The 57,671-nt window shown below is 31.0% G+C and carries 59 protein-coding genes, 3 pseudogenes and 1 riboswitch (1 of these 63 running past the window's edge); of the genes and pseudogenes, 5 read left to right on the top strand and 57 right to left on the bottom strand.

The window, feature by feature from the left end:
* The 6 genes from ACVBFA_RS00310 to ACVBFA_RS00285 form a co-directional block, all read right to left on the bottom strand.
* Positions 1-553: the 5' end (the start) of an acetylornithine transaminase gene (locus tag ACVBFA_RS00310; RefSeq protein ID WP_126122159.1), read on the bottom strand. It extends 578 nt beyond the left edge of the window; only the first 553 of its 1,131 coding nucleotides appear in the window; the start codon lies at positions 551-553; its stop codon lies off the left edge, out of view.
* Positions 553-1,290, bottom strand: coding sequence for an acetylglutamate kinase (gene argB, locus ACVBFA_RS00305; RefSeq protein WP_002487013.1), 738 nt, complete (start codon positions 1,288-1,290; stop codon positions 553-555). The genes ACVBFA_RS00310 and argB overlap by 1 nt, the downstream gene beginning before the upstream one ends.
* Positions 1,291-1,299: 9 nt before the next feature.
* On the bottom strand, positions 1,300-2,493 hold the full coding sequence (argJ, locus tag ACVBFA_RS00300; RefSeq protein ID WP_046044247.1) for a bifunctional glutamate N-acetyltransferase/amino-acid acetyltransferase ArgJ: 1,194 nt from the start codon (positions 2,491-2,493) through the stop codon (positions 1,300-1,302).
* Positions 2,494-2,510: 17 nt separating this feature from the next.
* Complete coding sequence (argC, locus tag ACVBFA_RS00295) at positions 2,511-3,536, bottom strand: N-acetyl-gamma-glutamyl-phosphate reductase (protein WP_002446520.1); 1,026 nt, start codon at positions 3,534-3,536, stop codon at positions 2,511-2,513.
* 149 nt (positions 3,537-3,685) lie between these two features.
* Entirely contained in the window at positions 3,686-4,243 is a 558-nt protein-coding gene (gene efp, locus ACVBFA_RS00290) for an elongation factor P (protein WP_001831269.1), read from the bottom strand.
* Positions 4,244-4,269: 26 nt separating this feature from the next.
* Positions 4,270-5,331, bottom strand: coding sequence for a M24 family metallopeptidase (locus tag ACVBFA_RS00285; protein WP_002457719.1), 1,062 nt, complete (start codon positions 5,329-5,331; stop codon positions 4,270-4,272).
* A 102-nt stretch (positions 5,332-5,433) separates the two neighbouring features.
* On the opposite strand from ACVBFA_RS00285, the gene ACVBFA_RS00280 reads away from it, so the two are divergent.
* Both ACVBFA_RS00280 and ACVBFA_RS00275 read left to right on the top strand, forming a co-directional pair.
* A complete protein-coding gene (locus ACVBFA_RS00280) occupies positions 5,434-6,012 on the top strand; it encodes a hypothetical protein (protein WP_002446522.1) in 579 nt (192 codons plus the stop codon).
* 13 nt (positions 6,013-6,025) lie between these two features.
* The gene (locus tag ACVBFA_RS00275; protein WP_001831076.1) at positions 6,026-6,244 is read left to right on the top strand and encodes an SA1362 family protein; all 219 of its coding nucleotides are present in this window, start codon (positions 6,026-6,028) and stop codon (positions 6,242-6,244) included.
* Between the two features lie 40 nt (positions 6,245-6,284).
* Here ACVBFA_RS00275 and ACVBFA_RS00270 read toward each other — a convergent pair whose 3' ends face one another.
* Complete coding sequence (locus tag ACVBFA_RS00270) at positions 6,285-7,115, bottom strand: lipoate--protein ligase family protein (protein WP_447158751.1); 831 nt, start codon at positions 7,113-7,115, stop codon at positions 6,285-6,287.
* A 159-nt stretch (positions 7,116-7,274) separates the two neighbouring features.
* On the opposite strand from ACVBFA_RS00270, the gene ACVBFA_RS00265 reads away from it, so the two are divergent.
* Positions 7,275-7,661, top strand: coding sequence for a rhodanese-like domain-containing protein (locus ACVBFA_RS00265; RefSeq protein WP_002446524.1), 387 nt, complete (start codon positions 7,275-7,277; stop codon positions 7,659-7,661).
* Positions 7,662-7,754: 93 nt separating this feature from the next.
* Here the strand turns inward: ACVBFA_RS00265 and ACVBFA_RS00260 are convergent.
* From ACVBFA_RS00260 to ACVBFA_RS00110, 31 genes and pseudogenes are all read right to left on the bottom strand, one after another.
* A pseudogene (locus ACVBFA_RS00260) lies at positions 7,755-8,271 on the bottom strand (transposase); the annotation flags it as partial.
* A 500-nt stretch (positions 8,272-8,771) separates the two neighbouring features.
* Positions 8,772-10,280, bottom strand: a complete 1,509-nt coding sequence (gene gcvPB / locus ACVBFA_RS00255) for an aminomethyl-transferring glycine dehydrogenase subunit GcvPB (protein ID WP_002446525.1) — start codon at positions 10,278-10,280, stop codon at positions 8,772-8,774.
* Complete coding sequence (gene gcvPA, locus ACVBFA_RS00250) at positions 10,273-11,619, bottom strand: aminomethyl-transferring glycine dehydrogenase subunit GcvPA (RefSeq protein ID WP_002446526.1); 1,347 nt, start codon at positions 11,617-11,619, stop codon at positions 10,273-10,275. The genes gcvPB and gcvPA overlap by 8 nt, the downstream gene beginning before the upstream one ends.
* 19 nt (positions 11,620-11,638) lie before the next feature.
* A complete protein-coding gene (gene gcvT / locus ACVBFA_RS00245) occupies positions 11,639-12,730 on the bottom strand; it encodes a glycine cleavage system aminomethyltransferase GcvT (protein ID WP_002457722.1) in 1,092 nt (363 codons plus the stop codon).
* Between the two features lie 78 nt (positions 12,731-12,808).
* Positions 12,809-12,951, bottom strand: a riboswitch (glycine riboswitch).
* A complete protein-coding gene (locus tag ACVBFA_RS00240; protein WP_126122647.1) occupies positions 12,948-13,460 on the bottom strand; it encodes a shikimate kinase in 513 nt (170 codons plus the stop codon). It overlaps the preceding riboswitch by 4 nt.
* 164 nt (positions 13,461-13,624) lie before the next feature.
* Positions 13,625-14,116, bottom strand: a complete 492-nt coding sequence (locus tag ACVBFA_RS00235) for a competence type IV pilus minor pilin ComGF (protein WP_002457724.1) — start codon at positions 14,114-14,116, stop codon at positions 13,625-13,627.
* Positions 14,040-14,333 (bottom strand): hypothetical protein, encoded by a 294-nt coding sequence (locus ACVBFA_RS00230; protein ID WP_002446530.1) that lies wholly within the window; start codon positions 14,331-14,333, stop codon positions 14,040-14,042. The genes ACVBFA_RS00235 and ACVBFA_RS00230 overlap by 77 nt, the downstream gene beginning before the upstream one ends.
* On the bottom strand, positions 14,320-14,757 hold the full coding sequence (gene comGD, locus ACVBFA_RS00225) for a competence type IV pilus minor pilin ComGD (RefSeq protein ID WP_002446531.1): 438 nt from the start codon (positions 14,755-14,757) through the stop codon (positions 14,320-14,322). Before comGD ends, ACVBFA_RS00230 begins: the two co-directional genes overlap by 14 nt.
* Positions 14,747-15,064, bottom strand: a complete 318-nt coding sequence (comGC, locus tag ACVBFA_RS00220) for a competence type IV pilus major pilin ComGC (protein WP_002446532.1) — start codon at positions 15,062-15,064, stop codon at positions 14,747-14,749. Before comGC ends, comGD begins: the two co-directional genes overlap by 11 nt.
* A 17-nt stretch (positions 15,065-15,081) precedes the next feature.
* On the bottom strand, positions 15,082-16,149 hold the full coding sequence (gene comGB / locus ACVBFA_RS00215) for a competence type IV pilus assembly protein ComGB (protein WP_002446533.1): 1,068 nt from the start codon (positions 16,147-16,149) through the stop codon (positions 15,082-15,084).
* Complete coding sequence (comGA, locus tag ACVBFA_RS00210; RefSeq protein ID WP_002446534.1) at positions 16,121-17,095, bottom strand: competence type IV pilus ATPase ComGA; 975 nt, start codon at positions 17,093-17,095, stop codon at positions 16,121-16,123. Before comGA ends, comGB begins: the two co-directional genes overlap by 29 nt.
* Before the next feature lie 56 nt (positions 17,096-17,151).
* The gene (locus ACVBFA_RS00205; protein WP_126122678.1) at positions 17,152-17,775 is read right to left on the bottom strand and encodes an MBL fold metallo-hydrolase; all 624 of its coding nucleotides are present in this window, start codon (positions 17,773-17,775) and stop codon (positions 17,152-17,154) included.
* Complete coding sequence (locus ACVBFA_RS00200; protein WP_001831234.1) at positions 17,775-18,101, bottom strand: MTH1187 family thiamine-binding protein; 327 nt, start codon at positions 18,099-18,101, stop codon at positions 17,775-17,777. The genes ACVBFA_RS00205 and ACVBFA_RS00200 overlap by 1 nt, the downstream gene beginning before the upstream one ends.
* Positions 18,101-19,087, bottom strand: coding sequence for an ROK family glucokinase (locus ACVBFA_RS00195; protein ID WP_002446536.1), 987 nt, complete (start codon positions 19,085-19,087; stop codon positions 18,101-18,103). The genes ACVBFA_RS00200 and ACVBFA_RS00195 overlap by 1 nt, the downstream gene beginning before the upstream one ends.
* Positions 19,087-19,287 (bottom strand): YqgQ family protein, encoded by a 201-nt coding sequence (locus ACVBFA_RS00190; RefSeq protein WP_002446537.1) that lies wholly within the window; start codon positions 19,285-19,287, stop codon positions 19,087-19,089. The genes ACVBFA_RS00195 and ACVBFA_RS00190 overlap by 1 nt, the downstream gene beginning before the upstream one ends.
* Positions 19,271-20,731, bottom strand: coding sequence for a rhomboid family protein (locus ACVBFA_RS00185; RefSeq protein ID WP_038813170.1), 1,461 nt, complete (start codon positions 20,729-20,731; stop codon positions 19,271-19,273). The genes ACVBFA_RS00190 and ACVBFA_RS00185 overlap by 17 nt, the downstream gene beginning before the upstream one ends.
* A complete protein-coding gene (locus ACVBFA_RS00180) occupies positions 20,732-21,283 on the bottom strand; it encodes a 5-formyltetrahydrofolate cyclo-ligase (protein ID WP_002446539.1) in 552 nt (183 codons plus the stop codon).
* Positions 21,284-21,463: 180 nt separating this feature from the next.
* The gene (gene rpmG, locus ACVBFA_RS00175) at positions 21,464-21,613 is read right to left on the bottom strand and encodes a 50S ribosomal protein L33 (RefSeq protein ID WP_001830957.1); all 150 of its coding nucleotides are present in this window, start codon (positions 21,611-21,613) and stop codon (positions 21,464-21,466) included.
* Positions 21,614-21,717: 104 nt separating this feature from the next.
* Positions 21,718-23,805, bottom strand: a complete 2,088-nt coding sequence (locus ACVBFA_RS00170) for a peptidoglycan D,D-transpeptidase FtsI family protein (protein WP_002475076.1) — start codon at positions 23,803-23,805, stop codon at positions 21,718-21,720.
* Between the two features lie 400 nt (positions 23,806-24,205).
* A complete protein-coding gene (locus ACVBFA_RS00165) occupies positions 24,206-24,805 on the bottom strand; it encodes a superoxide dismutase (protein ID WP_001831217.1) in 600 nt (199 codons plus the stop codon).
* 403 nt (positions 24,806-25,208) lie between these two features.
* Positions 25,209-25,628 (bottom strand): Fur family transcriptional regulator, encoded by a 420-nt coding sequence (locus ACVBFA_RS00160; RefSeq protein ID WP_001831164.1) that lies wholly within the window; start codon positions 25,626-25,628, stop codon positions 25,209-25,211.
* 2 nt (positions 25,629-25,630) lie between these two features.
* Positions 25,631-26,479: a metal ABC transporter permease gene (locus ACVBFA_RS00155; protein WP_002446541.1), complete on the bottom strand. Its 849-nt coding sequence runs from the start codon at positions 26,477-26,479 to the stop codon at positions 25,631-25,633.
* Positions 26,480-26,512: 33 nt separating this feature from the next.
* A pseudogene (locus ACVBFA_RS00150) lies at positions 26,513-27,311 on the bottom strand (metal ABC transporter ATP-binding protein).
* 201 nt (positions 27,312-27,512) lie between these two features.
* Positions 27,513-28,403 carry a deoxyribonuclease IV gene (locus ACVBFA_RS00145; RefSeq protein WP_002446543.1) on the bottom strand — a complete coding sequence of 297 codons (891 nt, stop codon included), beginning with the start codon at positions 28,401-28,403 and terminating at the stop codon, positions 27,513-27,515.
* A 9-nt stretch (positions 28,404-28,412) separates the two neighbouring features.
* The gene (locus ACVBFA_RS00140; protein WP_002446544.1) at positions 28,413-29,759 is read right to left on the bottom strand and encodes a DEAD/DEAH box helicase; all 1,347 of its coding nucleotides are present in this window, start codon (positions 29,757-29,759) and stop codon (positions 28,413-28,415) included.
* 34 nt (positions 29,760-29,793) lie between these two features.
* The gene (locus tag ACVBFA_RS00135; protein ID WP_002446545.1) at positions 29,794-30,894 is read right to left on the bottom strand and encodes a Nif3-like dinuclear metal center hexameric protein; all 1,101 of its coding nucleotides are present in this window, start codon (positions 30,892-30,894) and stop codon (positions 29,794-29,796) included.
* Positions 30,884-31,573: a tRNA (adenine(22)-N(1))-methyltransferase gene (locus ACVBFA_RS00130; RefSeq protein ID WP_002476250.1), complete on the bottom strand. Its 690-nt coding sequence runs from the start codon at positions 31,571-31,573 to the stop codon at positions 30,884-30,886. Before ACVBFA_RS00130 ends, ACVBFA_RS00135 begins: the two co-directional genes overlap by 11 nt.
* A gap of 154 nt (positions 31,574-31,727) precedes the next feature.
* The gene (gene rpoD, locus ACVBFA_RS00125) at positions 31,728-32,834 is read right to left on the bottom strand and encodes an RNA polymerase sigma factor RpoD (RefSeq protein WP_002446547.1); all 1,107 of its coding nucleotides are present in this window, start codon (positions 32,832-32,834) and stop codon (positions 31,728-31,730) included.
* Positions 32,835-33,104: 270 nt separating this feature from the next.
* The gene (dnaG, locus tag ACVBFA_RS00120) at positions 33,105-34,901 is read right to left on the bottom strand and encodes a DNA primase (RefSeq protein ID WP_002457735.1); all 1,797 of its coding nucleotides are present in this window, start codon (positions 34,899-34,901) and stop codon (positions 33,105-33,107) included.
* Between the two features lie 173 nt (positions 34,902-35,074).
* Positions 35,075-35,894 (bottom strand): annotated as a pseudogene (locus ACVBFA_RS00115) (pyruvate, water dikinase regulatory protein).
* A gap of 11 nt (positions 35,895-35,905) precedes the next feature.
* Entirely contained in the window at positions 35,906-36,529 is a 624-nt protein-coding gene (locus tag ACVBFA_RS00110; RefSeq protein ID WP_079994851.1) for a helix-turn-helix transcriptional regulator, read from the bottom strand.
* Positions 36,530-36,864: 335 nt separating this feature from the next.
* Here ACVBFA_RS00110 and ACVBFA_RS00105 point away from each other — a divergent pair, with 335 nt between their 5' ends.
* Positions 36,865-38,256, top strand: coding sequence for a glycine--tRNA ligase (locus ACVBFA_RS00105; RefSeq protein ID WP_002446551.1), 1,392 nt, complete (start codon positions 36,865-36,867; stop codon positions 38,254-38,256).
* Positions 38,257-38,365: 109 nt separating this feature from the next.
* Here the strand turns inward: ACVBFA_RS00105 and recO are convergent, their stop codons facing one another.
* From recO to lepA, 19 genes are all read right to left on the bottom strand, one after another.
* Entirely contained in the window at positions 38,366-39,127 is a 762-nt protein-coding gene (recO, locus tag ACVBFA_RS00100; RefSeq protein WP_002446552.1) for a DNA repair protein RecO, read from the bottom strand.
* Between the two features lie 25 nt (positions 39,128-39,152).
* Positions 39,153-40,052 carry a GTPase Era gene (era, locus tag ACVBFA_RS00095; RefSeq protein ID WP_002495735.1) on the bottom strand — a complete coding sequence of 300 codons (900 nt, stop codon included), beginning with the start codon at positions 40,050-40,052 and terminating at the stop codon, positions 39,153-39,155.
* Complete coding sequence (gene cdd / locus ACVBFA_RS00090; RefSeq protein WP_002446555.1) at positions 40,052-40,456, bottom strand: cytidine deaminase; 405 nt, start codon at positions 40,454-40,456, stop codon at positions 40,052-40,054. Before cdd ends, era begins: the two co-directional genes overlap by 1 nt.
* Positions 40,456-40,812 carry a diacylglycerol kinase family protein gene (locus ACVBFA_RS00085; RefSeq protein ID WP_002446556.1) on the bottom strand — a complete coding sequence of 119 codons (357 nt, stop codon included), beginning with the start codon at positions 40,810-40,812 and terminating at the stop codon, positions 40,456-40,458. Before ACVBFA_RS00085 ends, cdd begins: the two co-directional genes overlap by 1 nt.
* A gap of 1 nt (position 40,813) precedes the next feature.
* The gene (gene ybeY, locus ACVBFA_RS00080) at positions 40,814-41,281 is read right to left on the bottom strand and encodes an rRNA maturation RNase YbeY (RefSeq protein ID WP_002490014.1); all 468 of its coding nucleotides are present in this window, start codon (positions 41,279-41,281) and stop codon (positions 40,814-40,816) included.
* Positions 41,282-42,229 (bottom strand): PhoH family protein, encoded by a 948-nt coding sequence (locus ACVBFA_RS00075; RefSeq protein WP_002475446.1) that lies wholly within the window; start codon positions 42,227-42,229, stop codon positions 41,282-41,284. It lies immediately after the preceding gene.
* A 290-nt stretch (positions 42,230-42,519) separates the two neighbouring features.
* Positions 42,520-43,203, bottom strand: a complete 684-nt coding sequence (locus ACVBFA_RS00070; protein ID WP_002487011.1) for a hypothetical protein — start codon at positions 43,201-43,203, stop codon at positions 42,520-42,522.
* A gap of 15 nt (positions 43,204-43,218) precedes the next feature.
* On the bottom strand, positions 43,219-44,208 hold the full coding sequence (floA, locus tag ACVBFA_RS00065) for a flotillin-like protein FloA (RefSeq protein WP_126122188.1): 990 nt from the start codon (positions 44,206-44,208) through the stop codon (positions 43,219-43,221).
* Positions 44,209-44,222: 14 nt separating this feature from the next.
* On the bottom strand, positions 44,223-44,933 hold the full coding sequence (locus ACVBFA_RS00060; RefSeq protein ID WP_002446561.1) for an NfeD family protein: 711 nt from the start codon (positions 44,931-44,933) through the stop codon (positions 44,223-44,225).
* 860 nt (positions 44,934-45,793) lie between these two features.
* Positions 45,794-45,970, bottom strand: coding sequence for a 30S ribosomal protein S21 (gene rpsU / locus ACVBFA_RS00055; protein ID WP_000048060.1), 177 nt, complete (start codon positions 45,968-45,970; stop codon positions 45,794-45,796).
* Positions 45,971-46,095: 125 nt separating this feature from the next.
* Positions 46,096-47,442, bottom strand: coding sequence for a tRNA (N(6)-L-threonylcarbamoyladenosine(37)-C(2))-methylthiotransferase MtaB (mtaB, locus tag ACVBFA_RS00050; RefSeq protein ID WP_002457745.1), 1,347 nt, complete (start codon positions 47,440-47,442; stop codon positions 46,096-46,098).
* 5 nt (positions 47,443-47,447) lie between these two features.
* Positions 47,448-48,200, bottom strand: a complete 753-nt coding sequence (locus ACVBFA_RS00045; RefSeq protein ID WP_002457746.1) for a 16S rRNA (uracil(1498)-N(3))-methyltransferase — start codon at positions 48,198-48,200, stop codon at positions 47,448-47,450.
* A gap of 1 nt (position 48,201) precedes the next feature.
* Complete coding sequence (gene prmA, locus ACVBFA_RS00040) at positions 48,202-49,140, bottom strand: 50S ribosomal protein L11 methyltransferase (protein WP_002446565.1); 939 nt, start codon at positions 49,138-49,140, stop codon at positions 48,202-48,204.
* Between the two features lie 3 nt (positions 49,141-49,143).
* The gene (gene dnaJ, locus ACVBFA_RS00035; RefSeq protein ID WP_002446566.1) at positions 49,144-50,265 is read right to left on the bottom strand and encodes a molecular chaperone DnaJ; all 1,122 of its coding nucleotides are present in this window, start codon (positions 50,263-50,265) and stop codon (positions 49,144-49,146) included.
* Between the two features lie 144 nt (positions 50,266-50,409).
* Positions 50,410-52,239, bottom strand: coding sequence for a molecular chaperone DnaK (gene dnaK, locus ACVBFA_RS00030; RefSeq protein ID WP_126122186.1), 1,830 nt, complete (start codon positions 52,237-52,239; stop codon positions 50,410-50,412).
* 55 nt (positions 52,240-52,294) lie between these two features.
* Entirely contained in the window at positions 52,295-52,927 is a 633-nt protein-coding gene (gene grpE, locus ACVBFA_RS00025; RefSeq protein WP_002476265.1) for a nucleotide exchange factor GrpE, read from the bottom strand.
* 28 nt (positions 52,928-52,955) lie between these two features.
* Positions 52,956-53,933, bottom strand: a complete 978-nt coding sequence (gene hrcA / locus ACVBFA_RS00020) for a heat-inducible transcriptional repressor HrcA (protein ID WP_002446569.1) — start codon at positions 53,931-53,933, stop codon at positions 52,956-52,958.
* Between the two features lie 99 nt (positions 53,934-54,032).
* Positions 54,033-55,157, bottom strand: coding sequence for a radical SAM family heme chaperone HemW (hemW, locus tag ACVBFA_RS00015; protein WP_002446570.1), 1,125 nt, complete (start codon positions 55,155-55,157; stop codon positions 54,033-54,035).
* A 117-nt stretch (positions 55,158-55,274) separates the two neighbouring features.
* A complete protein-coding gene (lepA, locus tag ACVBFA_RS00010) occupies positions 55,275-57,098 on the bottom strand; it encodes a translation elongation factor 4 (protein WP_002457751.1) in 1,824 nt (607 codons plus the stop codon).
* Between the two features lie 292 nt (positions 57,099-57,390).
* On the opposite strand from lepA, the gene rpsT reads away from it, so the two are divergent.
* Positions 57,391-57,642: a 30S ribosomal protein S20 gene (gene rpsT, locus ACVBFA_RS00005; RefSeq protein ID WP_001831221.1), complete on the top strand. Its 252-nt coding sequence runs from the start codon at positions 57,391-57,393 to the stop codon at positions 57,640-57,642.
* The last annotated feature ends 29 nt before the right edge of the window (positions 57,643-57,671 follow it).

Below are 57,671 nucleotides of genomic sequence, written 5' to 3'. Positions count from 1 at the left end.
CAGCAGGTAGTACTCCTGATTCACCTTGAATGATTTCTATAATTACAGCTGCAGTATTATTTGAAGTTAATGATTTAAATGAATTGAAATCGTTAAAAATAGCAAATTTGAATCCAGGAACAACCGGACCAAATTGATCTGTAATTTTCTTTTGTCCTGTTGCAGACATTGCGCCGTACGTTCTGCCGTGAAAAGACTTTTTAAAAGCAATAATTTCCGACTTGCCAGTAGCTTTACGTGCGAGTTTAATAGCCGCCTCATTCGCTTCTGTTCCACTGTTGCAAAAGAAAGCTAAATAATCTTGTTGACCAATTAATTTTTGAGCCACTTCCTCTTGAATACTACTTAGGTATAAATTGGGTGAATGCCATATTAAATTCAGTTGATTAAGTACTGCTTGGTAAATTTCCATATTAAAACCTAGATTTGTGACACCTATACCTGACGAAAAATCTAGGTAAACATTATTATCTTTATCAATTAATTCATTTTCATTAGCATCAACAAATTCTATATTGTCCCGTTTGTAATTATTAAAAAGATAACTCATCATTAATCACCCCTTATGATTGTTCCTTTTTGTAAATTATTTGCAATTAAAATCGATTCAACGCCTGATTCTACTGTTTGGATTGCACTCTCAATTTTAGGTATCATGCCGCCAGTAATTATTTTATTTTCAATTTTTGTTTTTGCCTCCTTAATTGTAAGAGTAGCAAGCGTTTTATCTTTTTCAATTACACCAGGGACATCAGTCATATATACTAATTTTTCGACTTTTAGTTTCTTAGCAATTGCGGTGGCGAGGTGATCAGCATTAACATTAAGATATTCCCCTTGCTCATTTACACCCAAACTAGTGATAATTGGTATAATGTCGCGTGATAAAATATTTTCTAATAGCATCGTGTTGATTTCTTTAACTTTCCCAACGTAACCATAGATATTTTTATTTAAAAATTCGGCGCTCACAAGTTCTTTTATCTTTTCTTTGAATTGAAAAAATTCTAAATTAGATTCTTTAAGTCTCACTAAAAGTTGGTGTCCTACTATGTTAATTAAAGCATCATATATGATAGGTAAGTCATTTTTAGCAGTCACTCTCATGCCATCAATTTTAATAGTTGAATGATTGTTTTTAGTTAATAAATCACTGATGACTTGGCCGCCACCGTGAACAATAATTATTTTTTTGTTTTCAAGGTGCCAAGCTTTAACTTGTTGTATAAACGCGTCGTTTAAATTTTCTATAGCTATACCACCGAGCTTAATTACGATGATGTTTTTCATATGTTCCTCCTAAGTGGTGTAAAGTGCGTTGATTTTAACGTAGTCATACGATAAATCACATCCCCATGCTTGACCTTCGTAATTTCCTTGATGAAGGTCAAGTTCAATTGATATTTCTTCAGCACTCATTATTTCTTGAATTTCTTCTTTATCGTACTTTACTGGTGAGGATCTTATTAATACAGGTATCCTACCGATAAAAATGTCTACCTGATTAATATCAAAATTTGTTTTAGCGTAACCTGCAGAAGCAATAATTCTACCCCAATTAGGATCTTCGCCAAAAATTGCGGTTTTTACCAAACTTGAACCCACCACACTTTTAGCAATCATTCTTGCAGCACTAGATTCTTTTGCACCTTTAACCGTGACTTCTATTAATTTAGAAGCACCTTCGCCATCCCTTGCAATACTTTTAGCTAAATCGGTCATAATATATAGAAGCATCTGCTTAAATTTATAGTAGTCTTCACTGTCTTTTTTAATTTCGTTATTATTTGTACATCCATTTGACATTACAAGCACCATATCATTTGTTGAAGTATCACCATCTACAGTGATTTGATTGAATGTAACTTCAACTACATCTTTTAAAGCTTGTTGTAATGTTTGTGATGAGATGTTAGCGTCACAGGTTATAAATGCTAGCATTGTAGCCAAATTAGGATGTATCATTCCTGACCCTTTTGCTACACCTGCCATCGTTACTGTATCGTTACCAAAAACTTCGTTTACAACGCATGTTTTTGTATGAGTATCCGTTGTTAATATCGCTTTTGCAAAGTCATCAGCATTACCGTTTTTAACTAGTTTGGAAAAGCCATTCTCTAGAATAGACATTGGCATCATCTTTCCAATAACACCTGTAGATGCGACACCTACATATTCTTGTTGAATTTGCAATTTATTTGCGGCCAGTTGTTGCATTTTAAAGGCATCTTTTTCCCCTTGTTTACCAGTACAAGAATTAGCAATACCTGAATTAACAACAATAGCTTGCATTTTACCACTTTTTTCGATGCTGTTTTTTGTTAATTTTAATGGTGCAGCAATCACCTTATTAGTTGTAAATACACCTGCTACATTTGCAGGTACTTCTGAAACAATCCAACCAAAGTCTAATTTTTTCTTTTTAAAGCCAGCGTGCAGACCATCAGCTGCAAACCCAAGAGGACTTGCAATATTTCCCTTAATTATATTCATTATTTAGTCCCCCTATATTAGATATATAAAGGTGCCAAAATTAGACCATCAGTTTCGTCGAAATTAAACATCAGATTCATATTTTGAATAGCTTGGCCAGCGGCACCTTTAATTAAATTATCAATAACTGATGAAATTGTTAAAACACCCGTAGTTTCGTTATAAACAAAACCAATATCAGTGTAATTTGTTCCTATTACTTCATTTAACTGTGGTAACCCATCTTTAATTCTTATGAAAGGCTTATTTTTATATACAGTCTTGTAGGTAGATTCTATTTGATTTATTTTCACTCCACTTTCAAGCTGTGTGTATATAGTTGCAACAATACCTCTGTTAACCGGAATAAGTGATGTAGAAAACTGAATATTCTGTAAATTTTTGTTAAAAAACTGCAACGTTTGTACAATTTCAGGAATATGTTGATGTTTATTAAGTTTATACGTCACATAATTATTGTTTACATTTACATAATGGGTTGACTGATTTAATTTTTTACCAGCTCCAGTAAGACCACTTTTAGCATCAACAATTATAGAATCAACACGGATTAAATGATTGCTGATTAAGGGATATAGTGCTAATTCAGTTGCAGTTGCATAACAACCAGGGTTAGCAATAAATCTATTGCAATGACTAATATTCATTACTTCTGAAAGACCGTATGTAAAACGCTTTTGTATATCTACAGTACACGGTGATTTTTTATACCATTTGAGATAAACATCTGGAGATAAACGATGGTCACCTGATAAGTCTATGACAGGAAAATTATTATTAACGAAATTTTTAGATAAATCTTTTGCAACGCCACTTGGAGTGGCAAAAAATACCAAATCTGAATGTGTCATAATAAATTCACTGTCGAAAGCCTGAATTTCTTTATCACAAATACCTTTCAAATGAGGGAATATATCAGAAATTTGCACTCCCACTTCTTTTGTGGCATGAATCGATGAAACAGTTATATGAGGGTGATTTAGTGCTAATCTTAACAATTCTAGTCCTGTATAGCCTGTGATACCTACTATAGAAATATGCATATATACACTCCTTATTGTATTATTATGTAATTATATACATATTTATTAATAATTACAATACTATACTTTGTAATTTTACATTTTGAAAACAAAAACTCCAAAGTATAACATCTTATTGATGTATACTCTGGAGTATAGTTAATTAGTGTTTATCCTCTAGAAATGTAACTTCCATCACTAGTATTTATCACTAGTGTGTCACCTTCATTTACAAATAAAGGTACATTTAGTGTATAACCTGTTTCAACAGTCGCAGATTTTGTTGCGCCAGTGGCAGTATCACCTTTGATTCCAGGTTCAGTTTCAGTAACTTCAAGCTCTACAGTTTTTGGTAATTCAACACCAATAACTTCACTTTCATAAGATTGAACTTGAACTTCCATGTTCGCTTTTAAATAATTTAATTCATCTTTTAAGTAGTCACCAGGTAATTCGATTTGATCAAATGTCTCGTTATCCATGAATACGTGGTTATCGCCATCAGCATATAAATATTGCATACGACGATTCTCGATCATTGCTTGTTCAACCTTTTCGCCAGCTCTGAAAGTTTTTTCTTGAATAGCACCTGTTCTTAAATTACGTAATTTAGAACGAACAAAAGCTGAGCCTTTTCCTGGTTTGACATGTTGGAAATCAATAACTTTCCAGATTCCGTTATCAACAGAAATCGTTAAACCTGTTTTAAAATCATTTACTGAAATCATTCAGTCTCCTCCTCAATTATACGCGCTTACTCTAAAATAATAAGGTCTTTTGAGCAATTAGTAAAGACATGACATCCATTTTCTGTAATAAGAATGTCATCTTCTATTCTAACGCCACCCAATCCCTCAATGTATATACCTGGTTCTATAGTAACACAGTTATTTATATTTAATTCATCTGAACTATTTTGAGATAATAGTGGACCTTCATGAATATCAAGGCCAATACCATGACCAAGTGAGTGGCCAAACTGCTCACCATAATTGTGAGATGAAATATACTTTCTAGATATAGCATCTGCTTCTTTTGCAGTCATACCTGGTTTGATTTCTTCAATAGCTTTCTTTTGAGAAGTTAGAACTATATTAAATATTTCTTTGAGTTTTGGATCCGGTTCTCCTATGGCAAACGTGCGTGTAATATCGGAACAATAACCTCTATAGTATGCACCAAAATCTAATGTAATCATATCTCCCTTTTCAATACGCTTATCACTTGCAACACCATGCGGTAATGCACCTCGGTAACCTGAAGCTACTATTGTGTCGAATGAAGGGCCATCTGCACCTAATTCTAACATCTTACTTTCTAATTTAGCTTTGATTTCTCGTTCTGTCATTCCGATACTTACTTGAGTGAGGATATATTCATATGTTTGATCTACTATCTTAGCCGCTTGTTGAATGAGCTGAATTTCTTCCTTATTTTTAATTTCTCTAATCTTATCAATTTCATTAGATATGCTTATTAAAGTAATTAATCCTTTATTAAGTTCAACATAAGTATCATAACTGATTAAATGACCTTCAAAACCAATATTTGATAAATTTTCTCTTTCTAATATACATTTAATTTCAGAAATCAAACTTGATTTTCGATTTATAATTTCAAAATCTTGTGCCTGTTCTGTAGCTTGGTCTATATATCTAAAATCAGTAATAAGATATTGTTTTTTAGGTGTTATGATTAGTGCACCACTTGTACCAGTAAAATCTGAAAGGTAACGTCTATTATAATCTGATAATACGATGATTGCATCTAAGTGCTTATGTTCAATGATATCTTGAACTTTTCTTAATTTATTCATTATTTCCCTCCTACGTTTACATTTGTACATTTTTATTTTATACATTAGAATGATAGCATAACTAGTAATAATAATAATAGTTTTTGGTTTAGGGAGAATACAATGAAAAAGTTAATATTAATAGTTGGTGCGAGCAGTTTGCTAATGGGTTGTGGGAGTCAGAACTTATCTCCTTTAGAAGATAAAACGACTGAGTTACGTGATGATAATCATCAATTAAAACTTGATATTCAAGAACTTAATCAAGAAATTGGCGAACATAAATCTAAAATAGCCGCCCTTAAACAAGATAAAGAAAATACTAAAGAAGCTTCATCTAATAAGTTAAAAATAAAAAATTTAAAAGCATCATCTGATTATTATGATTCTATTGCAAAAGCCATTAAAGATTATAGAGATATTGAGTCAAAAGTTAATAAAAATAATAATAAAGTGACGATTCAAAGAAAATTAGATGACATTTCAAATAATATTGACAGTTCTTTCATTAAATATAAAGAATCTGTAGACTCTGAATCACAATCTGAAGAAGATAAGAAAAAAGAAAAAGAAATACGTCAACTTAATAAAGACTTATCTTCAGCATTCAATACAATTAAAAAAGGATATGAAACGAAAGATAATAAAAAAATAGAAAAAGGTCAAAAAAAACTTGCAACAATAAATACAAATTTAAATTAATAGGAGTTTTGAGATGCGTAAATTCATCTTTTATTTAATATTAGCGATAGCTGCATTTGGTTTAATGATGAATCTTGATGAGTTTTTATTTTCAATTATGAAAGCTATTATTAGTTTTGCAATTATAGCTTTAATTATTTATATTATATATTATTTCTTCTTTTTAACAGAAGATCAAAGGAAGTATAAAAAAGCACTTCGTAAATATAAAAGACAAAAAAGAAAGCAATAAGGCGATATCAAATGATTTCGCCTTATTGCTTTCTTCATAATTATTTACGGTACATCCATGCTTCAGAGCGATATTTTTCTTCGAGTTCTTGTACTTCCTCTTTTTGTTTTTCCGTTAATTCTAGAGGTTTAAAATCTATATTCAGTCCTTTTTTAAAACCTGATTTAAAGGCGTTCTCCATTTCATTTAATGTAATATGTTGATTTGAAATGTCATTAATAGCTACAGCTTTTTGAACAAAATTTTCTTTCATTTTCGCTTTTAGTCGTTCATTTTTAAATATAAACATATCAAATAAATCATCGATATCTATATCTTGTAAAATTGAACCATGTTGAAGAATGACACCTTTTTGTCTGGTTTGAGCGCTACCTGCAATTTTTCTGCCTTCTACTACAAGCTCATACCAACTAGGTGCATCAAAACATACCGAACTTCGTGGTTGCTTTAATTTGTCTCGTTCTTCTTTAGAACGGGGGATAGCGAAATAAGTTTCAAAACCTAAATTTTTAAAACCTTCTAATAATCCTTGTGAAATAATTTTATAAGCTTCAGTTACAGTTGAAGGCATATTTGGATGAGACTCTGGAACAATAACACTATATGTTAATTCTTTATCGTGTAACACGCCTCTACCACCTGTTTGACGTCTTACTAAGCCATAGCCCTTTTCTTTTACTTTATCAATATCAATTTCTTTTTGGAGCCGTTGAAAGTAGCCTATTGAGAGTGTTGCAGGATTCCAAGTATAAAATCTTATAACTGGATCAATTTCTCCACGCGATACAAAATTTAGTAACGCTTCGTCCATTGCCATATTATAATAAGGATTTTTGCTTCCAATATTTATAAAATTCCATATTTCAGTCATAATCATACCCCTATCGAAATATTAAAATTAAAACTATTATGTTTCTCTTTGTATATTTAGATTATGTGATATAAACATAATCTAACTCGAAAAAATATTTTGATAAATTGTACTAACAGTCTTATAATTATAATATCGGTAAATTAGGGAGGATGCAAGATGAGTATCTCTTTGTACATTGCAATTGGTATTATTGTTATTATCATTGCATATATGATTATCCAACAAATTCTTAATAAGCGAGCTGTAAATGAATTAGACCAGAATGAATTCCATAAGGGTTTAAGAAAAGCTCAAGTTATTGATGTGAGGGAAAAAGTGGATTATGATTATGGACATATTAATGGTGCACGTAATATTCCTATCACAGTATTTAAGCAACGATTTCAAGGACTAAGAAATGATCAACCTATTTATTTATGTGATGCTAATGGTATAGCAAGTTATCGTGCTGCACGTATATTAAGAAAAAATGGATATAAAAATATTTACATGCTTAAAGGCGGTTACAAAAAATGGACAGGTAAAATAAAATCTAAAAAGTAATTTTACGAAATGATGTCTTTAAGTTATTAAACTCTTTGAAAGGATTAGGTTAATAGATGCTTTCAAAGAGTTTTTTAGATGATGATATATAAATCATTTAAAGAAAATTCTGGACATAAAGTTCCAGGATAAGTAAATAAGGACAATTTCTATTGAAAAATATAGGAATTGTCTTTTTTATAAATTTTTGATCATTTTCAGCTCGTTGAGCTGTTACTTTTCTTATATTAAGTTCCATTAGTAGACATCCTAGTTCTCTTTTGGCTTTATATATACCTTGAACAGACATTCGAGTGAAACCTAAAATAGCCTTCATAAATCTAAAAACAGGCTCCACACTAAATTTTCTTTGACTGTAGATGGTTTTTGTTTTTGGTTCTGAAAACTTTTTATTAATTTGCGCTTTAAAATATTCCAAACTATAATTCTTCATTATTTTTTGTTTGTTTTGAATTGAAGTTCATACATTGGTGTGTTTCAGAGGACACTCTGAACAATCATCACATTTATTTATTTTAAAGTCTCGTTTAAAACCATATTTATCATGACGATAGGCATATCTTTTAAATCCTGGTCTTTGATTGTTTGGACAAATGAAATCATCGTTAATTTAGTTTAGTAATGTTTATTAAATTATACGAAAGTGCCTTATTTTTTAAAGTATTTCAATGTAAAATTACATATAAACACAAAGTATTTTGGCGAGACTCTTGAGGGAACAGGACAAGCTGAAGACTACAGACTGAAGCTGTCCCCTAAGAAAGCGAGCCAACAATAAGAAGAATTGTAAATAAAGAAGCCAGTAAATGAATTATAAAAAACTCATTTACTGGCTATTTTGCTAGGAATGATGTCCCAGCCGCTTTCTTTATTTATATAATTTTCATATTGAGAACGACTCGTCATCAAAAGGTACCGTCTCAGCCCGTATAGAGGATTGGCGCACCTTTCTCAAAAATATCATAAAAAAGCTACGTATTAACATCAAATCTAATTTTTAAATGCTTTAAAAAAGATATTTTCTATTTAGTAAAAGATTAGTATAAGTTAACTTTTGATTATTGTAACTTATAGAAGTTTTAGCTAGTATAAAGATTTCTTTTTAGTGATTTAATTATTTTCAGAATCAATATTTGTGTGTTCTTTATACTTTTCGTTCTTAAGTTCTTCAAATTTAAGAATTGGTTTTCGTGCTGCAGTCGTCTCATCTAATCGGTCAATTATAGTTGTATGTGGTGCTTCTAAAACTTTATCTGGATCATTTTTTGTTTCATTAGCGATTTGAATCATCGCATCAATAAAGTAATCAAGTGTTTCTTTAGATTCAGTTTCTGTTGGCTCAATCATCATTCCTTCTTCGACATTGAGAGGAAAATATATTGTAGGTGGATGCACACCAAAATCTAACAGTCGTTTAGCCATATCTAATGTTCTGACACCATATTGTTTTTGTAAAGTTCCACTTAATACAAATTCATGTTTACAATATTGATTGAACGGAATTTCAAAGTGATTTTTAAGGCGAGATTTAATATAATTCGCATTAAGAACGGCAGCTTCAGATACTTCTTTTAAACCATTGGCTCCCATTGATCTGATATAAGTATATGCTCTTAAATAAATACCGAAATTTCCGTAAAACGGTTTTACTCGTCCAATTGAATTTGGAATATCATTGTCATATTTATATCTATCATTATCTTTTATAACCATAGGCTTAGGTAGATAACTGGCTAATTTCTCTACTACTCCAACTGGTCCTGATCCTGGTCCACCACCGCCATGAGGACCAGTGAATGTTTTGTGCAAATTAAGATGTACTGCATCAAAGCCCATATCACCAGGACGTACTTTATCTAAAATAGCATTTAAATTTGCCCCATCGTAATATAATAAACCACCTGCTTCATGAACGATTTTCCCAATTTCAATAATATTCTGTTCAAATATACCTAATGTATTTGGATTAGTTAACATGATTGCAGCTGTATTGTCGTTTACTACTCTTTTTAAATCTTCTATGTCAACTTCCCCACGTTGATTAGATTTTACAGTTACTGATTTAAATCCAGCAAATGAGGCAGAAGCAGGATTAGTACCATGTGCTGAATCAGGTACTATTACTTCATCTCGATGGCTTTGTCCATTTTTTTCATGATAAGCTTTAAAAATCATTAAAGCGGTCCATTCACCATGCGCACCTGCAGCAGGTTGTAGGGTAACTTCATCCATACCAGTAATTTCTTTCAATTCTTCTTGTAAACTATATATAATTTCAAGAGAACCTTGGACGTGTTCTTCTTCTTGTAAAGGATGAGATTCACTAAAACCAGAAATACGAGCTACCTTTTCATTAATTTTAGGATTATATTTCATCGTACATGAACCTAATGGATAAAATCCAGTATCAACCCCGAAATTTTTATTTGATAGTTCAGTGTAATGTCTAACTAAATCTAATTCTGAAACCTCAGGAAACTCAGCCTTATGTTTACGAATATACTTATCATCTAAGAGCGAAGCAATATTGATATTTTCAATGTCATTTTGTGGTAAAGAATACGCATATCTATCTTTTTTGGATCTTTCAAATATTAAAGGGCTTGATTTACTAATCATTTAACTCACCTGCTTTCATAACAAAATCATCTATTTCATCTTTAGATCTTAACTCTGTAACTGCGACTAACATATGGTTTTTAAAATCATCTGATACTTCACCTAAGTCAAAACCACCAATGTACCCATATTCTGCTAATTTAAGATTAATATTTTTTATTGGTTGATTAAATTTGACTACAAATTCATTAAAAGATTGTGCTTTTAGTACCTCAAAACCATGCTCTTCAAACTTATTTTTAGCATAATTAGCATTTATAAGATTTTGAACTGCAATTTCATAAATCCCTTGTTTACCTAAAGCAGACATTGCTATTGAAGATGCAAGTGCATTTAAAGCTTGATTTGAACAAATATTAGAAGTGGCTTTATCACGACGGATATGTTGTTCTCTAGCTTGTAAGGTGAGAACAAATCCACGATTACCTTCGTCATCTTGAGTTTGTCCAACTAATCGACCAGGTACTTTTCTCATTAATTTCTTTGTTGTAGCAAAATATCCACAATGTGGACCCCCAAATTGGGTAGGAATACCAAAAGGCTGTGTATCTCCCACTACTATGTCTGCCCCGAATGTACCTGGTGGTGTTAGTAATCCTAAAGAAAGTGGATTGGCGTATACGATAAATAAAGCTTTCTTATCCTTTATATAATTATTAATTTGTTCTAAATCTTCAATAGAACCATAAAAGTTTGGATATTGTACAGCGACAGCTGCTGTGTTGTCATCGATAAGTTGTTCTAATTTTTCTAAATCAGTAATAGTACCTTTAAGGTCAACTTCAATTATTTCAAATTCATCACGAGTTTTGGCGTATGTGTGTAGAATTTGTAAGGCTTGATAATGTAGTCCACTTGAAACTACAATTTTATTTTTTTTCGTATGACTTAGCGCCAATATACATGCTTCAGCAAAACTAGTCATACCATCATACATAGAAGAATTTGCTACATCCATATCTGTTAATTCACAAATGAGTGTTTGAAATTCAAAAATTGCTTGTAACTCACCTTGAGAAATTTCAGGTTGATAAGGTGTATATGCGGTGTAGAATTCAGATCTTGAAATCATTGCATCGACAACAGCAGGAGTATAATGATCATAAACGCCCGCACCCAGAAATGTTGCATGTGTTTCTTTAGTTGTATTTTTAGCTGCGAGACGATTTAACCTTCTAAGTAATATCGTCTCCGCTTCGCTTTCGGCAATGTTTAAATTTCTTTTTAATAAAATATCTGTAGGTATATCATCAAATAATTCGGAAATAGACTTTGCCCCAATACTATTTAGCATTTCATTTTTATCTTGTTCAGTTAATGGTATATAACGATGACTCAATATTTACACCCCTTTAAATTTATTTCTCAATTTGATTTTTTTTAACTATTTTTGCCTCAACTTGACGCTTACGTATTTGCACTATTACTTTTTTGCCCATTTCAAATGCACCTCTATCTATTATTGCAAGTGCTATAGATTTACCAGAAGATGGGGATTGTGTTCCTGATGTAACGAAACCAATTTGATTACTATTTTCATCTAGTACTTCATAACCTGTTCTAGCAATGCCTTTACCTAATAGTTCAAGACCTACTGTTCTACGCTCGGAACCATTTTCCTTTTGAGCTTTGAGTACTGATTTGCCAATAAAATCATTTGCAATTAACGGTTTAGCAGCGAAGGCTATTCCTCCTTCATAAGGAGTAATTGATTCAGATAAATCTTGACCATGTAAAGGTAATCCAGCTTCAAGTCTTAGAGTATCACGAGCACCTAAACCGCATGGTGTAACATCGTATTTTAATAATTGTTCCCATATATCCTTAGTATCTTCTTGCTTACAGTAAATTTCAAAGCCATCTTCTCCAGTATAACCAGACTGCGAAAGAATAATAGATTTACCAAAAAGTTGTACATTCTGTTTAAATTCAAACATTGCCATATGGCTTACATCTACATCCACTAATTCATTTATCAATGCTCTTGAACGAGGACCTTGAATAGCTAATTGTCCGTATTTGTCTGAAGTATTGCTTACATCTACGGTGAAATTAGAGCTATGTTTTTTAATCCATTGATAATCTTTATTGGTATTTGCAGCATTTACAATAAGCAAGTAGTGGTTTTCATTAAGTTTATATGTAACTAAATCATCAATGACTCCACCTTCTTCATTACATAAAGCACTATACATTGCTTTATCATTTGTTAGAAGATTTGTATCATTAGAAAGGATGTATTGTATAAATTGTTCTGCATCTTTACCACTAATCTCTATCTCTCCCATATGACTTACATCAAAAAGACCAACATTATATCTAACTGCGTTATGTTCTTCTTTGATACTTGAGAATTGAACAGGCATTGCCCATCCACCAAACTCAACAATTTTAGCACCACTATCAACGTAATTTTGATATAAAGGTGTTTTTTTCAAATCTGTTGTCATACTTGTACCCCCAATTAATAATTTTTAAAAAACAGGATAGCATAAAGCTACCCTGTTTTAATACTCATTTCAGGAATGCGTCACAGTATTATCCTTTTGCCTGAGAGTTTCGTTATTTCACTTGCACCTTCGGCGATAGAGAGTCAAAATTGTAATAGACTATAATCGTTTAACTCATAATGATTCAAGTTTTGATCTCTATTCTCTCTAATACTGATCAATCGCTTAATAATTTTGTTTTAATTAAAGTACAAATTTCAGAGACACTCTGTGCACTATCAACTTTCATGAATGCGATTTCATTATATCTTGAAAGTCTTGAAGAATACAAGGCATCAAGTTGGTTAAGATTTTTACTTTTAGCATTGGGTCTATGTGAATCATTTTTAACTCGTTTGAAAATGATTTCAATGTCACAATCTAGCCAAACCACATGCTTTTGGCTTTTTAAGAGCTTTAATGAATTCGTATCTTCTATAATACCTCCTCCAGTTGAAATAATATCGAAAGTATTGAGACATGCTTTTAGGTACTTTGTCTCCAATGATCTAAAACCTTTTTCTCCGATATCATTAAATATATCAGGTATAGATTTACATTCATTTACTTCAATAAATTTATCTAAATCCACATAACTTAAATTATATAAATCTGAAAGATATTTTCCAACAGTGGTTTTACCAGTTCCCATGAAACCAACTAAAATAATAGGCACTTGAATACTCTTCAAATTAATCTACCTCTTTTAACTTATTAACGATAACTTTATTGTAGTAAACATCTAAGTTATGTATTGTCTTTAATTTTAAACTATATTGAGAGATATAAAAAGATATAATTGATAAATAAATTGAAAAAATTACTATTAAATATAAACTAATGAACGCTTTTTGGCTATAAAAAAAGGATTTCTTTGTGTTTATCGTTCGCATCTCCTGTTGTTATTAATAATTTCACTATATTATCGTTCGTTTTTAATATACGAGTAGATAAGACATGATTTAACAATGTAATATTACCTCTTTGATTAATATTTTTGTAAATTTTACGGTTCTTATAAATATACCTAATAACATCTTTATTTTTCTTAAGTTTAATTGTATATGCATTTTCGATCTCATAATTGTTTTTAGTCGTCATTTTCTCTTTAAGTAAATCTCTTCTAAAAAATTCAAATTGAATATCTTCGTTATTTTGAGCAGTATTTAGATAAAATGAAGTCAATTTAAGTATAGTAGGTAATAAAGTGAGTATTAAAGTAGTCACAAATAAAGCAAATAATGCTTCGATGTAGGTAAATGCTTTTATATTAAATAGAAATACATGTTCGCGTATTAAATGCTTTATCCGCCCCACATATTTTATGATTGAATAATTGTATTTCATAATTTTCTATTACAACCCCTTGATAAAGTTCTTTCTTTTTATAGTGTTGAAGACTAGTTATCATGATTTGCTTGATTTTTATGTTATTTAAATTGATAAGATACTGATTGTTTAAGTTTGAAAACATAGGTATTAAAATCATTGTTATTGTACTAACTATAAAAAAGGCTAGCAATGCATCAATAATTAAAGACCCTTTAAATTTATATTTTGACAAATCTCAAACGCCCCTTTTCAATATGGAAGATTAATCTATAAGCATGTGAATTATATTGTAAAATGAGCGAACCAAAATGATTGATATTTCCATTTTTATCAAAATTTAATGTTTGAATTTTAGCTATATTAGTCACTTTTCCTTTATTAAGTTTAAAACTATATTTATCTCCATTTTCTTCAACTACTTGTACTCTATTTGAATTATTAAAAAATAATAAAGTTATCGATTCATTGTTGCTAATAGCTTTAGATTTATAGTAATTAAATTTTGTTATTAATTGCTTAATTTCATGTTCTTCATCAATTAGCTGAATGTCGAATAGGTTTCGTGACCATAAAGTTGTTATCAACAAGCAACTGATAATAAACAAAGTAAAAATCATCTCGACTAAACTAAATGCTTTAATGTTTTTAATTGGCAACTGCCTCTCCATTTGCAATACTAATTGTCTGACCGGATTTACATGTTTTTTGTCCTTCTTTTATAAAACCATCTGAAACCAAATCATCAATATTAGAAGGGTTGCGGTTATGTTTTAAAGCGTAAGCTTCTATTTGACTGTTTACCATTTTAACTTGAGCATCACATCCAGTTGACTGAATATGAGATGTTTGTTTTGCAATATTTGGAATTATAAGTATTAATAATAAACTGATTATTAGTAATACTAAAAGCATTTCTATCAAGGTAAATGCTCGTGTTTGTTTCAATAATTTCAATGTTTTCATTGATGTCACTCCTCAAATTATTTTATTGTTTGCATAAGTTCGAACATAGGAAGCATAATGACTAAGTATAAAGATACAATAAAAATTCCCAAGATAAAGAAGATGATAGGTTGTATAAATTTTGTTTGTTTTAACACTTTTTCCTCAAATTGCTGTAATAACATTTGACTGTATAATTTTAATTCTATATCTAATTTTCCATTTTTCTCTCCTTGTTCTATGAATTTAATTAAATCATTTTGAAAACATTGTAGATTCATTAATATAGTAGGTAACGGGAGCCCTCTATTAGCTTCTTTAAAAAGACAATTACCCAGAAATTTAAGAAATTCGTTATCTTGCTCATTACGATATATTTGGACGATTTGTTGAAGACTTGTACCATTTCTGTAAAATAAAGAAAGCTGATTGGAAAGTTGATAAGTTCTATATATTTTATAATACGTATTAATCATTGGGATTTTTAAAATAGATTTTAATTTTCTCTCAATTGGTAGATAATAGTAAAATTTATAAGTGATAAAAAATGCTATACCACTCATAAAGATAAAAATGAAAGTTAGCTTGGGAAGAAGGGTAATAATAAGAGTTAGTAGATTTTGAAATGTTGATAATTTAACATTCATAGTCTCATAAAGTTGTTGAAATTGAGGTATGACAGTTATATTTAAAATGGTTAATATGAATAAGAAGATAGAAATTAATGCAACAGGATATTGTAAGGTTTTGATGAGTCGTTTTTTAGCTTTCAAATTTCTTTTCATATATTGAACAGTATCAACGAGAGCCTCATCAATGTTACCGTAGTTTTCAGCAAATTTTATTTGAAGAAGAACTAATTCTGGATACCCTATCATTTTTAAAATATCATAACATGTAGCGCCGTTTTGTAGATGTTGGATAATCTTTTCATTTATTGTTCGTTCTTTATATTTAAAATAAGAGTTTAAAAATTTAAAACTTTGATATAAAGTGAATCCGTGACTTAAAAGCTGATGTAATCTCTGTAATAAGTTTATTGATTGTATTTCAGTAAGATATTTATTCCTCTTATATTTAAATGTATTTATCGACAACTTCTTCACATATAACACCTTCTTTAGACATTTTGTTTAAATGTGTAGATAATTTTGTGAAATTTTTAGGTAAAGAATGATTATGTTCAAAAAAATAATTGATTTGGCTTTGAAACATTAATTCCGATACTAGTTGACGAGTATTTGTAGTAGTAGTGATTAATCTTTGATTAGAAATTAAATTGATTGCCTGGCACAACTCTTGGACAGAAATACCCATTTCTAATAATCGTAATAATGCTCCCTTGCAATCATTCGCGTGCATTGTCGACAAAACTAAATGTCCACTTAAACTGGCTTGAATCACGTATTTAGCTACGGTAGAATCTCTGATTTCACCAATTAAAATTACGTCCGGATCACACCTTAAAATGGCTTTGAAAGAGCTTTCATAATTTATACCTGCCTTTTCATTAACTGATATTTGTGTGATTCCATTGAGTATTTGTTCTACTGGATCTTCAACTGATATTACATTTAAATTCAAATTTTGATGTGCATAAAGGACCATTTGGTACATTAAAGTACTTTTGCCAGAGCCAGTTGGCCCACTAAACAAAAGTAGACCTTGTTTCTTTTTCATGAAATGTTTAAAATCTTTAAATTCATATGATTCTCGTTTAGTTTGGAAGTATTGAGGTACTATACGAATTACACAACTTTCATTGCCTAATGATAACGGTAATGTAGAGATTCTTAAATAATATAAACGCTTCATCTTATAACTATATCTACCACTTTGTGCCCTATGCTGTGTTGATACATCTAACCCAGATTGAAACTTCATGTATATAAGTAATTTTTTATAAATTGGAAATGAAAGTGTATCATATATTGTGAGCTCATCTTTAATTCTTAGCTTAATTATAGTGTGTTCCTCACATGGTATAAAGTGTATGTCACTTGCTTCTTGCTTAATTGCATGATTGATAATCTGTTCAAATAAAATTTTCAAAAAAAATCACCTCCTACATATATAAACGTAGGAGGCGATTTTTTTACTCTCTAATATTAACCATTTATAAAAGGATTGAGTTGCTCATCGTCAACTGTGGTGTAAGGCCCATGTCCAGGGAAAAGTGGCATATCACCTTCTAATTCAAATAATTTATCTTTTATTGAATCAATTAATGTTTCATAATCTCCCTTATAAAGGTCTGTACGACCGATACCATTTTTGAACAGAGTATCGCCAACAACAGCAAAGTCATTAAAAACAAAACTAAGACTACCTGGAGAATGACCAGGCGTATGTAATACTTTGAATTTAAATCCTTCAATCTCTGCAGGACCCTCTGATAAACTTAATGGATTTGCGTGACTTTCTATTTTAGATATACCATATTGTGTAAATTTAGATGAGCCATTTTTATCTGGATCAGTTAAAAAATCAAACTCATCTTTACTCATATAAACTGGAACCTGATATTTTTCAATAATATCATCTAATGCTCCGATATGATCATAGTGTGCATGTGTTAATAAAATTGCTTTTAAAGGTTTATTGATTTGATTTAATTTTTTAATTATTTTTTGACTTTCACTTGAGGGATCGATTAATATTACATTTTCTTCATTCTCAATGAAGTACGTATTAGTGTCAACGATTCCTAATGTTAAATTTGAAATTCGCATTATAATTCACCACTATGGTCTAGATGTTTTTGTACTGATTTTAATTTATCATTCATTTTTCTTGATTTATCTCGACGATCATCAATTCTAATATTTGTACAAACTCTATCTAATCCTTTATCAAAAGGTAATTCATGAATCGCTTGAATCACCTCAAAAAGATCTTTCAAATCACCTTCGATTAATGTATTCATTGGTGTTAATTGATAATCAATTTTCCCTTGTTGTTTAAATTCATTTAACTTTGTTTGGATTTCTGCTATATATTTACTTACACTAGGACCCTCTGTTCCTACTGGAATAACTACTACATCAACAATTGCCATTATTTAGCACCCTCTTTATCTATGATATATGTTTTGATAAGTCCAGCTGCACCAGTAATACCAGCATCATTCCCTAATTTAGCTTGTACTATCTCAGTATTATTTTGAGCTGGAGTAAAAGTTAAATTACGATATTCAGTTTTAATATTTTCTATAAGGATAAGTCCGGCAGTAGACATGCCCCCTCCTAGAACAATATATTTTGGATTACTAGTAACGCTAATGATACTGCATAAATAGCCGATATAATTTGCAACTTTTTCAGTTATAAATATACAGAATTGATCACCGGCTTTAGCTGCATCAAATACAGCTTTTGCTGTTACTTGGTTATCTTTAATAAGTTGTAAAATTGATGATTTAAACGTTAATTTAGGATAATAGAAATTAACTAAATTTACTACACCAGTAGCAGAAGCAACTGTTTCTATACACCCTGATTTACCACAATTGCATTGAAAACGTTGATCAAAATCAGCTCTTAAATGTCCAATTTCAGCGCCTGACCCATTGTGTCCATGTACGATTTCTCCATTAGAAATTATACCTCCACCAAGTCCGGTACCTAAAGTAATTGCTACTACATCATCAGCACCTTCACCGGCACCTTTATGTTTTTCTCCCAATGCAGCAACATTAGCATCATTATCAACATAAACTGGACAATTAACATATTGTTTGAAAATTTCTCTTACATTGACACTACCTGGCCAATGTAAATTAACAGCTCCGTATACAACTCCAGTATCAAAATCAACAGGTCCAGGAACACCAATACCGACTCCAACAACATTGTTAAAATCATATTTAAATTCTGCAACCTTTTCAGTAAAAGAATCATAAATGTTTTTTAAAAGTAACTCACCAGTGTGGTCACTTGTATCAGTATCAATAGACCATTTATGCAATTGTTCTAAATCCTTGTCAAATATCCCCAATTTACAAGTTGTTCCGCCTATATCGGCAGCTAAAATAATATCTGTCATTATTTTTCATTCCTTCTTTGATTTATTATCAGTATACAATTCAGATATTCATCCTTCGTTAACAATTGATAACTATATAAGGATTTAATCTCTTGTATCATCATTTCATACATATCATCTGGATTTTTAAAATAGATAATGAAACCATATGTTTTAAGTAATTGTAACACGTCATAAAAATTTTTAATTTTTCGCGTCATTAGATTTACTCAACTCTTTTTTTAAATTAACATATTTTTTATTATTAGGATTAATTGCTACAGCTTTTTTTATATATTTTAAAGCCTTTTTATCATCACTTAAAGAACGATTAGCTATAGCTAATTCATAATTAAGTACACCTGAATTTGGAAATTTTCTTAAACCTCTTTCCCATTCTGATACGGCCTCTGCTTGCGAGCTCTTAGTTGCAGTAATCAAACCACTAAGGTAATATGTTTCATCATCGGCGTAATTATTATTAAGTGTTTGCTTTACAACATGTTTTGCTTCGCTATAATTACCTTTAATCATTTCATCCCGAATTAATTTATCATAGATATTATCCTCACTTATAGTAAATATTCTAATTTGTAAAACAATGAATATAAGTAAAAATACAATCAAAAATGCCCAAAATAAAGAGCGATGTGTTTTGAAATAATAGCCTATTAATGTAATTAATACACCACTGATAAATCCACCTAAGTGTGCCATTATATTAATATTAGACATAAAAAGTGAAAAACCGATTAAAACAACCAATGCAATTAATAACTGGCCAATCATTTTTTTATTAAAATTCTTGCTTAAATACATAATCACAAAAATAGAACCAATTAAGCCAAATATTGCTCCACTAGCACCGACTGAAATTGTAGACGTATTAAAAGATAGAGAAACAAAATTTCCATATAATCCGGATATAATATAAATTATTAGCATTCGCCATGAACCAATGATTGATTCGACAATTTTACCAAAAATAAATAGAGAAAGCATATTCATTAAAATGTGTTCGAAATTAAAATGTAAGAACATTGACGAAATAAGTCTATACCATTCTCCATGTACAACATTAAAATGAACAAGTCCACCTACTTCTAATAGTTTAACATCAGAAAATCGATTTAAGTATAAAATCATACATAACCATATCACAATATTAATTAAGATAAGTGTATATGTAATAGGGGTAAAACGTTGCATATGTTTATCAACAAGATTTTGTGTCAAAACTTTTCTTTTGTAATAAAGATAAGTCTTTTTATCTTCATTATTAATTAGCATTTTTATAAGTAAAAAGTTTATAGGGAGTGACTTTAAGCTTTGCTCATTGCTTAAAATTTTAAATTTCAGTTTAGTTGGTTTTTCTTCATTTAAATTTTCTTTTGAAAGCTCTTTATCCGTAAAATAATAAAATTCATAAGATTCAGGTAAATAACCGATGAATTGTTGTATTTCTTCAGGTCGTTCCATAATTTTTGATTTATCAAACCTAATCTCTTGGGTAGATGTAACATTTTTTCTAAAAACAACAATGGATTGTTTTCTCTTATGAGACAACCATATTTCATCGTCCCCTTTATCACGATAAATTACATTATAATTAAGATACCTAATCCAGTAATATAAGGCCTTCCAATAAAGTTTATTAATATTCATTTATTCCTCCACCACTTTATTGTGATAAATAATTAATTGCTCTACAGGTTGATCGTGTGGTTCTATATTGAATTGGGCTAACTGAAAATCATATAGTAAACTAACTGTATTACTTCTATGTTGGCTCAGGAATCGGTCATAATAACCACCACCATAACCTATTCGATAGCCCAATTTATCAAATGCAACCCCAGGTACTACAATTAAGTCCATTTTATTCGTTGTACCGACTGGGGAAATAGAATGATAAATACCTTTGCCATCTTTCTCGATATCCTCAATTGATAATAGTTGTTTAAAAGTCATTTCTTGCTGTTGATAATTTGTTTCAGGAACAAAAATTTTTTTATTATTATGTAGCGAATAAGTAATAATTGGATATGTATTAACTTCATGAGGCATCGATAAAACAATACCAATTTTGTTAGCTTTGCGATAAGCTTCACTTTGATATAATTTCTTAGCCAACCATTCATCAGCCAAATGTTTTTGTACTTTGTCGTAAGATTTCATCTTTTTAATTATATTTCTACGTAGTCCCTTTTTATCCATTTTATTCACCCATTTCGTTCACTTAACATTATAACGTTTATAGTAACTAATGTCATTAAGTTGGTATTTAAAGACAAAAAGTAAATGAAAAATCCCTTCAAAGTTTTCACTTTTATAAGTGGTTACTTTAAAGGGATTAAATCGATTTTATATCGTCATGTACAAATTTAAAAACATTAATTATTTAGTTTCACGATGTAAAGTATGTTTATTATCACGTGAACAATATTTTTTCATTTCTACACGTTCAGGATTATTTCTTTTGTTTTTTGTTGAGATATAATTTCTATCTCCACATTCTGTACAAGCTAATGTAACGTTTACGCGCATGAATTTCTCCTCCTTACCTTTTCAAAATACGACTTATTTATTATACCAATTACTTAACTAATTGCAAAGTATAATTTTATGATTAGTTAAGTTGACAATTTAAATTAATCTTCTTTCTCTTCGTTATTAGATCGAGAGTCATCTTTATTATCTTTATCTTTAAAATAGTAGTTGATTACGTCTCTACCTAAATCTCCACCATTTAACCAAGGTGGTGGAACAGGTTGATTTGTGTAGACAATTGAAAAAGATAATTTAGGATTATCGACGGGTGCATAACCGATATATGTTGAATTAACTCTAGGTTCTCCATCTTGAAAAACTTCAGCAGTCCCAGTTTTACCAGCTGAAGGTACTACAGTATTTCTAAAACTAGCATAACCCGTACCTTGCTTTTCATTGAAAGCCATTTTAAATCCTTCTTGAACTTCTTTAATTTCGTCACTTGAGTTATTTACCTTATTTAAAACATTACCCTTAATTTTACGTTTTAATGGGCCAGTTTCATCTTTATTAGTAGATTCATAAATAGACAATCCAATATGTGGTTGAATTCTATAGCCATCATTTGCAATAGTTGATACGTATTGGGACAACTGAAGTGGTGTATATGTGTCGTATTGTCCAATAGCTAAGTCTAAATAGTTACCAGGATTATTAGTTAAGGGCTCTATTTGGCCTGGCGTTTCGTTCGGTAAGTCAATGCCTGTTTTTAAGCCAAGACCTACTTGATTTAACCCTTTACGCAATTTACGACCCGCATCTGCTATATTATTAGGTAATGACATACCTGAAGTATAGGGATCACCTGCTAATTTAAGTGCGGTTTTAAACATGTATACGTTTGATGAATGCATAAGTGCTTGTTTATCATCAATAGATACATGACCATTTTTATTAAAATATGATCGTTTAGTTAAACCACCTTGGAATTTTAATGGCTCATCTACCATAGTTTCTCCAACATTAATAGCTTTATTTTGGTACCCAGCTAATAATGTTCCTCCTTTTACTGAAGAACCGACCGTGTATTGAGCTGTAAAGTTGCCAATATCATAATCTTTGAGTTTACCCTGCTTATCAATTTGCTTCCCTGCCATAGCAAGTATGTCTCCATTTCTAGGATTTTGGACAACCATTAACGCATTGTCCATATCCTTAGCACCTTGACTACGTAACTTAGAAATTTGTTTTTCTAATAAAGATTCTACTTTTTTCTGTAAATCAATATCTATAGTTAATTGTAAATCATGACCTCTTGAACCAGGATTAAGTACTTCTGAACTTATTACTCTACCAGATTTATCAGTTGTATATTTCATTTGTTTCTTCGTGCCTTTAAGAACATCTTCGTATTGATATTCAAGATAAGATTTACCGACACGATCATTACGTGAATAACCTTTTGATAAATATTGTTCGGTTAATTCTTTAGGTATACCTTCAGTCGAAGTCGACACATCTCCAAATATACCTCTTAAAGTATCACCGTATGGGTATTTTCTATCCCAATCCATTGTAGTGTTTACACCAGGTAATTTAGAAAGTTGTTGTGATACGGCTGCATATTCTTTCTCGCTTACGTCTTCATTTTTAATTGTTTGAGGATCTAGAGTTGACCCAGCATTCATTTCCCGATAAATTGCTAAAACTTGCAAATCTTTTTTAGTTAACTGTTTTAATTGTTTTTTTCCTATTTTATCTCTTAATTGTGTATCAAATTGTTCTTGTGAAATACTGCCATCTTCTAACATTAATTGTTCTTTTCTCATTAACTTTTTAGCAGATGACGGATACATTTGAATCCAAAAATCCTTTTTATCTCTCTCAGTAATTTTATCCGTATCCATTTTAATTAAATCTGTCAGTTTCTTAGCAGTATTTAACATTTCCTTTTGTGAAGTTTTACGGTTTCTAGTGTATGTAATAGACATCTTTGAAGCATTATCAACTAGTACTTTGCCATTTCTATCTAGTATTCGGCCTCTTGGTACTGATTCATTAACAGTTATATTTTCATCGTTTTTGATTAATTGTTTGTAATGAGATCCTTGTGCTATTTGTAAATAACCTAATCTCAATACGACTATAGCAAAGATAAATACTATAAATCCAAATATGAAATTGATTCTTTTATTCATGGTGTTTCTCATTTTTTCATCATTTGTTTTTTCTTTTAATCTTTTCAGCAAAACAACCTACCTCTATTCAAAGTCTCTCATACAAATGATATATGATATTAGATTATTTTTCTATCATTTTAACAAAAAAGAGACGCAGAAAAATTTCTTTATCAATTGATAATCAAATTTATAAATATACTTTTAAACAATAATCAATAATAAAAATTTTTACATCGGTTTCATCAGTATTGTAATTCAAACTAAATGCATATACTTTTATGTTAATTTAGATTTTAATAAAAATGGATATTAAGTAATGAATCTCATTTCTCACGTGTTGTAGATAGTATTTAGTTTTATATGTAATTAGCCCTTAGATGACGATCATCTAAGGGCTACAACAAAAAATATAAGGTATTGTTTAAACTGATTTTTAGAATTTCTATGTTCTAAAGTTATTTAATATTGATTATTTAGTTGCATTATATAATTCATTAACTTTTTCCCAGTTAACAACATTCCAGAATGCATTGATATAGTCTGGGCGTTTATTTTGATATTTAAGATAATAAGCATGCTCCCAAACATCTAAACCTAAAATTGGTGTTTTTCCTTCAGTAATTGGATTATCTTGATTTGGTGTTGTAACAATTTCTAATTGTCCATTGTTTACAACTAACCAAGCCCATCCTGAACCAAAGCGTGCTGCAGCTTTATCTGCAAATTCTTTTTTAAATTCGTCTAAAGAACCCCATTGTTCTTTTATTTTATCTACAACTTCACCTTTTTCTTCAGAATTTGGTGATAATAGTTCCCAGAACAATGAATGGTTAAGGTGTCCACCGCCATTATTACGAACAGCTGTTTGAATATTAGATGGCACACTATCTAAATTAGCAACAATTTCTTCGATTGATTTAGCTTCTAAATCTGTCCCTTCAACTGCTGAATTTAATTTTGTAACATATGTGTTATGGTGTTTATCATGATGAATTTCCATAGTTTGTTTGTCGATGTGTGGTTCTAATGCATCATATGCATAAGGTAAATTTGGTAATTCAAAAGCCATAAATAATCATCCTCCTAAATTGTCTATAACTATATCATAACAAGTAGATTTATAAGCAACAAAGAATATGCTTTCAAAAAAGTTTTAATTGCAGAATTGTTTTCCCGACCCACACTACAATTTATCAAAATTGTTAATGTGAATCTTCTTAATATTTTTCTAAATCTACTAATTGATATACTATAAATATATCTCAAATTTGTGAAGATTAAACATAAAAATACATAAATTTTAATAAATACGACTAATGGCCTATAATTAGTAAAAGAACTTCAGTTATTATCACTAGGTTCTTTTGCTACAAATCATGAGTATTCATTTTATATTAAATATTTAAAATTTCATGACCGAAAATTTTAAATTGAAATGATGAAATGTGCCAGTATTATGATCCGAATGTTTTTTAGTTTGCTTTACGTTGACATTCTTCACAAATACCATACACTTCTAGTTTATGAGTATGAATATTTACATTGGGTAATTGACTTTTAATCTTCTCAATTGGACAAAAATCAATCACTTTAGTTTCTCCGCAATTTTCGCAAATAAAATGATGATGGTGATGATTTGTGCATGCGATTCTGAATTTCATTTCTCCATCTAATTCGGTACTCTCTATAATGCCTAAATCTTTAAATAAATGAAGATTTCTGTATACAGTATCAAATGATATTCCAGGATAGTCCTTATCCATTTGTTGTTGAATATGTTTAGCATTTAAATATTTATCCTCTTTAACAAAGATATCTAGCATATCTTTACGTTTATCAGTGTATTTAAGTCCGTTTTCTTTTAAAACTTTAATTGCATCATTTGTATTCATTCTTAAACGACTCCCTTTTTGAACTTAATTTTTAACTTCTTAATAGTCATCGTTAGTATGAGCATTACTACTAATAGTACAACAATGACACCACCAGGTGATATATTCATGTAAAAAGCTATAATTAATCCTAGAATTACAGACAGTTCTCCTAATATAATACTTAATGCTATTAATTGTTTAAATCCTTTAGTTATTCTCATTGAAATTGCTATAGGAAGAGTTATTAACGCGCTTACTAATAATATACCTACAACTCTCATTGATGCAGATATAACCATTGCAACAATTACTATAAACAAAAATTGAATCCACTTTGGTATACCTATGACTTTACTATATTCTTCGTCAAATGATAAAATAAATAATTCTTTATAAAATAAAACAATAAATATGAGAACAATTATTGTAATGATAATAATTGTAGTTAAATCACTAATATTTACTGCACTAATTGATCCAAATAGTAGGCCTACGATTTCTTGATTAAAACCATCTGCTAGAGAAATAAAAATAGCACTTAGGGCAATACCAGCGCTCATTATAATAGGAATTGCAATTTCTTGATAATTAGAAAATGAAGTTCTTAATTTTTCAATTAATAACGCTCCAATAACAGCAAAAAGAATACCAAACCACATAGGGTTTATTACTGAGAATACGGGAATAATGGTAAGCAAAAACATACCAAAGGAAATGCCACCTAATGTCACGTGGCTCAAAGCGTCAGCAATTAATGATAGTCTTCGAACTACAATAAATGCACCTATTAATGGTGCGATAAAGCCAATAAGCAGACCGCTAATCAAAGAATATCTAATAAAATCAAAATTTAATAACGCATCTATCAAAAGTTACACTTCCTCTTTGTTTCTAATATAAATTTATTCATTTCCCTCATTACAACATGTTCGGTTGTGTTGATGATCAACAAATTGAATAGGATGACCATAAATTTTTGAAATTTCCACTTCATCTAAAGACTTGAATGCTTCTGTAGAACCATGGAAATGAAGATGTTTATTTAAACATGCTACTTCTGTAGCGGTATCTGCTACAACGCCAATATCATGGGTGACTAAAATTATTGTAATCCCCTGCTTTTTTAATTTATCAAGTGTATCGTAAAATTCGCTTACATGTTTTGCATCAATTCCGTTTGTAGGTTCATCTAACACTAGCACACTTGGGTTAGAAATAAGTGCTCTAGCAATAAGTACACGTTGTTGTTGTCCACCAGATAGTTCAGCTATATTTTTATTTATTAAATGAGATATATTTAATCTCTCTAATACCTTTTTGACTTTTTGATAATCACTTTTATTGAATCTTTGAAATATTTTTTTGGTTTTAGTCAGACCACTTAAAACAACTTCCTTTACACTAGCTGGGAAACCTGCATTGAAGGCAGAAGCTTTCTGAGAGACATAGCTAATTTTCAATGAAGATTTATTACCTTTAAATGGTTTTCCTTCAACAATTATCTCACCCTTTTGTATAGGCAATAGCCCTAATATGACTTTTAGTAAAGTAGATTTACCTGCCCCGTTTGGACCAACAATTGCTAAAAATTCGCCCTTATTAATTTTGATATTTATGTTCTCTAATACATGCTTATTATCGAAATAATAATCTAAATTTCGTAATTCAAAAACTGGCGTTGTCATGGTTTTCACCTCGCATATAACTATACAACTTATTAATTTTTATGTAAATAGTAATGTTTACGACTATTTTAAATTACATATATTTTTGGTTGTTCTATAATTAGTCTAATGACTTGATAGTCGTAATTAAAACGTTATTATTTTTATTTAACATGATCAAATAATTAAGCCATTCACTGAATGAAAAGACGATGAATGGCTTAATTTTATAAATATTTTATTGATTTAAAATTTTGTTCTTGAGGTCTGGATCAAATTCTTGTGATTTTAACATGTCTATTTCTAATTTATACGGTGGTTTTTTATTTTTTTTATCTTCACCAACATATGGAGTTTCTAATATTTTTGGAATATTTTTAAAAGTATCATGATGCACTACGTAATTAAGTGCATCAAAGCCAATATGACCAAAACCGATATTTTCGTGACGATCTTTCTGTGCACCTCTTAGGTTTTTACTGTCATTAACATGTACTACTTTAATTCGATCTACTCCAATTATATTGTCGAATTTTTCTAGTACACCATCGAAATCTTCTTTGACGTTATATCCGGCATCATGAGTGTGGCACGTATCAAAACAAACTGATAAGCGATCATTATGTGTAACACCATCAATTATTTGAGCAATTTCTTCAAAAGATCTCCCTACTTCTGTTCCTTTACCCGCCATAGTTTCAAGTGCTATTCTTACATCATTATCATGTGTGAGTACTTCATTAAGTCCTTCAATAATTTTTTGGATTCCTTTATCTACACCTGCTCCGACATGCGCCCCAGGATGTAGTACAATATCTTTTGCTCCAAGTGCTTGAGTTCTTTCGATTTCTTTTTGTAGAAAGTCAACTCCTAAATTAAATACTTCAGGTTTGGTTGTATTTGCAATGTTAATGATATATGGTGCATGTACAACGATATTTGATAAACCATATGTTTTCATTGCCTGTTGGCCTTTTTCGATATTTAAATCTTCAATATTTTTACGTCTTGTATTTTGTGGTGCACCTGTATAAATCATAAATGTTGATTCACCATATTTATGTGCTTCTTCTGCTGACCCTTGCAGCATTTTTTTGCCACTCATTGAAACATGTGATCCTAGTAACATTCATTTCACCTATCCTTTATTAGTTTTTCGTTTTTGTCTTTTTTGCTTTTTACTATACTGCTTTCTTTCTTGACGTTTCAATTTTTCAACTTCTTGTTTAAATTTCTTTTTATAGCCTGGTTTAACTTTACGTTTTGATTTACTTCTTACTTTGTGTTTAACTTCATTGGTTAAATGGTCATCTTTGCGTTGTCTTGATTTACGCATATTGTGTGCCTTAATCGGTTTTAATTCACCATTCTTGATATCTACATTTTTAAATTTATAACCTTTGTCCTCGATAAGAGTAATATTACTTTCTTCATCAGGACCATATAATGTAATGGCCACTCCTTTATAATTACCTCTTCCTGTTCGACCTACGCGATGTGTGAAGAAATCGATGTCATTGGGTACATCGAAATTAATAACATGACTTACGCCTTCAATGTCTATTCCTCTAGAAGCAAGATCGCTTGCAATGACAAATTGAAAATCTAAATTTCTTATTCTTTTCATTTGTTGTTTACGTTCTCTTGGTGTTAAACCACCATGAATCATACCTATTTTAATTCCTTCTTTATTTAAAGTGTCTGCCAATTCATCGGCATTTTCACGACTGTTACAGAAAATAATACATAGATAAGGATTCAATATATCTATCAGTTCCAATGTTTTATCTACCTTGGCAGAACCTTTTGTAGGAATTAGATAAAATTCGATATTTTCTTTATTATGAGCTTTACCATCTACTACTACAAATTCTGGTTGACTTAAATATTTATTTAAAAATGGTTGCAATGATTTAGGTATTGTTGCACTAAATACCGCTAGATGAGCATTTTCATTATCTAATCTCGCTGCAATATGATCAACATCTTCAATGAGACCCAGGTCAATCATTAAATCCGCTTCATCTATAATTAAATATGAGGCTAAATGTGCATGAAGATAACCTGAATGTGCTAAATCATTAATTCTTGTTGGTGTACCAATAATGAGTTGTGGTTGATGGTTACATCGTTGTTTATCTTTTTCTAAATCGGTGCCACCAATGAAAAGTTTTACATTTATACCTTTTTTGAATTTTACTAAATGCATAGCAACTTGATAAAGTTGCTGAGCAAGTTCACGTGTTGGAGCTACTACTATGGCTTGTGGCTCTTGAATGTCACTTTCTATAAGTTGAATTAATGGTAAGAGAAAAGCGTGTGATTTTCCAGTTCCAGTTTGAGATTGTCCTATTAAATTTGTTCCTTTAAGAATTCTCGGTATGATTCTATTTTGGATTTCGGTCGGTTTTTCAAAATTAAGATTTTTAACAGCTTCAATTAAATTCTCATCTAAATTAAAGTGTTCAAATGGATGTTTTGACATAATTTGTTCTCCTTTAAATGTTTATCAATAACATTTATTTATATTTAAATGGATCTGTGTTGATTTCAGAGGCATATATCGGAAATTGATTTTCATATTTAAATAACCATTTTGCTAATAATTCTTTTAATCCTTCTTTCATAACATACTCACTATAATGATTGATGTCTAATAAATTTACATTTTGGATTTTAGCATCTAGAGCATCATGGTGTTTAATGTCACCAGTAACAAAAACGTCTGCTCCAAGTTGGCTAGCTTTATACTCAAATCCTATACCTGAACCGCCTATGATTGCTACTTTCTTAATTGGACTATCATGTTGACCTGTATATCGTACGCTTGGTATACTGAGTTGTTTTTTTGCATATTCAGAGAATTCATCTAAAGTCATAGTTTTGTTTAATTGTCCAATAATCCCTAATCCATACTCACTTTCTTTGTTCATTTTAATAAAATCAAAAACTGGTGTTTCGTATGGGTGATTATCTAAAATAGCTCGCTTAGCTATTTCTAATTCATTGCTTTTTATCATAAACTCAAGTTTTATTTCATCAACATATTCGATACTATCTAACTTCCCTATATAAGGGTTTGCATCACCTACTGGTTTAAATTGTCCTTTACCTTCACTTTCAAAGAAACAATATTCGTAATTACCTTCTTTAGCTAATCCAAGTTCGTTTAAACTGTCTTTGAAATCTTCAACATAATTTTTAGGTATAAAAGTTTGAACTTTGTAATAATATGAGCTATTTGTATTAATCATGGATATGTTCTCTAAACCTAATTGATGCGCTAACATTCGATTGACACCTTCAGGATGTACATCAAGGTTAGTGTGTAATGCTATAAGATTGATATTATTTTGGATAAGTTTACGAATAATACTACCATATCCATCTTCAACAATGCGTTTTACTCCTTTGAAAATAAGTGGATGATGAGCAATGATGGTATTAGTATTAAGTTCAATTGCTTGGTTAACAACATCATCGGTGCAGTCGAGAGTTGTCAGAATACCTGTAATATCTAAATTATCATTACCAATTAATAATCCTACATTATCCCATGATTCAGCTTGATGAAATGGAACGTGATTATTTAAAATTTTCATCAGTTCACTAATTTTCATTAATTAACACCTCTTGTATTAAGTTGATTTCATCTTCTATTTCTTTTAGTCTCTCATGATGTGAAGTTGAATTCAATTGAGATTTTATATCACGCAGTGCTTGTAACTCTCTTTTCCATTTTTTTTGAAAAATGTTATTACAATCTCTAAGTAAAAATGGTCCGAATTTTTCTTGTAATATATTTAATTTAACTAAGTTATTATTAAACTCAGCTACCACGATTTCATATATGTGACCCTTTTCCTCTATGATTCTTTCATCAACGATTTCATATGAGAGTTTGTTAAGAGTTTGTCTTAATGCTTGAGTTTGTATATTACTTTGTAGTATGAGTCTTGGGTGGTTAACTAATTTATCTTTCCCATCGTTTAAAATTTTTGCAATTAATGGTCCTCCCATACCACAAACAGTTATATTATCAATTTGATCTTCTGCGTTTATAACGCTTAGACCATCGCCTAGACGTACATCAACCAGTTGATTTAATTCATAATTTGCAATATTTCTTTTAGCGGCCTTATAAGGTCCTTGAATAACTTCTCCTGCTATTGCTTTTGTGCATAAGTCGTTTTGAATTGCATATATAGGTAGATATGCGTGGTCTGAGCCAATATCAGCCAATGTTCCTCTTTTAATAAATGAGCATACAATTGATAATCTTTGGTTAAGGTTAATCATTTTTAAACTCCTTATATGTATTAAAAAAGAGTAGGATAGAATTCAGTAATAAGAAATTTGAATTCACTATCCCACCCTACTTTAGTGTGATGATTTAGTTAAACGACATTACTATTAATTAATAATTCAAACGCCAATGTCTTATTCCTTTAATTTAATCCATGAAATCTTTAAGACGTTTACTTCGGCTAGGATGTCTTAGTTTTCTTAAAGCTTTTGCTTCAATCTGACGAATTCTTTCACGTGTTACACCGAATACTTTTCCAACTTCTTCTAGTGTTCTTGTTCGTCCATCATCTAAACCGAAACGTAAACGTAAAACATTTTCTTCTCTGTCAGTAAGTGTATCTAAAACATCTTCTAATTGTTCTTTTAACAATTCGTATGCTGCATGATCAGATGGACTTTGAGCTTCTTGGTCTTCTATGAAGTCTCCTAAATGACTATCATCTTCTTCACCGATTGGCGTCTCTAAGGAAACGGGTTCTTGTGCAATTTTTAAAATCTCTCTGACTTTTTCTGGTGGTAAATCCATTTCTTCTCCAATTTCTTCAGGAGCTGGATCTCTGCCTAAATCTTGCAATAATTGACGTTGAACACGAATCAATTTATTAATCGTTTCTACCATGTGAACTGGTATTCGAATTGTACGCGCTTGGTCAGCAATTGCTCGTGTAATAGCTTGTCTAATCCACCAAGTGGCATATGTTGAAAATTTAAATCCTTTGCTAAAATCAAATTTTTCAACAGCTTTAATTAAGCCCATATTACCTTCTTGAATCAAATCTAAGAATAACATGCCACGACCAACATATCTTTTAGCAATACTAACAACTAAACGTAAGTTTGCTTCAGCTAATCGTGATTTAGCAATTTCATCACCTTGTTCAATTTTTTTTGCAAGCTCAATTTCTTCTTGAGCACTTAAAAGATTAACTCTACCAATTTCCTTTAAATACATACGCACTGGGTCATTGATTTTGACACCAGGAGGGGCACTCAAATCATTAGGATTGATTTTATCATCCGTGTCAGAACTATCTTTTTCATTGACAAGTGTAATGTCATTGTCATTCAATTGGTCGAAGAAATCATCCATTTGATCTGAGTCCATTTCAAAATTTTGTAGTTTTTCAGCGATTTCTTCGTGACTTAAATGACCTTCTTTTTTTCCTTTATCAATTAATTGTTTTTTAACATCTTCTAGTGTTAAAGTCGGATCAATTGTTTGCTTTTTAATTTTAACTTGGTTGTCAGACATGAAAAGGCCTCCCGATTTTAGTAAATACTGATAATCTATTAATAATTATATATTATATCAATTTAATATGATTTGTATATTCTAAATAATCACTGGATTACACTGAGTAAGTGAAAATCAAGTGATATGTGCTTAAATAAGTGGTGTTCAATTGAATAAATATACACTTTAGAAGTTCTGATATAACAAATTTACCCGTTAAATAATTAAAGTAACCATATTTGATTAACTACTCTTGAATTTTAAATTAAATTCTTATAAATATTGCTTTTACATTCGATTTTTATTTTTGTTAACGATAAGTTGCAAATAATATTTTTGTAATTCTGAATCTCCAATACGTGATGCTTCCCTTAATTTATAATTCAAACTTTCTAAAGAATCTTCGTTATTATTATTTTTAATAATTTGAATATAGTCCTCTATTTCGTTTTCATAAGGTTCATCATTTAGATGATATTGATCTAATTCAATAAGAACTTCTCTCAATTCATTAGATTCAATATATTGCATCATATCGCTAATTGTATAATAATCATTTTTTGAATAATAGTCGTACAAATAACTAAATATACGCTTTAAATAGCTATTTGTAAAGTCTTCTGGTACAACTTTTTGATAATAATTCAAAAAAGTATCTTTATCTTTCATTAAATGCTTAATTAAAGCTCTTTCTGCTTTCTCATTTTTAGTCAGACGACCGAGTATTAATTGTTGTTTACTTGGCTCATCTTGAAAAGTGGGATAAGTGTTCGACGGCATCTGATGTTGATAAGTTGCATCTAACTCATATTGAATGGTTTCTGGACTAACTTTAAATATATCAGCTATGTTTTGAATAAGTTTATTACGAATAATACCTGAATTGACTAAAGAAAGGTCTCGCACAGTTTCTTTAAAATGTTTTTCGTATGCAAGATCATTATGATTAATCTCATTTTGATACATTTTAACTTTAAATAGCACAAATGATTGTTTGTCTTGTTGAACAAATTTTATGAATTGTTCGTTATCATATTTTCTAATATAATCATCAGGGTCCATACCTGAAGGTAGTTGAACCACAAACACATTTAATCCTTGATTCAACAGTGCTTGTCCAGTTTTTATAGTAGCTTCTTTACCAGCATAATCACCATCAAACATTAATGTTACGTTTTGCGTTAGTTTTTGTAAAAAAGTAATATGTTCTTGTGATAACTGGGTACCCATACTAGCGACAACTTGTTTTAATCCAGCGTAATCTGATTTAATTACATCCATGAAACCTTCTAATAAAATAATCTCATCTTGTTTTCGAATAAATTTACGTGCTTTATTTAAATTATATAAAATTCTACGCTTCTGGAAAATAGGTGTTTCCGGACTATTTAAATATTTTGGTTCTTGATTCGTATATGTCCGTCCTGAATACCCAACAATTCGTCCTTGTCCATTCTTTAAAGGAAACATAATTCTATTTCTAAATCTATCAAAATATGTGAAATTCTCTTCATTTCGAGATAACAAACCTGCTTCAAATGCTAGTTCTATATCATATCCTTTTTTTTCAAGAAAATCATGACAAAAATGTGAGTTATCAGGTGCATACCCAATTTCTCTTTCCTTAATAAGGTCATCTGTAAAGCCACGTTCATGTAAATAATTGAGGGCTTCCTCACCTTCAACTGTTTTCATTAAAGCATAATGATAATAATCTTTAATGAGTTCATGCATCTCAATCATTTTCAACTCATCAGACGCAATTTTTGTCGAGGAATTTGTTTGGTTCTGCCCTATATCAACTTGGATATTCACTCGTTCACCCAAATCTTTTACAGCTTCAACAAATGATACGTCTTTAATTTCTTGCGTAAATTGAAAAACATTACCACCTTTTTTACATCCAAAACAATGACAAATTTGTTTATCTTCTGAAACTGTAAATGAGGGTGTCTTTTCATCATGAAAAGGACACAAACCGATATAATTGCGTCCTCTTTTTTCAAGTTTTACATATTCACTAACTAAATCTAATATATCAGTTTTATTTTTTATTTCATCAATGACGGATTGATCTATACGCAAAAGACATCACCTATCAATATTCATAATTGCTAATTCTTTATTTTTATGTGGTTACTAAAAGAATGAAGGAATATATTTCAAACTATAAATGCCACCTATAAAATACATTCATTTCTAAGATAGCAATCTTATTAAAGTTCTATTATTATACCTTCAATTTATTGGAAAAGAAATCATTTCGATTTATTTTTTTTTGATAAAATGAATAATATCATTTGCTGTTTCTTCAATGGCTTTATCTGAAACATCAATAACAGGGCAACCAATTTTATCGACTAACTTTTCAAAGTAATCTAATTCTTCCTGAATTCTTGCTTCAGTTGCATATCTAGCTTTGTCACCTAATCCTAATTGTTTTAATCTCTCTTTACGTATACGATTTAATTTTTCTTCACTAATTTTTAACGCAATACATTTTGATGGATCAACATTAAATAAACCGTCTGGGGGAGTCACTTCAGGTACTATTGGAATATTCATTACTTTATAGCTTTTATGTGCTAAATATTGAGATAAAGGTGTTTTTGATGTTCTTGAAATGCCAAGTAACACAATATCTGCTTTCGGCAATCCTTTAGGATCTTTTCCGTCATCGTATTTAACAGCAAATTCGATTGCATCGATCTTTTTAAAATAAGCATCGTCCAATCGATGAACCATCCCAGGTTCATAATAAGGTGTTTCTTCTATAGAATTCGATAACAATTCCATTAGTGGACCCATGATGTCAACAGATTTCAATGCATGTTCATTGACTTTTGATATCATATACTTTTTAATTTCGGGTTTTATTAATGTATAAACAATGATTGCATTCGTATCTTTAGCAACTTGAATGACTTCATCAACATTTTCGAATGATTCGATATATGGATATCGAAGGAATTCATGCTTACATTGTTTAGGATTGAATTGTGAAACGCCTGCTCTTGCAACGAGTTCCGCAGTTTCACCAATTGAATCAGAGGCAACAATTATCTTTATATTATCCATGTATTTACCACCTATTCTTTAAATAATGAAACGAATAATTTAGTGATTGTTGTTTTAGAGATGCGACCTATTACTTCAAATTTGTCGTTTTCTTTAGGTCTAACAATTGGTAATGAATCTATCTCCTTATCAATCATTTGGTTTGCAGCATAAATAACGAGTTCCTGTTCTTTTAAATATGAAACATTAGGCATTCTAGTCATATTTACACTGATAGGCATTGTATGTATGTCCTCACCAATCATTGAGGCACGAAGTAAGTCTTTCCTAGAACATACTCCTACAAAATCGTTATTCTCATTTGTAATAAATAATGTACTGACATCTTCTAAAAAGATGGTACATATAGCATCATAAACAGTCATGTTTTCTTTTATGACAACAGGATGCGACATATAATCTTTTACAACATATTTTCGTAATTTTTCGTTTATGATTTTATTTTTAGATTTACCAGAATAGAAATAACCTACTCGAGGACGTGCCTCTATAAAACCAGACATCGTGAGTATAGCTAAGTCAGGACGTAATGTAGCACGAGTTAAATTGATTTTTTCAGCTATATGCTCGCCCGTGATAGGTCCTTCCGATTTAACAATCTCTATTATTTGTTCTTGTCTTTGACTTAATTCTATAGGTCTTCACCCCTTTTTAATACTTACTCATTATAACTTTTATTTTCAATTGCTACAAATACATATAAACACTTGCTATTAAAAATTATTTCAATTAGAATTATTAATAAGCGAGTTAAGGATGGTGTGAGCTTAACAAACATATTTTGGCATATGATTAAATTTTTATAAAAGCGAGTGTTTACACTAATTTGGGTGGAACCGCGGGTTGAAATGTAAATAAACACATGTTATTTCAACAATGTGTTTTAAATAATTTAAACTCGTCCCAAGATAATATTGCATAATCTATGTGTATTGTCTTGGGGCGTTTTTATGTATAAGGAGAGGCTTTTATGGTTAAAAATATGGATACAATTGTACAACTTGCGAAGCATAGAGGATTTGTATTCCCTGGTAGTGATATTTATGGTGGATTATCAAATACATGGGATTATGGTCCGTTAGGTGTTGAATTAAAAAATAATATTAAAAAAGCTTGGTGGCAAAAATTTATTACGCAATCACCATACAATGTAGGTATTGATGCTGCGATTCTTATGAATCCAAAAACATGGGAAGCATCAGGACATTTAGGAAATTTTAATGATCCTATGATTGATAATAAGGACAGTAAAATTCGTTATCGTGCAGATAAATTAATCGAAGATTATATGCAAAATGAAAAAGGTGACGAAAACTTTATAGCAGATGGCTTAAGTTTTGATGAAATGAAAAAAATTATTGATGATGAAGGAATTGTTTGTCCGGTCAGTAAGACTGCAAACTGGACTGATATCCGTCAATTTAATCTTATGTTCAAGACTTTCCAAGGTGTTACTGAAGATTCTACTAATGAATTATTTTTACGACCTGAAACAGCTCAAGGTATTTTTGTGAACTATAAAAATGTTCAACGTTCTATGCGTAAAAAATTACCTTTTGGTATTGGTCAAATTGGTAAATCATTCCGTAATGAAATCACACCAGGAAACTTTATTTTCAGAACAAGAGAATTCGAACAAATGGAACTTGAATTCTTCTGTAAACCTGGTGAAGAAATTGAATGGCAAAATTATTGGAAAACTTTTGCAAGTGAATGGTTAACAGATTTAAACATCTCAGAAGACAATATGCGCCTTAGAGATCATGATGAAGATGAATTATCACACTATTCCAATGCTACTACTGATATTGAATACAAATTCCCATTTGGTTGGGGAGAACTATGGGGTATTGCGAGTCGTACAGACTTTGATTTAAGACAACATAGTGAACATTCAGGTGAAGATTTTAAATATCACGATCCTGAAACTAACGAAAAATACATTCCTTATTGTATTGAACCATCTCTTGGTGCAGATCGCGTGACTTTAGCATTTTTATGTGACGCGTATGCTGAAGAAGGTGTTGAGGGTAGTAAAGATGCACGTACAGTTATGCATTTCCACCCAGCTTTAGCACCATATAAAGCGGCGGTACTACCATTGAGTAAAAAATTATCAAGTGAAGCTATTAAAATTTTTGAACAGCTAAGCTCTAGCTTTGCAATAGACTTTGATGAATCACAATCTATTGGTAAACGTTATCGTCGTCAAGATGAAATAGGTACACCATATTGTATCACTTTTGATTTTGACTCATTAGAGGACAACCAAGTAACAGTGCGTGACAGAGATAGTATGGAACAAGTACGTATGCCAATATCAGAACTAGAAACATTTTTAGCTGACAAAGTTAAATTTTAGTGTACTATTTATTTATAAGTAAAAATTTTGAATATGAATAAAGCTCCTATCTTAAGTTTTAACAACAGCAGATAGGAGCTTTTTATGATAAATTTATTCTGAAATCTTTTCACAATGAATCTTTTTCTAATCTATTTAATTGGTTTATTAATTTTTGACTTTTAAAAAACATACCAGCATACTCACGATAAAGCATGATAAGTAATTCAGACATTTCATTTAATATGTCTTGCTGAATATTTAGATGATTTATCTTACTTATGGGTAATTGCTGTAGGATATTAAGAAGATATAAGGTGCGATTAGAGAGCTGAAAAGCATGTTGATCCTGATATAATGCAGATTCTGAAATAGCACCGTCATATTTAAAACTATACGCTATAAGTTTTGATTGATCTTGAATGCCGGTAATTGCACAGTGATCAAATGAAGCTGTGAATCCAAATTTAGACATACTTTTTAATAAGACGATTACAGACATTAATTGTGCTGGAGTTCCTTCGTTAATTTTGGAAAGAACAAATTGAAGCAAGTCATAATTATATTTTGAAACCTCATTCTCTTCCATTGATCGGTCAATTGTTTCAGCACATAAAGATGCATAGCTACTTTCAAATAAGTCGAGTTGGAGTTCATAATGTTGATTAATCACATCAACAGAATTTAGTGTTCCCATGCCTCGCCATTTATTATAAATAAATAAGCCATATACGAAAAGCTGTGTATTTGCTTGAAATCCAGACTTAACTTTTTTTGCTCGTCTGGCCATTAGTGGTATTTTAGCTCCGTATTCATTTAATATTGTAATGATTTTATCTGACTCACCATAATCAACAGATTTGATAATGATGCCCTTTTGTTTCATTAGCATCAGTTGATCACCAACCTTCTATTGATTAATCTTGATCTTCAACATATCCAATTTGTCTTATAAAATTAACCTTATTTCTCCAATCACGTTGTACTTTCACCCATAATTCAAGATAAACTTTCGAGCCAAGTAACATTTCGATATCTCTACGTGCACGTTTACCTACTTCTTTAAGCTTTTTACCACCTTTACCTATTACTATACCTTTTTGTGAATCTCTTTCAACATAAATTGTCGCCTCAATACGTACTCTATCTTCATCCTCTTTAATCATACGATCGACATTGACACCAATTGCATGTGGAATTTCTTCACTCGTCAAATGTAGAATTTTTTCTCTAATGATTTCACTCACTACAAATTGTTCAGGATGGTCAGAAATTTGATTGTCAGGATAATATTTAGGCCCTTCTGGTAAAAAAGATTTTAATACATCAATAAAATGATCAACATTCATCCCCTCTAAAGCAGAAATTGGAATTATGTCTGTAAAATCCATATATGACTGATATTGTTCAATTTTTGGCATCAATGTATCTGGATGAACCAAATCAATTTTATTTAAAACTAAAAATATAGGTGTTTTGACGTTTTTTAGCATTTCCATTATATACTCGTCTCCTCTACCTATATCTTCATTTACATTAACCATAAACATAATAGCATCAATTTCAGAAAGTGTATTTTTAGCTACTCTCATCATGTAATCTCCTAATTTATGTTTAGGCTTATGGATACCAGGTGTATCGATAAAGATGATTTGAGCATCATCTCTCGTCATCACACCTTGTATTTTATTTCTAGTCGTCTGAGCTTTATCTGACATAATAGCAATTTTATGTCCTATTACTCTGTTTACAAAGGTAGATTTACCTACATTAGGTCTACCGATTATTGAAACAAATCCTGATTTATGTTCTGTCATTAATTTAAATCCTTTCCAGAAAATCCTAATGGTAATAATTCACCAACTGTAGCTTCTATCATATCTCCGTTTTGATTGGTCATATATACAGGCATATCTTTATCACAAAGTTCCATCATCACCTGGCGACATTCGCCACATGGGGACGAGGGTTTATCAGCATCGACAGTAACTGTAATGGATTCAAAATCACCTGGTTGATAACCTTCTGATATAGCGCTTACTAAACTTGATCTTTCTGCACATATCCCCATCGGGTATGCAGCGTTCTCAACATTTGCTCCGTGAAAACACCGACCATCTTTCGTTCTTAAATAAGCACCAACTTTAAAGTTACTGTATGGTGCGTAAGCATTTTTTTGTGCCTCTCGGACTTCTTTAAAGTAGTGTGATTGATAACTCATTACATTCCTCCCTTAAATATTTCTAATATATATGGTATAAAAACAATTAACCCAATACATATTGAAACGATTGAAACGATGACAACACTAAACGCAGCTATATCTTTAGCATATTTTGCATATTCATGATAATCAGTGGTAATTAAGTCGACAACAAATTCAATTGAGGTATTAATAGCTTCAAAACTTAAAACAAGTCCTATAGCTACAATGATTAATATCCAATCTATACGATCAATATTTAACACAATTCCTAATATGATAACTATTACAGCCGCTAAAATGTGGAATAAGAAATTTTGGTCTTTTTTTAAAATTGCGCGAAAACCCTCATATGCATATTTAAAACGTTTCATATTAATTTCTAGTTAAACCAAATTCGTTAAGTATAGCATCTTGTCGACCAAACATTTCTTTTTCATCATTATCATTCATATGATCGTATCCTAGCAGATGTAAAAAGCCATGTAATGCTAAAAATCCTAATTCACGCTCAAAGGAGTGTCCGTAGCTTTCTGCTTGTTCTTTGGCAACATCTGTACATATAATAATATCACCTAGAACACGTGGTATATCAAAGTCATTGAAATCTATTTCTGGTTCATCTTCTTCTAGAGCAAATGAGATGACATCAGTAACTTTATCTTTGTCACGATATACTTTATTTATATTTTGAATTTCCTCTTTATCTACAAAAGTTACTGATAATTCGGCATCATTATGAATATTTTCTTTCTTTTTAGCGAATGTTAATAATTGATCTATTTGGTCAAACCAAGACGATTCTACTAGACCTGTATGGTCACTAAAATCTATAGTAAACATTTATTCAACTCCTTCATAACGATTAATAATTTTACTTACAAGTGGATGTCTAACTACATCGCTTTGATCCATTTTCATAATACTTATGCCACTGACACCACTTAGTTTTTTTACCGCTTCTTTTAAACCACTTTTTACCCCTTTTGGTAAATCGATTTGAGTTTGGTCACCAGTGACAACCATTTTTGATCCAAATCCTAAGCGGGTAAGAAACATTTTCATTTGTGCATGTGTCGTATTTTGAGCTTCATCTAATATAACAAATGCATCATCTAGGGTTCTACCTCTCATATATGCTAATGGTGCAATTTCTATTACACCACGTTCGATGAGTCTTTGAGTTTGCTCTCTACCTAAAACAGTATTTAACCCATCGTAAAGGGGTCTTAAATATGGATCTACTTTTTCCTTTAAGTCACCTGGTAGAAATCCTAGAGATTCACCTGCTTCAACAGCAGGTCTCGTTAGAACAATACGCTTAACAGATCCTTTACGTAGTTGTTTAGCCGCATATACGACTGCTAAAAAGGTTTTACCAGTTCCAGCTGGACCAATGCCGAATACTAAATCATTACGCTTCATAGCATTAATATATATACGTTGTCCCATAGTCTTAGCACGAATTGTTTTACCATAAGCATCTTTTGTAATTTCTTCATCGTATAAATCTAACAAATGATGAATTGTATTATTGTCGGCCATTTTTATAGCAGCTTCTACATCTTTAAGCGTAATTGTATTACCTAATTCAATTACTTTAAGTAAATTTTTTAGAACTAATTCTGCTTTTTCAACATGCTCTAGCTTTTCACCTTTAACAGCAATTTCTTGACCTCTAGCATGTATTACGACATTAAAATGTGCTTCAATCGCTTTTAGGTTTTCATCATTATTTCCTATTAAAGCTTGAGATTGATTAATATCGTCAATTTGAATTATTCCTGGCATAAACGCGCTCCTTTTCAAGTTACGTAAATTTAATTTTTCATCAACATGAGATAAATTTCATAATATAAAATATAGCTTGATACATCAATATTGTATCATGCTTGCTATGAATAAATGATGAATTAAACTCTTATTATCATTCATAGCTAAAATTCATTTTAAATCTTAATTAAATTTTACTAAAATACCTGTTTTTAGACAAACTAAAAAGAGAGTATATCGTAATAAATTACAATATACTCTCTTATATACTTAAATATTTAGATTAATGTTTGAAAAATTAAAACTAATTAAAGCTGTTTTGGTTTACTTAAAATTTCTGACCAAATAATACCATTAATAACTTCATCACTATCATATTGAAAGGCAGAGTGCGACATGTTTTTCTCAACATTCCTAGAATTTAGTAGTTGTTTTAATCGATATCGCTTTGTTCTTTCTGAGAGATATTTATCGTTGATAATGTCTTGCGCTTTTCTCTCAATCATAACAAGTTGCTTTTCTTTTTCTTTATCAATTTCTCTCCGTACATCAATTAAATTTTTAGTTACATCTTGTTCAAGTTCCTGCTTAAGTTTTTCATAATTATCATCTCGTGATGTTGTCTTATCTGGCTGAGGAATATTTTGATGTTCATGAGTAGACGTTGTTTGACGTTTAGATTGTGAAGTATTTTGTCTTTCTTTAGGATGTGATGTGTTTTTCTTTTCTTTTTCATTCCAATCTTTATTCAGTGGTGGTAATGAAGTTTCATAAGGTTTACTCTGTTTTTTTTCAGGTTCATCATTTAATTCGTCACTAATTTCTTTAAAAGTTTTTTCTAATTTTTCAAAGAAACCACCTTCTTGAGGTTGCTCGTTTGAGGGTTTTTGATTGGGTCTTTGATTTTGTCTGTCCTCGTGACTTTTATCTCGTAATGCGCTAACACCTGTAATTATCACAGATATGATGAAAATGATAATGCCAATATTCATCTTATCACCTCTTCATTATTGTTGTGGTGATTCATCATCGTTTTGATCAGTGCGTTTATTTATTGCATTTCTCATACCTGTATCCGCTTCAATATTTTTAAGGTTATAATAATCTTTAACTCCAATATTACCTGATCTTAATGCTTCCGCTATAGCTAAAGGTACTTCGGATTCAGCTTCAACAACTTTAGCTCTCATTTCTTGAACACGCGCTTTCATTTCTTGTTCAGAAGCAACAGCCATTGCGCGACGTTCTTCTGCTTTTGCTTGTGCAATGTTCTTATCAGCAAGTGCTTGTTCTGTTTGTAAATCAGCACCGATATTTTTGCTAATATCAACATCGGCAATATCGATAGAGAGAATTTCGAATGCAGTTCCAGAGTCTAAACCTTTACTTAGTACAGTTTTTGAAATATTATCTGGATTCTCGAGCACTTCTGTATGATGCTCACTAGAACCAATTGTAGATACTATACCTTCTCCGACCCTAGCAATGATTGTTTCTTCACCAGCACCACCAACAAGTCTTGCTATGTTAGCGCGTACGGTAATACGAGCTTTTGCCTTAACTTCGATACCATTCATAGCTACACCTGCAATAAATGGCGTTTCAATAACTTTTGGATTAACTGACATTTGTACTGCTTCTAATACATCTCTACCTGCTAAATCAATGGCAGCGCCTCGCTCAAATGGTAAATCGATATCAGCTCGTTGTGCTGCAATGTTTGCATCAACAACACGATCAACATTACCACCTGCTAAGTAATGAGACTCAAGTTGATTTGTAGTTAAGTTTAAACCAGCTTTATGCGCTTTGATCAGAGGTGCGATAACTTTTCTTGGTGAAACTCGTCTTAAACGCATCCCCACAAGCGTGCCTATTCCAACATGTACTCCAGCAGCTAGTGCTGAAATCCATAATCCGACCGGAACAAATGAAAACAGAATGAGTAGTGCAACTACTATAATGACTGCAATGATTATAAAACCAATACTAAACATTAAATCGCTCCTTTTTATTTTTCGATTTCTCTAACAACAACACGTGTACCTTCCACTTCAAGAATCTTAACTTGTCGATTACGTAAAATAAATGATCCATCAGATACTGCGTCTATTCGATCATTTTCACAAGTTATAATTCCTGCTGGTCTTAAATCGGTAACAGTATGTGCGGTTTTTCCTACAAGATGAGAGCGGTCGTCATGTGAACGATAACCTGCTTCAGAATTTGTTGAATCCTTTAAAATAACTTTATCTAAAAATGGAATTTTTCTATTGAATATTTTCACTAAAATCACCCATTCTACAATTGATAATATTAATGCAACTATAACATTTCCAAGCATTAATAAAATATTGTCACCAAGTATAATAATACTTAGTGTTATTAGAATAATACCAATCATACCAATTACAGCGCCTATAACAAATAATTCAATGATGAGTAGTATGAGGCCAATTGTAAACAGTAATACTGACATCACATTGACATCGCCATTAATTAGGAATGCTAAAAATAAAAGTAGTAAAGCAAGTAATGCAATTATTCCCATTAAGTTTATGCGTTTTGAATATAGTTGGTATAAAAAGCCAATAAATATAATACAAGTGAAAATAAGAGAAACAAAAGGTTGAGTGATAAACTGTGCAAGGTTTTCAACCCAATTCATCCCATTTAAAGGTTTTGCCATAAACAGCATATGTATTAGATGTAAGTTATCCATTTTTTCACCTCGCCCTCAAAATAATTATACATGAAATGAAACATATCATATAGTCATTTACATATCTATAATAAAAATAGTATGTTAATTTAGTAAAATAAAAACGCAATATAAGACGATATAAAATCAAAGCATCTTAACCATTACTCAAACGCATTTAAATATAGTTGCAACAGTTTGTTACAGTTACAAGCGTATAGTCGGACATAAAAATGAAAAAACTGAGACATATCAATAACACACACTTGAAAAGATTATAAACTTTCTATCATGGTATTATGGTAATTTAGATATACGCATGGCTTCTATTATTAATTTGGACAGATATTTTAGTTTTAAGTGATCCACTAAATCAATCATTACTGCTGATACCTTTTTTCATTACCTTATAGTTTTTTAATATCCAATTCTATATCTTTTCTAATATTTTCTAGTATGTTGAAAAAATGTGTAGCTTTCAGCATTTTAATATCATCGCTAACAATACTTGACTTGTGTTTGATTTTGAATATTCAATGGTTCCAAAATTGTTTTAAATCATACTCATCTACTTTCATTTCAACTGCTTGATATTTTGTTTCTATCGAATAAGATTTTCTTTTAATAGAAAAACACTTTCGCATGAATCAATTTAATATGAATTCAACGAAAGTGTTTTTTACCGATATTTGGGGATAGCTCGATCATTGTCCCAAGTTTTGACTTATTAACAATTAAAGACTAGAACTGAAATACGTTAAAAACAAATAAATCAGTTCTAGTCTTCATTTCTCGATAGAACAGTGAATTGTGAATTCAATTCAAATTCTGTCCTAATATATAATTAACATTCTTGTTGAGGGAGTCAACAGAGCTATTAATTATTTGAATTTACGTTTACGTGCAGCTTCAGATTTCTTTTTACGTTTTACGCTTGGTTTTTCGTAAAATTCACGTTTACGTACTTCTTGAATAGTTCCACTTTTTGATACTGAACGTTTAAATCTACGTAAAGCATCTTCTAGTGATTCGTTTTTACGTACTACTGTTTTAGACATCTGTATTTCCCTCCCTCCAAATATCAACGGAACTTTATAGTCATTGCATAGTAAAACTATGCAGTTATTAGTATAATATAACTCTAAATGACGGTCAATCAGTAAAATTTACAATTTTTTATTAATTAAACAAGTACTTCTTTTTCAGATTGATTCGTTGCATGTTTAACAACACGTATTGCTTTGCCTTCATTAATTGGATAATTAGCTTTAACTATCTTAACTTTCACTATTTGACCTATTAATGAGTCATCTCCTTCAAATCTTACCTTCATATAATTGTCAGCATAGCCAACAAGTGTTTGTGGTTCTTCACCCATTTCTTCAGGTATAACTTCTAAAACTTCATCTTCAAATTTAGAAGCATATTCTTTGGCTAATTGATTACTTAGACTAATTAGTTTGTGCACACGAACATTTTTTGTTTCTTCATCAATTTGATTGTCCATTCTTGCAGCAGGCGTTCCTATTCTAGGAGAATAAGGGAATACGTGTAACTCTGAAAAATGATGATTTACGATGAAATCGTAAGTTTCTTGGAATTCCTCTTCAGATTCTCCAGGGAAACCAACAATTACATCACTAGTAACTGCTAAATCTGGTAATGCTTGATGTAATTTTGTCAATCTTTCTGAAAAGTGTGCCATCGTATATTTACGTCTCATTCGTTTTAACACATCATCAGACCCAGATTGTAACGGTATATGTAAATGACGTACTACCTTATTTGAGTTTCCAATGACATCAATAACTTCATCAGTAAGTTGACTTGCTTCAATCGAAGAAATACGTATACGTTCAAGCCCTTCAATAGTATCTAGATCTCTTAGCAATTGTGCTAGATTATAATTTTTAAGGTCTTGCCCATAACCACCAGTGTGAATACCCGTTAAGACAATTTCCTTATAACCAGAGTTAACAAGTTGCGTAGCTTGTTCTACTACTTTTTCTGGATCTCTAGAACGCATCAATCCACGTGCCCACGGGATAATACAGAACGTGCAAAAATTATTGCACCCTTCCTGTATTTTTAATGAAGCACGCGTTCTATCAGTAAAGTAAGGAACTTCTAATTCTTCATAAGTTCTATTTTTCATAATATTACCTACACCATTAATAGGTTGTCTCTCTTCCTGAAATTGTTGAATATAATCTAACAATTTATGACGGTCTTGAGTACCTACAACGATGTCAACACCAGGGATTTCCATAATCTCGGCAGATGATGTTTGTGCATAACATCCAGTTACACAAACGACTGCATCAGGATTTTGTCTAATCGCTCTTCTAATTATCTGACGACTTTTTTTATCCCCTGTATTTGTCACCGTACATGTATTAATAACAAATACATCAGCATTTGTTTCAAATTCTACTCTTTCATAATTTGCATCTTTAAATAATTGCCAAATTGCCTCAGTTTCGTAATGATTTACTTTACAACCTAATGTGTGAAACGCAACTGTTGACATAATCTTCACCCCAATAATTCTTTTTCATAACTTACTGCACTTAAAGCGTAAAGAGGTGCAGTTTCAGCACGCAAGATACGTGGACCTAATCCAACTATAGTACTTACATCATCGAATAATGCAATTTCACTATCTGATAACCCACCTTCAGGTCCAAATATGATTAAAACACGGTCCTGTGTCTTAAATTGTTTAATTGTTTGCTTAAATTGACTTAATTCACCGTGCTTTGCTTGTTCTTCATATGCTATAAGAACATAGTCATATTGATTTATCATACCATAAATTTCTTTTAAATTCGACTTAAATTTTATATTTGGTATTGTTAAACGATAACTTTGTTCTGCAGCTTCCTTTATAATTTTTTGCCATCTCGATAATTTCTTTTCTACTTTAGAATCATTGAGCTTGACCACAGAACGTTCCATAGCTACAGCTATAAATTCGTTTGCCCCCATTTCAGTTGCTTTTTGTATCATCCATTCATATTTATCTGCTTTGATTAAACCACTACATATTGTAATGTTCTGAGGTAGTTCAGTGTTAATTTGTTGTTTTTCTTCTAATTTAATTTCAATCGATTGATCGTTTATTGAAATAATTTTACATCTAAATACATTTTCATCTGAAAAAGTGACAATGATATTTTGTCCTTCTTTATAACGCATAACATTCACGATATGATGATAGTCTTCTTTGTTCTCAATAAAAAAGCACTGATTTTCATCAGCGCTTTGATTCATAAAATATCTTTGCAAATTATCCACTCACTTTCTGACCAACTATACAAACCCAGCCATTGTCATGTTCTACTGAAATAATTTTGAAACCAATACGCTTCATTTGTGATTCTATATCTTGATACTTTTCTTCAATAATACCTGATGTGATAAAATAACCATCTTCAATTAAAGTATTATAAGTATCTTCAATCATTTCTTCAATAATATGAGCAAGAATATTTGCAATAACGATATTAAATTTCTCATTTTCATTTTTTAATAAATTACCTGGAACTGCTTCAATTGCATCATCACAATGATTTTTCTTAAAGTTTTCTTTTGCCACATTTACAGCCATTTCATCTATATCTAATGCCTTTATTCTTTGAACTCCAAGTAAATGACTAGCAATACTTAAAATGCCTGATCCTGTTCCAACGTCGATAACTGAATCCGTTGGTTTTACAAACGTTTCAATTGCTTTTAAACACATACTTGTAGTTGGATGATCACCTGTTCCAAAAGCCATACCTGGATCTAATTCAATGCACAATTCGTTATCATTTTCTTTAACATATGATTCCCAACTTGGTACTATCGTAAATTGTTTTGAAGCTCTAAATGGATGAAAATAATTCTTCCATTCATTTTCCCAATCTACTTCGGCAATAAGTTTTTCCTGATAATCATAAATTGTTTTATCAATTTGCTGAAGATTCAATATTTCATGATTAATGTTGGATTTTAAGTTTTCATTATAAGTGAACTCATTAAAATAAGCTTTTAATCGAACTCCTTTTTCAGGATAATCTTCAGGGTTTAAATCATAAATTTCTCCAAACTTATCAACAGGTTGTTCTTCTAAAATATGTGAATCTTCAATTACAACTCCATTAGAGCCATAACTTTCAAGAATTTCTGTAACATCGTATTCTACTTCGTGATTAACTACAATTGAGAGTTCCATCCAATTCATTGACTATTCTCCTTTAAAGAATCTTTTTGCTCTATCTTTGAAATTAGATGACTGTTCATTTATATCTTCACCATTAATTTCAGCAAATTCTTTTAATAATTCTTTTTGACGGTCATTTAATTTTGTTGGTGTAACCACTTTTATGTTGACAAATAAGTCCCCGTAACCATAACCATGAACATTCTTTACACCTTTATCTTTAAGTCGGAATTGTTTACCCGTTTGTGTACCTGCAGGAATGGTTAAAACAACATTACTTTTAAGTGTAGGTATCTTTATTTCATCACCTAGTGCAGCCTGTGAAAAGCTAATATCTAGATTATAGTAGATATCGTCTCCATCACGTTCAAACGTATTGGATGGTTTAACTCTGAACACCACATATAAGTCACCATGCGGTCCGCCATTAATCCCAGGTGAACCTTCTCCAGCTAAACGAACTTGTTGTTCGTTATCCACACCTTCAGGAACAGTTACTTCTAGTTTAACTGTTTTATTTTCAGTACCTTTTCCTTTACATGTTGGACATGGCTCTTCAAATTCTTGTCCACTACCTTCACATTTAGGACAAACTTGTTCAGTTCTAACTCTACCCAAAATAGTATTTTGTTCAACAGAAACACGACCAGCGCCATTACAATAGCTACAAGTTTTTTTACTTGTACCAGGCTTAGCGCCATCACCGTTACATGTATGACATGTTACATCTTTTTTTATTGATATTTCTTTTTTTGTCCCGAATACAGCCTCTTCAAATGTTATTGTCATTGTGTATTGAAGGTCATCACCTTTGCGAGGTGCATTAGGATCTCTTTGACGTGAACCGCCACCAAAGAATGAGCTGAAAATATCTTCAAATCCACCAAAGTCACTGCCACCAAAGCCTTGACTACCAAATCCACCTTGTGGTCCGTCATGACCAAATTGATCATAATTTGCACGTTTGTTTTCATCACTTAAAACTTCATATGCTTCGGAGATTTCTTTGAATTTTTCGTCTGCGCCTTCTTCTTTATTTATATCTGGATGGTATTTTTTTGATAATTTACGATAAGCTTTTTTAATTTCGTCTTTAGAAGCGCTTTTGCTTACGCCTAAGACCTCATAATAGTCTCTTTTGGCCATAATTACCTCTCCTTTTATACGTTTAACAAGAATAGTTTATCTAATTGTTTCTTAATATCCAAATAAAAAGTCAAAGTCAATGATCGATTGACTTTGACTTTTTTACTAAAAACTTAATAGATAATTATAAGTTAGATACTAAACTTATTTTTTATCTTCGTCATCTTTAACTTCTTTAAAGTCTGCATCTTCAACAGTACTATCTTGAGAACCTTGTTCTTCTTGAGCTTGTTGTTGTGCTTGTTGAGCTTGTTCATAAACTTTTGCAGATAATTCTTGAATTACTTTTTCAAGTTCTTCTTTTTTAGCTTTAATATCATCGATGTCTTCACCATCTAATGCTGTTTTAAGTGCATCTTTTTTCTCTTCAGCATTTTTCTTATCTTCATCACTAATATTTTCGCCTAAGTCTTTAACTGTTTTTTCAACTTGGAATACTAGACTATCTGCTTCGTTTCTCAAGTCAACTTCTTCACGACGTTTTTTATCTGCTTCAGCATTTTCTTCAGCATCTTTAACCATGCGATCGATTTCTTCATCAGATAGAGATGAGCTTGATTGTATTGTGATATTTTGTTCTTTATTAGTACCTAAATCTTTAGCTGTAACGTTAACAATACCGTTTTTATCGATATCAAATGTTACTTCGATTTGAGGTACACCACGTGGTGCAGGTGGAATGTCAGTTAATTGGAATCTTCCTAAAGTTTTGTTGTCAGATGCCATTGGACGTTCACCTTGTAATACATGAATATCTACTGCTGGTTGATTGTCAGCTGCTGTAGAATAAACTTGTGATTTAGATGTTGGAATAGTAGTATTACGTTCAATTAATGTGTTCATACGTCCACCCATAATTTCGATACCTAAAGATAATGGCGTAACATCAAGTAATACCACATCTTTAACATCACCTGTGATTACACCAGCTTGAATAGCAGCACCCATTGCTACAACTTCATCTGGGTTAACACCTTTATGTGGTTCTTTACCAATTTCTTTTTTAACAGCTTCTTGAACGGCCGGAATACGAGTTGAACCACCAACTAAAATAACTTCATCTATTTCTGAAGTAGATAAACCAGCATCTTTTAATGCTTGACGAGTCGGTTCCATAGTTTTTTTGATTAATGAATCAGCTAATTCTTCAAATTTAGAACGAGTTAAACTAATTTCTAAGTGTAATGGTCCATTTTCTCCAGCAGAAATGAATGGTAATGAAATTTGAGTTTGAGATACACCTGATAAATCTTTTTTAGCTTTTTCGGCAGCATCTTTTAATCTTTGTAATGCCATTTTATCTTGTGATAAATCAACACCATTCTCTTTCTTGAATTCTGAAACAAGATAATCAATAATTACTTGGTCAAAGTCATCGCCACCAAGTTTATTATCTCCGGCAGTTGATAATACTTCAAATACACCGTCGCCTAATTCTAGAATAGATACGTCAAATGTTCCCCCACCTAAGTCAAATACGAGAACTTTTTGGTCTGTTTCAGTTTTATCTAACCCATAAGCAAGTGCAGCAGCTGTAGGTTCGTTGATAATACGTTCAACTTCTAAGCCTGCAATTTTACCAGCATCTTTAGTTGCTTGACGTTCACCATCATTGAAATAAGCAGGGACAGTAATAACAGCTTTGTCTACTGTATCTCCTAAATAGTTTTCTGCAGTGCTTTTTAAGTTTTGTAAAATCATTGCTGAAAGTTCTTGTGGTGTATAAGATTTACCTTCAATATCTACTTTATAATCTGTACCCATATGACGTTTAATAGATTGTACAGTGTTAGGATTTGTGATAGCTTGTCGTTTCGCTACTTCACCTACTTGAGTTTCACCATTTTTAAATGCAATCACTGATGGTGTAGTACGTGCACCTTCTGGGTTTTGAATTACTTTTGGTTCATCTCCTTCTAAAATAGAAACACAAGAGTTAGTTGTACCTAAATCAATTCCAATTACTTTACCCATAATATAATTCCTCCAATTTAATCATTTTATTTATTTCAATGTATTTTCAATCTAATTATTGATTTACTTTTACCATTGAGGGTCTTAAAACACGATCCTTAAGTTTGTATCCTTTTTGCAATTCTTGAGTAACTTCACCTGATTTAAAATCAGGATTGTCATCTTGAACGACAGCTTGATGTAAATTAGGATCGAATTCCTTACCTTCAGCTAAAATTTCTTCAAGACCATTGTCTTTTAAAGCTCTTAGTAAACTTTCATGAACCATCTGCACTCCTTTTTGAAGTGATTTAAACGATTCATCATCACCTTCAATTTGTAGTGCACGCTCAATATTATCTATAGACGGTAAAATGTCAGTTAAAACACCTTGAGCTTTATAAGTAGCATTAATTTGATTTTCTTTTTGAATTCGGCGTTTATAATTTTCGAATTCTGCATATAATCTTAAATATTTTTCTTCATTATCATTTGCAAGCTTTTCTAATTCTTTAATTTTAGTATCTTGAGACTCTGACTCTTCATCCTTGATACTTTCTTCTGAATTATTTTCTGAATCGCTAGCATTAGCTTCACTATTATCCGTGTTAGATACTGAGTTTTCAATGTTTTTATCATTCTGATTGTCTTCAGTTTCTACATTAATATCTTCCTCAGTATTATTCACTGACTGATCTTTTTCTGACATAGTCTGACCTCCAATACATTTCCAATTACTACCATATACGGTTTAATAATTGAATTACATTTTGATAATGCATTGCAGTTGGTCCGATTACTGCAATTTGACCTTTTAGTGACTCATCAAAATGATACTGACTAGTCACAATTGATATATCGCTTAAACTATCATCAATCTCTTTACCAATTCGGACAGTGATTTGAGAAGTTGATATATCTTCTAATAATTCAGTTATTTTATTTGATTCTATATATTGAAGAATCGGTTGAATAGATGAAACGTTGGACTCATTTAACGCATCAATAAGTTTAACCTTTCCACCCATATAAATGCTATTACTTTGATTACCAATTTGTAAATTTATCATCTCAACTACTTCATTTGCAAGCAATAGCTCTTCTTTTTGACTAAAGTAAGACTCGATGTTTTGAGTTAGTACTTTACGATTAAAACTGAAATGTTCGGTCAAAAAGTTTGCTATTTTATTTAAATTAATATTATTTAGTTGAGCATGCGATACAAAATGTATATTTTCAACATGTCCAGAAGAAAATACCATTACTAAAATAATCAAATGGTTATTAGCACGAATAAGATGTATATCATTTATAACATCTTGCTTGTGATTCGGGCGGACTACCAACGTTGCATATTGAGATTTCATAGATAATTCGTGTGCAAAGTTTGAAAGTGCAGTCGAACTATCATAATGATTCTCAATTAATAATTGATTTAAACGTTGAATTTTGTTTTGACTTTGATGAGATGTTTGTTCTAAAAGGCGATTGACATAATATCTAATCCCTGATTCAGATGGAACCCTTCCAGAAGATGTGTGTGTCTTCTCAATGAAATGCATTTCTTCGAGTTGCTTCATTTCATTTCTAATGGTAGCTGGACTCACATCCAAGTGATGACGATGAATTAGAGTTTTAGATCCAATCGGTTGTCCAAAATCAACATAATCTTCAACAATAGCATTAAGGATGCTTAATTGTCTTTTTGTAATCATGTTTTCACCTCATTAGCACTCTTTTATCTCAAGTGCTAATTATAATTTATCAAATTGGTCAAAGTAAGTCAATGTTAAAGCACTAAAATTTCTAACTTTTTATGAATTTAGCAAAAATGCTTCAAAAACCTCGTTACCTATGACTTTTCCACGTTCGGTTAAAGATATAAATTCTCTTTCTTCTTTTATGAGTCCCCTACACCTCAAATCTTTAATAGTTTCACCAAACACCTCATCGATTAATTTATTAAACTTTTTCTTAAAACGGCTTTTACTAACACCTTGATTCATTCTTAAACCAAGAAACATTTCTTCTTCCATTCTTTCGTTATAAGTAGGAGATGTTTCAGATAGTATTGGTTTTTTTCCTTCATTTATCGCTTTAATATAATGATTTACTGGATTAAGATTTGTGTAACGTACACCGTTTACATAACCACTTGCACCAGCACCAAAGCCATAGTATTCTTCATTTAACCAATATACTTTATTATGGTTTGATTCATGATTAAGTTTACTAAAATTAGAAATCTCATATTGATGGAATGATGAGTTTTTCATACGATCCATTAAAAATTGATACATTTCTGCCCCTAAATCTTCATTTGGTAATTTTAAATGTCCCTTTCTATACAAATTATAAAACTGGGTTTTAGGTTCAAGAATTAATCCATAACTTGAAATATGATCAATATCCAATGCAATGGCACGTTCTAGGCTGTCTTTAAAATCGTCGATAGTTTGTTGTGGTAAATGGTACATTAAATCCAAACTTATTGATTCAATACCTGCTTTTCGGGCATGACTAACAGCATTATATATATCTTCAGTTTTATGAGTTCTGCCTAAAATTTTTAATAGTTCAGGTTTAAATGTTTGTACACCCATTGATATTCTATTTACGCCATATTGTTTTAAAAGTACAACTTTTTCATAAGTTAACTCATCAGGATTAGCTTCAAAAGAAAATTCTCCGCTAATTGTAAATGTTTGATTAATTGCTTTAAGTAGCTTCTCAAGTTGTCTCATATTCAAGGCTGTCGGTGTACCACCTCCGACATACATTGTTTCAAGATTTCTGTTATTATCAACTTGCATCTCGTTAATAAGTGCGTCTAAGTATTCATCGACTGGCTGTTTATCGATAAAGTATTTATTGAAATCACAATAAGTACAAATTCTATAGCAAAATGGAATATGAATATATGCACTTTTTACACTCACTTTATAACCACCAATCTTTTAATCATTTATATAGTTTTCACATTATATACTTATATCATTCTAGACATTATAAAATGAGGTAAGACATAAAGAATGTCTATACCCCATTCATCTACATTATTCATCATCCATTTTTAATACTGCTAAAAATGCATCTTGAGGAATTTCCACATTGCCTACTGCTTTCATTTTAGCTTTACCTGCTTTTTGTTTTTCTAAAAGTTTTCGTTTACGACTGATATCTCCACCATAACATTTAGATAAAACATTTTTACCCATAGATTTAATGTTTGTTCGTGCAACAATTTTTTGACCAATAGCCGCCTGAACTGGCACTTCAAATTGTTGTCGTGGAATTAATGTTTTTAATTTTTCGACAAGCGCTTTTCCTCTTTCATATGCAAAATCTCTATGGACAATAAAACTTAGAGCATCAACTTTATCTCCATTCAGTAATATATCCATTTTAACAAGATTACTTTCTTTATTCTCAATAAATTCATAATCAAAAGAAGCATAACCTTTTGTATTAGATTTAAGTTGATCAAAGAAATCGAAAACTACTTCAGATAATGGAATTTCATAAACAATATTAACCCTTATATCATCAAGATAATCCATGTTTATAAATTGACCTCTTTTACGTTGACATAACTCCATCACTGCACCTACATAATCATTCGGCACCATCATCGTAGCTTTGACAAATGGTTCATAAATATGTTCTATTTTATCTCTTTCGGGCATTTGTGCTGGATTATCAACTGAAACTTCAGAACCATCTTTTAAAATACATTGATAGATAACAGAAGGCGCTGTTGCAATGAGTTCAATACCAAATTCTCTTTCGATTCTTTCTTGAATAATCTCCATATGTAACATTCCTAAAAATCCAGTTCTGTATCCAAAACCAAGGGCTTGTGAAGACTCAGGTTCAAACTCTAAAGATGCGTCATTAAGTTGTAATTTTTCTAAAGCTTCTCTTAGGTCATTATAGTCTTTATTGTCAATAGGGAATAGACCACAATATACCATTGGATTCATCTTTTTATATCCTTGTAACGGCTTGTCGGCAGGTCTTTCAGCTAGAGTAATTGTGTCACCTACTCTAGAATCATCAACATTTTTGATGCTTGCGATAATATAGCCCACATCACCAACTGTTAATTCTTCTATCGGTAGTTGCTTAGGTGTATTGATTCCCACTTCTGTAACTTCAAATTCTTTACCGGTAGCCATCATTTTAATTCTATCACCAGCTTTAACAACACCATCAATAATTCGAATTGAAGATATTACTCCTCTGTATGGATCATATTCTGAATCAAAGATAAGTGCTTTAAGTGGGGCTTCAGGATCACCGTCCGGTGCTGGCACAACATCAACTATTTTCTCTAAAATTTCTTCAATACCTATATTTGACTTAGCACTTGCGAGTACTACATCTTCTTGATCTATACCTATAACATCTTCTAATTCTTGCTTAACTCTATCAGGCTCAGCTGCAGGCAAGTCTATTTTATTAACAACTGGCAAAAGTTCCAAATCATTATCTAATGCTAGATAAACGTTTGCTAAGGTTTGTGCTTCTATTCCTTGGGCAGCATCAACTACAAGAATTGCACCTTCACATGCAGCTAATGAGCGAGAAACCTCATACGTAAAGTCGACATGCCCTGGTGTATCTATCAAATGAAATGTATAAGTTTCTCCATCTTTAGCTTCGTATTTTAATCGAACAGCATTTAGTTTAATAGTAATGCCTCGTTCTCTTTCCAAATCCATAGAGTCAAGTAATTGATCTTGCATTTCTCGAGTTTCAACTGATTTTGTATTCTCTAAAATTCGATCAGCTAATGTCGATTTACCATGGTCTATATGCGCAATAATGGAGAAATTTCTAATATTTTCTCTTCTATTGTATCGTTCTTGCTTATCCATTTTATCCTTCTCGCTTTCATCTTTATAACCTGTCACTTCTATGTATCTTTGATATAGTAACGTTTTTATTACTTTAATGCAATATATCTTTGACATAATTAATTAAATGTAAATTCTAACATAACTATTATATCTAGTTCAGTAGTTCATTCCAACAATTAAAAAGTAATAAATTCAATTGAAGTTACTTTTAAATAAATGATTGCACAAATATAAGACATTTGATAAAATATTTCTTGTTGTAATCAAATAAATTTTGATAAGTTATGATCACTTTTAGGAGGTGACAGTAATGCCAAACATTAAATCTGCAATCAAACGTGTAAGAACAACTGAAACAGCTGAAGAAAGAAATATTTCTAAGAAAAACGCTATGCGTACAGCTGTGAAACGAGCTAAAACAGCTATCTCTACTGATGCTGAAAACAAAGATGAATTATTAAGATTTGCTATCAAACAAGTTGATAAAGCATCTCAAAGTAATTTAATCCATTCTAATAAAGCTGACCGTATTAAATCTAAACTTATGTCAGCTAATAAATAATAATTATTAAAACAGAGAGGCTGGGACAT

This window comes from Staphylococcus sp. MSU001, from assembly GCF_052976705.1.
Note: the sequence above shows the minus strand (reverse complement) of the source record. Positions and strands in the feature narration are given on the sequence as shown.

Bases quoted from the DNA above. Each gene is read 5' to 3' on its own strand.
- ACVBFA_RS00280 (WP_002446522.1), top strand. From the start codon at position 5,434: ATGAAAAAGTTAATATTAATAGTTGGTGCGAGCAGTTTGCTAATGGGT.
- ACVBFA_RS00145 (WP_002446543.1), bottom strand. From the start codon at position 28,403: ATGTTACTAGGATCACATGTTTCAATGAGTGGCAAAAAAATGCTGCAA.
- ybeY (WP_002490014.1), bottom strand. From the start codon at position 41,281: ATGTTTACTATAGATTTTAGTGACCATACAGGTCTAGTAGAATCGTCT.
- ACVBFA_RS00205 (WP_126122678.1), bottom strand. From the start codon at position 17,775: ATGCGAATTTCAAATTTAACATTAGGAATCGTTGACACTAATACGTAC.
- ACVBFA_RS00160 (WP_001831164.1), bottom strand. From the start codon at position 25,628: ATGAATACAAATGATGCAATTAAAGTTTTAAAAGAAAACGGACTTAAA.
- dnaJ (WP_002446566.1), bottom strand. From the start codon at position 50,265: ATGGCCAAAAGAGACTATTATGAGGTCTTAGGCGTAAGCAAAAGCGCT.
- ACVBFA_RS00275 (WP_001831076.1), top strand. From the start codon at position 6,026: ATGCGTAAATTCATCTTTTATTTAATATTAGCGATAGCTGCATTTGGT.
- ACVBFA_RS00200 (WP_001831234.1), bottom strand. From the start codon at position 18,101: ATGGCAATTGTTGATGTAGTAGTTATTCCAGTAGGAACAGAGGGTCCT.
- ACVBFA_RS00140 (WP_002446544.1), bottom strand. From the start codon at position 29,759: ATGTCAAAACATCCATTTGAACACTTTAATTTAGATGAGAATTTAATT.
- ACVBFA_RS00130 (WP_002476250.1), bottom strand. From the start codon at position 31,573: ATGATTAACCTTAACCAAAGATTATCAATTGTATGCTCATTTATTAAA.
- dnaK (WP_126122186.1), bottom strand. From the start codon at position 52,239: ATGGGTAAAGTAATTGGAATTGATTTAGGTACAACTAACTCTTGTGTT.
- argB (WP_002487013.1), bottom strand. From the start codon at position 1,290: ATGAAAAACATCATCGTAATTAAGCTCGGTGGTATAGCTATAGAAAAT.
- ACVBFA_RS00075 (WP_002475446.1), bottom strand. From the start codon at position 42,229: ATGCCAGGAATAATTCAAATTGACGATATTAATCAATCTCAAGCTTTA.
- gcvT (WP_002457722.1), bottom strand. From the start codon at position 12,730: ATGACAACAGATTTGAAAAAAACACCTTTATATCAAAATTACGTTGAT.
- comGC (WP_002446532.1), bottom strand. From the start codon at position 15,064: ATGAAAACATTGAAATTATTGAAACAAACACGAGCATTTACCTTGATA.
- ACVBFA_RS00060 (WP_002446561.1), bottom strand. From the start codon at position 44,933: ATGGATAACTTACATCTAATACATATGCTGTTTATGGCAAAACCTTTA.
- lepA (WP_002457751.1), bottom strand. From the start codon at position 57,098: ATGGATAAGCAAGAACGATACAATAGAAGAGAAAATATTAGAAATTTC.
- gcvPB (WP_002446525.1), bottom strand. From the start codon at position 10,280: ATGATTAGTAAATCAAGCCCTTTAATATTTGAAAGATCCAAAAAAGAT.
- ACVBFA_RS00105 (WP_002446551.1), top strand. From the start codon at position 36,865: ATGGTTAAAAATATGGATACAATTGTACAACTTGCGAAGCATAGAGGA.
- era (WP_002495735.1), bottom strand. From the start codon at position 40,052: ATGACAGAACATAAATCAGGATTTGTTTCAATAATCGGTAGACCTAAT.
- argC (WP_002446520.1), bottom strand. From the start codon at position 3,536: ATGCATATTTCTATAGTAGGTATCACAGGCTATACAGGACTAGAATTG.
- ACVBFA_RS00285 (WP_002457719.1), bottom strand. From the start codon at position 5,331: ATGAATAAATTAAGAAAAGTTCAAGATATCATTGAACATAAGCACTTA.
- ACVBFA_RS00180 (WP_002446539.1), bottom strand. From the start codon at position 21,283: ATGGATAAAAAGGGACTACGTAGAAATATAATTAAAAAGATGAAATCT.
- recO (WP_002446552.1), bottom strand. From the start codon at position 39,127: ATGCTAATGAAACAAAAGGGCATCATTATCAAATCTGTTGATTATGGT.
- rpoD (WP_002446547.1), bottom strand. From the start codon at position 32,834: ATGTCTGACAACCAAGTTAAAATTAAAAAGCAAACAATTGATCCGACT.
- ACVBFA_RS00235 (WP_002457724.1), bottom strand. From the start codon at position 14,116: ATGAAATACAATTATTCAATCATAAAATATGTGGGGCGGATAAAGCAT.
- hrcA (WP_002446569.1), bottom strand. From the start codon at position 53,933: ATGATTACAAAAAGACAATTAAGCATCCTTAATGCTATTGTTGAAGAT.
- efp (WP_001831269.1), bottom strand. From the start codon at position 4,243: ATGATTTCAGTAAATGATTTTAAAACAGGTTTAACGATTTCTGTTGAT.
- ACVBFA_RS00265 (WP_002446524.1), top strand. From the start codon at position 7,275: ATGAGTATCTCTTTGTACATTGCAATTGGTATTATTGTTATTATCATT.
- argJ (WP_046044247.1), bottom strand. From the start codon at position 2,493: ATGAATATAATTAAGGGAAATATTGCAAGTCCTCTTGGGTTTGCAGCT.
- cdd (WP_002446555.1), bottom strand. From the start codon at position 40,456: ATGAGTTATCAATCACACTACTTTAAAGAAGTCCGAGAGGCACAAAAA.
- ACVBFA_RS00135 (WP_002446545.1), bottom strand. From the start codon at position 30,894: ATGAAAATTAGTGAACTGATGAAAATTTTAAATAATCACGTTCCATTT.
- ACVBFA_RS00165 (WP_001831217.1), bottom strand. From the start codon at position 24,805: ATGGCTTTTGAATTACCAAATTTACCTTATGCATATGATGCATTAGAA.
- prmA (WP_002446565.1), bottom strand. From the start codon at position 49,140: ATGAATTGGATGGAACTCTCAATTGTAGTTAATCACGAAGTAGAATAC.
- rpsT (WP_001831221.1), top strand. From the start codon at position 57,391: ATGCCAAACATTAAATCTGCAATCAAACGTGTAAGAACAACTGAAACA.
- ACVBFA_RS00270 (WP_447158751.1), bottom strand. From the start codon at position 7,115: ATGACTGAAATATGGAATTTTATAAATATTGGAAGCAAAAATCCTTAT.
- rpsU (WP_000048060.1), bottom strand. From the start codon at position 45,970: ATGTCTAAAACAGTAGTACGTAAAAACGAATCACTAGAAGATGCTTTA.
- ACVBFA_RS00085 (WP_002446556.1), bottom strand. From the start codon at position 40,812: ATGAAACGTTTTAAATATGCATATGAGGGTTTTCGCGCAATTTTAAAA.
- ACVBFA_RS00190 (WP_002446537.1), bottom strand. From the start codon at position 19,287: ATGACGCGAAAAATTAAAAATTTTTATGACGTGTTACAATTACTTAAA.
- ACVBFA_RS00070 (WP_002487011.1), bottom strand. From the start codon at position 43,203: ATGAATATTGGCATTATCATTTTCATCATATCTGTGATAATTACAGGT.
- rpmG (WP_001830957.1), bottom strand. From the start codon at position 21,613: ATGCGCGTAAACGTTACATTAGCTTGTACAGAATGTGGAGATAGAAAT.
- grpE (WP_002476265.1), bottom strand. From the start codon at position 52,927: ATGTCAGAAAAAGATCAGTCAGTGAATAATACTGAGGAAGATATTAAT.
- mtaB (WP_002457745.1), bottom strand. From the start codon at position 47,442: ATGTCAACAGTTGCGTTTCACACATTAGGTTGTAAAGTAAATCATTAC.
- ACVBFA_RS00195 (WP_002446536.1), bottom strand. From the start codon at position 19,087: ATGACAGATATTATTTTAGCTGCCGATATAGGCGGAACAACTTGTAAA.
- floA (WP_126122188.1), bottom strand. From the start codon at position 44,208: ATGTTTAGTATTGGTTTTATAATCATTGCAGTCATTATAGTAGTTGCA.
- ACVBFA_RS00185 (WP_038813170.1), bottom strand. From the start codon at position 20,731: ATGAATATTAATAAACTTTATTGGAAGGCCTTATATTACTGGATTAGG.